General features: G+C 68.5%; 45 protein-coding genes and 1 pseudogene. 18 read left to right on the top strand and 28 right to left on the bottom strand.

What is annotated here, in order from left to right:
• From Q0W90_RS03450 to Q0W90_RS03465, 4 genes are all read left to right on the top strand, one after another.
• Positions 1 to 586, top strand: a 586-nt coding sequence (locus Q0W90_RS03450; protein WP_297773170.1) for an acyl-CoA dehydrogenase family protein, incomplete at its 5' end; no start/stop codon positions are given.
• 9 nt (positions 587 to 595) lie between these two features.
• On the top strand, positions 596 to 1267 hold the full coding sequence (locus tag Q0W90_RS03455) for a TetR/AcrR family transcriptional regulator (RefSeq protein ID WP_297596705.1): 672 nt from the start codon (positions 596 to 598) through the stop codon (positions 1265 to 1267).
• Between the two features lie 5 nt (positions 1268 to 1272).
• Positions 1273 to 1899, top strand: a complete 627-nt coding sequence (locus Q0W90_RS03460) for a hypothetical protein (RefSeq protein WP_297596707.1) — start codon at positions 1273 to 1275, stop codon at positions 1897 to 1899.
• 803 nt (positions 1900 to 2702) lie between these two features.
• Complete coding sequence (locus tag Q0W90_RS03465) at positions 2703 to 4097, top strand: NAD(P)/FAD-dependent oxidoreductase (protein ID WP_297697778.1); 1395 nt, start codon at positions 2703 to 2705, stop codon at positions 4095 to 4097.
• A 16-nt stretch (positions 4098 to 4113) separates the two neighbouring features.
• Here Q0W90_RS03465 and Q0W90_RS03470 read toward each other — a convergent pair whose 3' ends face one another.
• The 6 genes from Q0W90_RS03470 to Q0W90_RS03495 all read right to left on the bottom strand — a co-directional run bounded on the left by Q0W90_RS03470 (position 4114) and on the right by Q0W90_RS03495 (position 10407).
• On the bottom strand, positions 4114 to 5349 hold the full coding sequence (locus tag Q0W90_RS03470) for an O-succinylhomoserine sulfhydrylase (RefSeq protein WP_297773173.1): 1236 nt from the start codon (positions 5347 to 5349) through the stop codon (positions 4114 to 4116).
• Positions 5350 to 5356: 7 nt separating this feature from the next.
• Positions 5357 to 5797, bottom strand: coding sequence for a rhodanese-like domain-containing protein (locus Q0W90_RS03475; protein WP_297597956.1), 441 nt, complete (start codon positions 5795 to 5797; stop codon positions 5357 to 5359).
• 118 nt (positions 5798 to 5915) lie between these two features.
• Entirely contained in the window at positions 5916 to 7109 is a 1194-nt protein-coding gene (gene purT, locus Q0W90_RS03480; protein WP_297773206.1) for a formate-dependent phosphoribosylglycinamide formyltransferase, read from the bottom strand.
• Positions 7110 to 7262: 153 nt separating this feature from the next.
• A complete protein-coding gene (locus Q0W90_RS03485) occupies positions 7263 to 7922 on the bottom strand; it encodes a PaaI family thioesterase (protein WP_297597954.1) in 660 nt (219 codons plus the stop codon).
• Positions 7919 to 9217, bottom strand: a complete 1299-nt coding sequence (locus tag Q0W90_RS03490; RefSeq protein ID WP_297697784.1) for an adenylosuccinate synthase — start codon at positions 9215 to 9217, stop codon at positions 7919 to 7921. The genes Q0W90_RS03485 and Q0W90_RS03490 overlap by 4 nt, the downstream gene beginning before the upstream one ends.
• A gap of 275 nt (positions 9218 to 9492) precedes the next feature.
• Positions 9493 to 10407, bottom strand: coding sequence for a histidine phosphatase family protein (locus Q0W90_RS03495; protein WP_297597963.1), 915 nt, complete (start codon positions 10405 to 10407; stop codon positions 9493 to 9495).
• A 347-nt stretch (positions 10408 to 10754) separates the two neighbouring features.
• Between Q0W90_RS03495 and Q0W90_RS03500 the strand changes: the two genes are divergently transcribed.
• From Q0W90_RS03500 to Q0W90_RS03510, 3 genes are read left to right on the top strand one after another with little or no spacing between them, the layout of a single operon-like run.
• Positions 10755 to 11342 (top strand): peptidase M50, encoded by a 588-nt coding sequence (locus tag Q0W90_RS03500; protein WP_297773208.1) that lies wholly within the window; start codon positions 10755 to 10757, stop codon positions 11340 to 11342.
• Between the two features lie 9 nt (positions 11343 to 11351).
• Positions 11352 to 12134 (top strand): site-2 protease family protein, encoded by a 783-nt coding sequence (locus Q0W90_RS03505; protein ID WP_297773176.1) that lies wholly within the window; start codon positions 11352 to 11354, stop codon positions 12132 to 12134.
• A 40-nt stretch (positions 12135 to 12174) separates the two neighbouring features.
• Complete coding sequence (locus tag Q0W90_RS03510; RefSeq protein WP_297597948.1) at positions 12175 to 13071, top strand: cation diffusion facilitator family transporter; 897 nt, start codon at positions 12175 to 12177, stop codon at positions 13069 to 13071.
• Between the two features lie 4 nt (positions 13072 to 13075).
• Here Q0W90_RS03510 and Q0W90_RS03515 read toward each other — a convergent pair whose 3' ends face one another.
• The gene (locus Q0W90_RS03515) at positions 13076 to 13489 is read right to left on the bottom strand and encodes a DUF3151 domain-containing protein (protein WP_297597946.1); all 414 of its coding nucleotides are present in this window, start codon (positions 13487 to 13489) and stop codon (positions 13076 to 13078) included.
• 122 nt (positions 13490 to 13611) lie between these two features.
• Between Q0W90_RS03515 and Q0W90_RS03520 the strand changes: the two genes are divergently transcribed.
• Positions 13612 to 14490 (top strand): hypothetical protein, encoded by an 879-nt coding sequence (locus Q0W90_RS03520; protein ID WP_297697788.1) that lies wholly within the window; start codon positions 13612 to 13614, stop codon positions 14488 to 14490.
• A 34-nt stretch (positions 14491 to 14524) separates the two neighbouring features.
• On the opposite strand, the gene fbaA is transcribed toward Q0W90_RS03520, so the two are convergent.
• On the bottom strand, positions 14525 to 15571 hold the full coding sequence (gene fbaA / locus Q0W90_RS03525; protein WP_297597942.1) for a class II fructose-bisphosphate aldolase: 1047 nt from the start codon (positions 15569 to 15571) through the stop codon (positions 14525 to 14527).
• Between the two features lie 83 nt (positions 15572 to 15654).
• Here fbaA and Q0W90_RS03530 point away from each other — a divergent pair, with 83 nt between their 5' ends.
• Complete coding sequence (locus tag Q0W90_RS03530) at positions 15655 to 16347, top strand: VTT domain-containing protein (RefSeq protein WP_297597940.1); 693 nt, start codon at positions 15655 to 15657, stop codon at positions 16345 to 16347.
• Between the two features lie 24 nt (positions 16348 to 16371).
• On the opposite strand, the gene Q0W90_RS03535 is transcribed toward Q0W90_RS03530, so the two are convergent.
• The 8 genes from Q0W90_RS03535 to clpB all read right to left on the bottom strand — a co-directional run bounded on the left by Q0W90_RS03535 (position 16372) and on the right by clpB (position 25446).
• On the bottom strand, positions 16372 to 17721 hold the full coding sequence (locus Q0W90_RS03535; protein ID WP_297697790.1) for a 3-oxoacid CoA-transferase: 1350 nt from the start codon (positions 17719 to 17721) through the stop codon (positions 16372 to 16374).
• The gene (locus tag Q0W90_RS03540; RefSeq protein WP_297773180.1) at positions 17718 to 18857 is read right to left on the bottom strand and encodes a glycoside hydrolase family 76 protein; all 1140 of its coding nucleotides are present in this window, start codon (positions 18855 to 18857) and stop codon (positions 17718 to 17720) included. Before Q0W90_RS03540 ends, Q0W90_RS03535 begins: the two co-directional genes overlap by 4 nt.
• Before the next feature lie 64 nt (positions 18858 to 18921).
• A complete protein-coding gene (locus tag Q0W90_RS03545) occupies positions 18922 to 19569 on the bottom strand; it encodes an RNA methyltransferase (RefSeq protein ID WP_297597934.1) in 648 nt (215 codons plus the stop codon).
• Positions 19566 to 20480, bottom strand: coding sequence for a hypothetical protein (locus tag Q0W90_RS03550; RefSeq protein ID WP_297697794.1), 915 nt, complete (start codon positions 20478 to 20480; stop codon positions 19566 to 19568). Before Q0W90_RS03550 ends, Q0W90_RS03545 begins: the two co-directional genes overlap by 4 nt.
• 12 nt (positions 20481 to 20492) lie before the next feature.
• Positions 20493 to 21032: an orotate phosphoribosyltransferase gene (gene pyrE, locus Q0W90_RS03555; protein WP_297597931.1), complete on the bottom strand. Its 540-nt coding sequence runs from the start codon at positions 21030 to 21032 to the stop codon at positions 20493 to 20495.
• Complete coding sequence (locus Q0W90_RS03560) at positions 21019 to 21792, bottom strand: SDR family oxidoreductase (RefSeq protein WP_297597928.1); 774 nt, start codon at positions 21790 to 21792, stop codon at positions 21019 to 21021. The genes pyrE and Q0W90_RS03560 overlap by 14 nt, the downstream gene beginning before the upstream one ends.
• 57 nt (positions 21793 to 21849) lie before the next feature.
• Positions 21850 to 22728: a trehalose monomycolate transport factor TtfA gene (ttfA, locus tag Q0W90_RS03565; protein WP_297773183.1), complete on the bottom strand. Its 879-nt coding sequence runs from the start codon at positions 22726 to 22728 to the stop codon at positions 21850 to 21852.
• A 171-nt stretch (positions 22729 to 22899) separates the two neighbouring features.
• A complete protein-coding gene (gene clpB, locus Q0W90_RS03570; protein WP_297773185.1) occupies positions 22900 to 25446 on the bottom strand; it encodes an ATP-dependent chaperone ClpB in 2547 nt (848 codons plus the stop codon).
• A 133-nt stretch (positions 25447 to 25579) separates the two neighbouring features.
• Here clpB and Q0W90_RS03575 point away from each other — a divergent pair, with 133 nt between their 5' ends.
• Genes Q0W90_RS03575 through Q0W90_RS03585 form a run of 3 tightly spaced genes read left to right on the top strand, consistent with a single transcriptional unit; the run spans position 25580 to position 28151 of the window.
• Entirely contained in the window at positions 25580 to 26020 is a 441-nt protein-coding gene (locus Q0W90_RS03575) for a DUF3060 domain-containing protein (RefSeq protein WP_297596977.1), read from the top strand.
• Between the two features lie 32 nt (positions 26021 to 26052).
• Positions 26053 to 27243 carry an FAD-binding oxidoreductase gene (locus Q0W90_RS03580; RefSeq protein WP_297773187.1) on the top strand — a complete coding sequence of 397 codons (1191 nt, stop codon included), beginning with the start codon at positions 26053 to 26055 and terminating at the stop codon, positions 27241 to 27243.
• A 2-nt stretch (positions 27244 to 27245) separates the two neighbouring features.
• Complete coding sequence (locus tag Q0W90_RS03585) at positions 27246 to 28151, top strand: aldose 1-epimerase (protein WP_297773189.1); 906 nt, start codon at positions 27246 to 27248, stop codon at positions 28149 to 28151.
• Here the strand turns inward: Q0W90_RS03585 and Q0W90_RS03590 are convergent.
• The 4 genes from Q0W90_RS03590 to dnaK are packed head-to-tail and all read right to left on the bottom strand — an operon-like array spanning position 28148 to position 32265.
• Entirely contained in the window at positions 28148 to 28537 is a 390-nt protein-coding gene (locus Q0W90_RS03590) for a helix-turn-helix domain-containing protein (protein WP_297596971.1), read from the bottom strand. The two genes, Q0W90_RS03585 and Q0W90_RS03590, sit on opposite strands and share 4 nt — an antisense overlap.
• The gene (gene dnaJ, locus Q0W90_RS03595) at positions 28537 to 29715 is read right to left on the bottom strand and encodes a molecular chaperone DnaJ (protein WP_297596969.1); all 1179 of its coding nucleotides are present in this window, start codon (positions 29713 to 29715) and stop codon (positions 28537 to 28539) included. The genes Q0W90_RS03590 and dnaJ overlap by 1 nt, the downstream gene beginning before the upstream one ends.
• 49 nt (positions 29716 to 29764) lie before the next feature.
• On the bottom strand, positions 29765 to 30412 hold the full coding sequence (grpE, locus tag Q0W90_RS03600) for a nucleotide exchange factor GrpE (RefSeq protein WP_297596967.1): 648 nt from the start codon (positions 30410 to 30412) through the stop codon (positions 29765 to 29767).
• Complete coding sequence (gene dnaK, locus Q0W90_RS03605; RefSeq protein ID WP_297596964.1) at positions 30409 to 32265, bottom strand: molecular chaperone DnaK; 1857 nt, start codon at positions 32263 to 32265, stop codon at positions 30409 to 30411. The genes grpE and dnaK overlap by 4 nt, the downstream gene beginning before the upstream one ends.
• A 285-nt stretch (positions 32266 to 32550) precedes the next feature.
• Here dnaK and Q0W90_RS03610 point away from each other — a divergent pair, with 285 nt between their 5' ends.
• The 6 genes from Q0W90_RS03610 (at position 32551) to Q0W90_RS03635 (ending at position 41269) form a co-directional block, all read left to right on the top strand.
• A complete protein-coding gene (locus Q0W90_RS03610; protein WP_297596962.1) occupies positions 32551 to 33144 on the top strand; it encodes a hypothetical protein in 594 nt (197 codons plus the stop codon).
• Positions 33145 to 33214: 70 nt separating this feature from the next.
• Entirely contained in the window at positions 33215 to 33751 is a 537-nt protein-coding gene (locus Q0W90_RS03615) for a hypothetical protein (RefSeq protein WP_297596960.1), read from the top strand.
• Positions 33752 to 33848: 97 nt separating this feature from the next.
• A complete protein-coding gene (locus Q0W90_RS03620; protein WP_297596958.1) occupies positions 33849 to 35522 on the top strand; it encodes an Hsp70 family protein in 1674 nt (557 codons plus the stop codon).
• Between the two features lie 250 nt (positions 35523 to 35772).
• Complete coding sequence (locus Q0W90_RS03625; protein ID WP_297773193.1) at positions 35773 to 38637, top strand: (Fe-S)-binding protein; 2865 nt, start codon at positions 35773 to 35775, stop codon at positions 38635 to 38637.
• 29 nt (positions 38638 to 38666) lie between these two features.
• On the top strand, positions 38667 to 39971 hold the full coding sequence (locus Q0W90_RS03630) for a pyridoxal phosphate-dependent aminotransferase (protein ID WP_297596954.1): 1305 nt from the start codon (positions 38667 to 38669) through the stop codon (positions 39969 to 39971).
• A gap of 32 nt (positions 39972 to 40003) precedes the next feature.
• On the top strand, positions 40004 to 41269 hold the full coding sequence (locus Q0W90_RS03635; RefSeq protein WP_297773195.1) for a YibE/F family protein: 1266 nt from the start codon (positions 40004 to 40006) through the stop codon (positions 41267 to 41269).
• On the opposite strand, the gene rfbA is transcribed toward Q0W90_RS03635, so the two are convergent.
• From rfbA to Q0W90_RS03675, 8 genes and pseudogenes are all read right to left on the bottom strand, one after another.
• Positions 41211 to 42086, bottom strand: coding sequence for a glucose-1-phosphate thymidylyltransferase RfbA (gene rfbA, locus Q0W90_RS03640; protein ID WP_297596950.1), 876 nt, complete (start codon positions 42084 to 42086; stop codon positions 41211 to 41213). The genes Q0W90_RS03635 and rfbA overlap by 59 nt on opposite strands.
• 25 nt (positions 42087 to 42111) lie before the next feature.
• A complete protein-coding gene (locus Q0W90_RS03645) occupies positions 42112 to 42486 on the bottom strand; it encodes a nuclear transport factor 2 family protein (RefSeq protein WP_297596948.1) in 375 nt (124 codons plus the stop codon).
• Between the two features lie 29 nt (positions 42487 to 42515).
• Positions 42516 to 43271 (bottom strand): maleylpyruvate isomerase family mycothiol-dependent enzyme, encoded by a 756-nt coding sequence (locus Q0W90_RS03650; protein WP_297773198.1) that lies wholly within the window; start codon positions 43269 to 43271, stop codon positions 42516 to 42518.
• Between the two features lie 41 nt (positions 43272 to 43312).
• Positions 43313 to 44641: a UDP-glucose/GDP-mannose dehydrogenase family protein gene (locus Q0W90_RS03655; RefSeq protein WP_297773201.1), complete on the bottom strand. Its 1329-nt coding sequence runs from the start codon at positions 44639 to 44641 to the stop codon at positions 43313 to 43315.
• Between the two features lie 97 nt (positions 44642 to 44738).
• Positions 44739 to 46139 (bottom strand): hypothetical protein, encoded by a 1401-nt coding sequence (locus Q0W90_RS03660; protein WP_297596943.1) that lies wholly within the window; start codon positions 46137 to 46139, stop codon positions 44739 to 44741.
• A gap of 532 nt (positions 46140 to 46671) precedes the next feature.
• Positions 46672 to 48723 (bottom strand): hypothetical protein, encoded by a 2052-nt coding sequence (locus tag Q0W90_RS03665; protein ID WP_297773204.1) that lies wholly within the window; start codon positions 48721 to 48723, stop codon positions 46672 to 46674.
• A 130-nt stretch (positions 48724 to 48853) separates the two neighbouring features.
• The gene (gene dcd, locus Q0W90_RS03670) at positions 48854 to 49426 is read right to left on the bottom strand and encodes a dCTP deaminase (protein ID WP_297596942.1); all 573 of its coding nucleotides are present in this window, start codon (positions 49424 to 49426) and stop codon (positions 48854 to 48856) included.
• Positions 49427 to 49440: 14 nt separating this feature from the next.
• Positions 49441 to 49568 (bottom strand): annotated as a pseudogene (locus tag Q0W90_RS03675) (IS110 family transposase); the annotation flags it as partial.

Here is a 49568-nt window from a genome sequence, read left to right on the forward strand (position 1 = left end):
GGTCGACTCCGGCACCCCGGGCTTTTCCCGCGGCCGCAACCTGGAGAAGATCGGCCTGCACGCCCAGGACACCAGCGAGCTCACCTTCACCGATATGCGGGTGCCGAAAGCGAACCTGCTCGAAGAAGAGGGCAGGGGCTTCTACCAGTTGATGACAAACCTGCCCCAGGAGCGACTCGCGCTCGGCGTGGGGGCGGTGGCCGCCGCCGAAGCGATCCTGGCCGGAACCCTCGACTACGTCCGCGATCGCAAGGCCTTCGGGTCACCGATCGCCGGCTTCCAACACAGTCAATTCGTACTCGCCGAACTGGCCACCGAAATCGACATCGCCCGAACGTATCTCGACGACTGCCTGGCCCAGCACCTCGAGGGCGAACTGACGGCCGCGCGGGCCGCCCGGCTGAAATGGTGGACCACCGACCTGCAGGTGCGCACCGCCGATCGCTGCCTGCAGTTGCACGGCGGGTACGGCTACATGCGCGAGTACGGCGTGGCGCGCGCGTTCGTCGACGCCCGCATCCAGACCATCTACGGCGGCACCAACGAGATCATGAAGACGATCATCGCCAAGGACTTGGGTATCTAGAGGCAGCCGATGGCCACCGATGTTGCCGACTACAGCGATCTTCCCGCCGAGGAGGCCGTGCGCGCGGCCCGCGTCAGCTCGCGGCGCCGCCAGGTGCTCGACGCCGCGGTCAAAGCCATGGGCAGGACCGGATTTCACCAGATGTCGATGCAGGACTTGGCCGCCGAGGCCGAGGTCAGCGTCGGCCTGCTCTACAAATACTTCGGCGGCAAGGAGGACCTGCTGCTCGCCACGATCGTGCGAATCCTCGATGTGTTCCGCGATCAGCTGGCGCCGGTCATCGACGCCGCCGGCGATGACGTCGTCGACCAGCTGACCGCCGGGATCCGTCGCTATATCCAGATCGTCGACGAGAACCTCGACGGCGTGGTGTTGACCTATCGGGAGAGCCGAACCCTCGGGGCGCCGGAGCGCACCCAGATCAAGGACCTCGAAATCGCCACCGCCGCACCACTGCGGGCGGTGATCGAAGCCGGTATCGGCCGCGGTGTCTTCCGCCGGGTCGATGTCGACCTCACCGTGTTCGACATCATGCTGCTCGCCCACGGCTGGGCGCTGAAGCATTGGCACTTCGGGCCGATCTACACCATCGACGAATACATCGCGTTGCAGACCCGCCACGTGCTGGGCGGATTGATTGCCGACGAGCGTCGCGCCGACTACGCACACGTGCTGAAATGAGTGGCATGGGAGTTACCGCACAGCGCGTCCGCGGCGTGATCGCGCTGTTGGCCGTGGGGGCTGCCGCCGGTCTGCCACCGGCGGACGCCGATCCGGCCGCGGGGCTGCCCCCGATGGCGTCCAGCGGCAGCGGGCCGATCATCGGCGGGGGCTCCGCCGCCGCGCAGGGAATCGCCCAGCAGCTCTTTAGCTTTGGCAATCCTCACATCGTGAACGAGGTCGACGGCTCGGACGCGGCGCAATTCATCGACTCCGCGGCGGGAGCCGCCAGCCAGCAACTCGCGGCGCCCTTCTCGCTGCTGCGCCGGGCGTTGGCCTGCCAGACCGACAACGCGGGATTCGGTGCGCGCGCCTATCGGCGCAACGACGGGCAGTGGGGAGGAGCGATGCTGGTCGCGGCCAAGAGCGCGACGGCGAACCTCGACGGCCTGGTCGCGTGCGTGAAGACCAATTGGCGACGGACGGCGGCCGGCGGCGAAACCGCGATGTGCAACAACGGCTGGACCACGCCGACGTCCTACGAAAGCCGCCGCGGCGAGACCTATTACATCTTGCTCGCCGGCACCGCCGCCGACTTCTGCAGCGATCTCAACGCAAAGTACAAGGGCGACGCCAGCGGGTGGCCGTTCTAACCGAGCCGCACCTCGCACCCGTCACTGAAACCGATTGCCACCTCGATGGTTTCGCCGTGCAACCGACGGCGCGAGTTCGGGAACCTATTTGAATTCATATCCAGATTACGCACCGGCACCGGTGAGCAGCGGCTAAATAGCGTTTCAATATAGCCGCGGCATGGTCCCCCCGCAGGATAATTCCAATTCCTCCCGCCACGCGATTTTGCTGCATTCACGCCGCGGCCGGGGCGGCGGCCGCCCGCCTGGGTTCCTCGATCGTCCATTTGACGAATTCGCGTGCGATATTTGCGAAATCGCTTATCTACGAATCGTTGACGACGTAAACTCACCGTCATCGGGCCTTAGAATATCGTCTCCCAGACGTAGGGGGTTCTAATGTCACGTCGTACTGGCAAAATCGTTCTCGCCGTGGTGCTCGCTTTCGCAGCGCCAATGACTTCGGCTTGCACGGTTCCGCTCGTTATCGATTGTGGACCCGGTTTGACCTGCACCGGATAGCAGTATCCGAAGCGCCTCGAACATCGATTTGGGGCCTTTCATTCACATCAAGCTTCGCGTAGCGAAGACCAGAAGGTGACCGATCGGAGCCGTGGCATGGCCTAGCGCCTGCCGTGGCTCCGGTCGGGATCCGTTACCGCACAAGCTATTCGGGTGACCGCTCGAGTAGTGCCGAGACCGGTTTAATGACAACGGGTTTCGCGTGGTGCGGTTCCTTGTGCTGCCACGTGCCCATCGCGCGCGGTGCGGCAGTCTTCTCGTCGGCCTCGCCTTTCGCGGGTGTGGCGTCGTACGGTGGAGACATGTCGCGCCATCGTGTGGTCATCATCGGAAGCGGCTTCGCCGGACTGACTGCGGCCAAGGCGCTCAAACGTGTGCCCAGGGGAAGCCAAGTCGACGTCACCGTGATCTCGAAAACGACCACGCACCTTTTTCAGCCGCTGCTGTATCAGGTGGCCACGGGCATCCTGTCCGAGGGCGACATCGCGCCGACCACCAGGCTCATCCTGCGCCGGCAGAAGAACGTCCGGGTGTTGTGGGGAGACGTCTCCGCCATCGACCTCACCGCCAAGACGGTCAAATCCCACCTGATGGGCATGGACACGGTCACACCCTACGACAGCCTGATCGTGGCCGCCGGCGCGAAGCAGTCCTACTTCGGCCACGACGAGTACGCGGCCTTCGCGCCCGGGATGAAGAGCATCGACGACGCCCTGGAGCTGCGCGGCCGCATCCTCGGCGCATTCGAGGCGGCCGAGGTCGCGACCGACCCCGCCGAGCGGAAACGCCGACTGACCTTCGTGGTGGTCGGGGCCGGACCCACCGGTGTCGAGCTGGCCGGCGAGATCGTCCAGCTGGCCGAGCGCACCCTGGCCGGCGCGTTTCGGACGATCACCCCCAGCGAATGCCGCGTCATCCTGCTCGACGCGGCGCCCGCGGTGTTGCCACCGATGGGCGCCAAGCTGGGTCTCAAGGCGCAACGGCGGCTGGAAAAGATGGATGTCGAGGTCCAGCTCAACGCGATGGTGACCGCGGTCGACTACATGGGCATCACGATCAAGGAGAAGGACGGCACCCAGCGCCGCATCGAATGCGCGTGCAAGGTGTGGGCGGCGGGCGTGCAGGCCAGCTCACTGGGCGCGATGCTCGCCGAGCAGTCCGACGGAACCGAAACCGACCGCGCCGGAAGGGTGATCGTCGAGTCCGACCTCACGGTCAAGGGTCACCCGTACGTCTTCGTCGTCGGTGACCTGATGTCGGTTCCCGGTGTCCCCGGGATGGCGCAGGGTGCGATCCAGGGCGCGAAATACGCGGCCGCCGTCATCAAGCGCGCGGTCAAGGGCCAGGACGACCCGGCCGACCGCGCGCCGTTCAGGTACGTCAACAAGGGCAGCATGGCGCTCATCTCCCGCTACAGCGCCGTCGCGCAGGTCGGCAAGGTGGAGTTCGCCGGCTTCTTGGCCTGGCTGGCGTGGCTGGTGCTGCACCTGTACTACCTGATCGGCCACCGGAACCGACTCGCCGCCATGTTCGCCTGGGGGATCTCGTTCCTGGGCCGCACCCGCGGCCAGATGGCCATCACCAGCCAGATGATCTACGCCCGGCCGCTGGTGAACTGGGTCGAGCAGCAGGCGGCGGAAGGCACGCTCGCGGCGGCCGAACGCGCCGAGGCGGCCGAGCAGGAGGCGGCCGGCTGACGCGCCGGAAAGGCGATCAGCTCAAGGCCCGATCGATGTCGGCGATCAGGTCCTCGGCGTCCTCCAGGCCGACGGAGATGCGAACCACGCTGTCACCGAGCCCGATCGCCGCGCGGCCCTCCGGTCCCATCGCCCGGTGAGTTGTCGTCGCGGGGTGTGTGACAAGGGATTTGGCGTCGCCGAGGTTGTTGGAGATGTCGATCAGCGTCAACTTGTCCAGCACCTCGAAAGCCCGCCGCTTCGCCACAGCTTCCGGGCAGTCGAGCGCGAAGGTGACCACCGTTCCGCCGCCCGACATCTGACGCTTGGCCAGGTCGTATTGCGGGTGCGAGGACAGATAGGGGTAGCGGACCCAACTCACCGCCGGATGGGCCTCGAGGAACTCGGCGATCCGGTACGCCGAGGCATTGCTGTGATCGACCCGGATAGCCATCGTCTCAAGGCCTTTCAGCAACACCCAGGCGTTGAACGCGCTCATCGCCGGGCCGGTGTGCCGCATCAATTTCTGCACCGGGCCGTCGATGTACTCCCTGTCGCCGAGAATGGCCCCGCCCAGCACGCGGCCCTGGCCATCGATGTGCTTGGTGCCCGAGTACACCACCACGTCGACGCCGAGCGGAATACCGTGCTGTAGCAGCGGTGTGGCAAAAACGTTGTCCAACACCACCTTCGCACCCGCGGCGTGCGCAAGCTCGGTCACCGTGGCGATGTCGACCAGCGACTGCATCGGATTGGACGGCGTCTCGAAGAACACTGCTTGGGTGGGCTTAGAGGGGTCGCCCAACGCCTCCTCCCATTGGGACAGGTCGTCGCCGTCGACGAAGACGGTTTCGACACCCCAGCGCGGCAGGATCTCGTTGCACACCACGAAACACGATCCGAACAAGCTGCGCGACGCGACCAACCGGTCCCCCGCGCCCAGCAGCGCGCCGAGTGAGGTGAACACCGCCGCCATGCCGCTCGCGGTGGCGAACGCCGCCGGTGCCCCTTCGAGCAGACGCAACCGCTCCTCGAACATCGTCACGGTCGGGTTGCCGTACCGCGAGTAGACGAAGTGGTCCACCTCGCCGGTGAACGACTTCTCGGCAACCGCCGCGGACTCATAGACATAGCCGGACGTCAGATACAGCGCCTCGGCGGTCTCGTCGAACCCCGAACGCAGCAGTCCACCGCGCACGCCGATCGTCGCCTGACCGACACCGTCGGGTAGCGGCGCGGGCGTGCGGACCGAGCGGTCGTCGCCGGGGGTCATGCCTGGATCACCCTTGCTTCCAAGGCAATCCGATCGCCCGCCACCCCGACTCGCCGCGGTGACCGTTGGCGTCGAGCTGGCCTTCGAAGCCGTCCACGATGTTGTACGCCGGGGTGATGCCCTGCTCGGTTGCCACCTCGGCGGCGCCGATGGAGCGGACTCCGGAGCGACACAGGAACAGCACCGGGCGGTCCGTGTCGGTCTGGGCCGGCGCCACCTGCTCGCGCAGCTGCTCGGCGAAATTCGCGTTGGGCCTGCCGTCGGACGAATTCCACTCCAGGAACAACACGTCGCGCCCGAGGCTGGACAGATCGGGCACCCCGACGAATCGCCATTCGGCGTCGGTACGTACGTCGACCAGCACGGCGTTCGGATTGTCGCTGAGCAACTTCCAGGCGTCCAGGGGCGAGATGTCGCCCGCGTAGGAGTGTGCGCGCTCTCTGTTCATGCTCGTATTCCTTCGCCTCTCGTACGCCTTGTCAGCCACCCCGGCGAGATTGCCCCCTGCCCGCGGCGATACCTGACCTGCGATCGTATCGAGGCCGTCGCCCCCCGCGTCTCGGGGCTCAGCCGCGTGCGGCCGGGGCGGACAGTCTCTCGGCGGCCTGGCCCGCCCGCTCGCGCGCGGCCGTCACCTCCGGCGCGGTCGCCAGGGCGCGAAACCCGCCCCCGGATACGCGCAGGTCGCTTTCCGGCACGCTCAGCGCGCCGATCAACGCGGCGGGGCCATGGGAATCGGCGGGGCCAATCGCGCGGGCGGCGGCCGGCGACACCATCATGGTGTCCACCGGCAGGCCCAAGATGGTGCGGGCCTGCAGCTCGAACACCGAAAGCCGCTGGCTGCGCACAGTCACCCAGGCGCTGTCGGCCGGGCGCGACGTGACGTCGGCGAAATACACCTCGTCGCCGTTGATCAGCAATTCGACCCCGAAGACGCCGCGCCCGCCCAGCGCCTTGACGATCCGCGCGGCGATCGACCTCGCGGCGTCCGTCGCGGCCGCGCTCATCTTCTGGGGTTGCCAGGATTCCAGCGCCTGGCCGTCGGATCCGCGATGCCCGATGGGTGAGCAGAATTCGATGACCGGACCCGCCGGGCCTGCGCTGCACACCGCCAGCAGGGTCACGTAGACCTCGACCTCGACGACGGTTTCGGCCAGTACCCGGGGGGCGGGCCGGCCGCCCCCCGCACGATGCCAGGCGGGCTCGATGTCCTCACGGCGCGCCACCACCGATCCCCGCTGGCCGACCGGCCCGGCCACCGGCTTGACCAGCAACGGATACCCGGCATGCGCCCCGACCGCCTCGAGTTCGGCCAGCGACCCGACGAACCAGAACGGCGCGGTGGGCAGCCCCAGCTCGTCGGCGGCCAGCCGGCGCAGCCCCTCGCGGTCGCCGGTCAGCCGCACGGCGCGAGCGCTGGGCACCAGCTCGGTGCCGCTGCCGTCGAGGGGCTCGAGGGCTTGGCCGGCGACCGCGTCGGTCGCGATCACGACGAAGTTGGGTTGCAGCCGTTGCATCGCCTTCGACAGCTCGCCGGCGTCGGTCATGTCGAACACCAACGCCTGGTCGGCCACCCCGTGCGCGGGCGCGTGGGGGTGCTGGTCGGCGGCGATCACCCGGGCCCCGAGGCGCCCCAGGGCGATCGCCAGCTCGCGGCTGATCTCGCCGGAACCCAGCAGCAGCACCGACGGGCGGCCGTCCGCGGGAGCTTGCTGGGGAACCGCGAGCGCCGTCGTTTCGTCGTCCCGTTCGTCGATCACGCCGTCAGCCACGGCTCAAGGATAGGTCGGTTCTCAGAGCACTAGGGCTGATCGCCCGGCTCCTCGACGGCGCATACCGCGCCGCATCGTCGCCGGGCTAGGGCTGACCGCCCGGCTCCTCGACGGCGCATACCGCGCCGCATCGTCGCCGCGCTAGGGCTGACCGGGAAGCAGCCGCACCATCAGGCCGTTGCCCTCGGCCAGCACGGTCTGGTCGCCGTCGACCAATTCGGCGGAGACGAACGCTTTGCGGCCCTCGGTGCCGGTGACCCGGCCGCGCACCAGCAACGGGACGTCGATCGGGGTGACCTTGCGATAGTCGACGTGCAGGAAGGCCGTGCGGCTGATGGGCCGGTCGGCGGCGTGCGAGATCATGCCGAACATGTGGTCAAACAGCAGCGGCAGCACGCCGCCGTGCACCGCGTGGTTTCCGCCGACGTGAAACCGGCTGAAGTGGCCGGTCATTTCGACACCGTCGGGGCCGTAGCGCGTCAGAACCCACGGCGGTAGCAACAGGCTGCCCATGCCGGGCAGGTCGGGCGTGCGCCCCGCGGGCGCCTGGCCTTCGACCTCGGCCTGAAACGGCCCCAGCAGCTCGGTCAGCGCCGCGACCCGGTCCGCGGCCTCGTCCCAGACCTCGTCGCTCGGGTCGGCCGACACCGCGAGGTCCTGCAGCCGGCGCATGGAGGCGACGAACCGGGCGAAACCGGGACCGGGGCTGGCCGGACCGTATTCCGGGAAACCGCCGTGGTGTTCGTATTCAGGATCGAGGTCAATCGGATTCGCTTCGCCTTGTTCCGATTCCCGGGTCACGGGCGGGCCGCCAGGACGTCGCGGCGCACGATGGTTTGTTCGCGCCCGGGCCCCACGCCGATGCACGAAACATGAGCTCCAGCAAGCTCTTCGAGTCGAAGCACGTAGTCACGCGCCTTGGCGGGCAGGTCGTCGAACTCCCGCGCGTGCGAGATGTCCTCCCACCAGCCGGGCAGCTCCTCATAGATCGGCTCGGCGCGGCCGAGGTCGCTTTGGGTCATCGGCATCTCGTGCAGGCGCGCCCCGTCGATCTGGTAGCCGACGCACACCGGAACGGTTTCCAGGCTGGACAACACGTCGAGCTTGGTCAGGAAGTAGTCGGTGATGCCGTTGACCCGGGTGGCGTAGCGGGCGATGACGGCATCGAACCAGCCGCACCGCCGGCGCCGTCCGGTGGTGACGCCGAATTCGCCCCCGGTCTTGGACAGGTATTCGCCGTTCTCGTCGAACAGCTCGGTGGGGAACGGGCCGGAGCCCACGCGGGTGGTGTAGGCCTTGAGGATCCCCAGCACCGTGGTGATCCGGGTGGGCCCGATCCCCGAACCCACCGCCGCCCCGCCCGCCGTCGGATTCGACGACGTCACATAGGGATACGTGCCATGGTCGACGTCGAGGAGCGTGCCCTGCGAGCCCTCCAGCAACACGGTTTCGCCGGACTCCAGCGCGGTGTTGAGCAGCAGCCGGGTATCGGCGATGCGGTGCCGGAAACCCTGCGCCTGCTCCAGCAGCGCCTCGACCACCTGGTGCGCGTCCAGCGCCTTGCGGTTGTAGATCTTGACCAATATCTGGTTTTTCAGTTCCAGCGCGGCCTCGACCTTGTGGGTCAGCACGTCGGGGTCGAGCACGTCGGCGACCCGGATTCCGATCCGGGCGATCTTGTCCTGATAGCAGGGTCCGATGCCGCGGCCGGTCGTGCCGATCTTCTTGTTCCCCATGTAGCGCTCGGTGACCTTGTCGATGGCCACGTGGTAGGGCAACAGCAGGTGCGCGTCGGCGGAGATCAGTAGCCGCGACGTGTCGACGCCGCGATCTTCGAGGCCTTTCAGCTCGTCGAGCAGCACGCCGGGATCGATCACCACACCGTTGCCGATGACGTTGGTGACGCCGGGCGTGAGCACCCCCGACGGGATCAGGTGCAGGGCGAAGTTCTCGCCGGTGGGCAACACGACGGTGTGCCCGGCGTTGTTGCCGCCCTGGTAGCGCACCACCCACTGAACCCGCCCCCCGAGCAGGTCGGTGGCCTTACCTTTGCCCTCGTCGCCCCACTGGGCGCCGATGAGGACGATTGCCGGCATGACTTGCTCCCGCCTGCTTACTGGGGTTCTGCTGGCAAAACGCCAGATCTTGCACCGCTGCAACGGTTTTCGGCGTCGCCCGATGTGTCGCCCTGCCGTCGGGTGGCAGCGCCTCGGTTAGCCGCGTCGTGACCGTGCGCGTAGCTCCACGCGTCTTTGCTTGCCGCGCTCACGTGGCGATCCTAAACGTCGGGTAACGACAGGCTTGCCACAAGGCCCGTTTGATCCCGGCCCGTGTCGCGCAAAAACCCGGGCCCGCCTCGTCGCGTCGGCGCTCAGGGGCTCGCCGTCACCGGCGCCTTCGCCGCGCACACGCCGTCGCGGGTCGGCGCGTCCAACATCAGGCACAGGCCCTTCGCGTCACGGTTGGGCCGTTTGGCCGCCCAACCGGACCACGCCGGTTTGCCGTTCCAGCTGACCAGCGTCCAGCCATCGTGGGGATTGCCCTGGATCTCGACGATGCCGGTGTTGGGCAGCGGGTCGAAAAGCAGGAGCAACTGTTCGGGGTTTCTGACGGACGTCATCGTCCCGATACCGATGTCGAATTCGCTGGAGAACGCGACCTCTCTGATCCTGCCGTCGGCCGCACGGACCGGGTTGGCCAGCGCGCTGCCGTACATCGTTCCGAGCATGTCGCTGAAGCGGCCGGCGCTGGTCGCCGCGTTGCCATCCATCGCTTGGAGCGCGCCGTTGAAACGCTTGTGGAACTCGTACCCGTTCGGGTCGGCGGAGCCGGGAGCCAGCATCGGCACGATGCGCAGGCCGAGCAGCCACGCGATGGGGGCCAACAGGTATGCCAGCCCGGCGAGGCTGATCTGCGGCATGCCGTTGAAAACGCCCGCGTCGATCTCGTTGAGCCCGGGCAGCACCTGGACATTCATCCCCAACATGGCTGCCAACGGCGTCGCGGTCTGCTGCGTCCTGATCAACTGCGACGCGAAAATCGCGGCGACCGGACCCTTCGCCATGAGCACGTTGGCGACGTTCTGTGCCTGTTGTTGACCCAGCGCCGTGAGTGCGGCCCCGGGCACCGCCGTATCGATGCGGCTCGCCGCGTTGGCCTCCGACTGCCCGTGGCGCACCAGGTCGATCACGATCGATTCGTCGGCCGAGGCCCTCGCCGATCCGAGGCACACCAGGACAGCCGAAAGCAGCACGGCGCCAACACGGCCGAGTCGCGTCATCGGCAGTCGGGGCGGGTAGGGCCGGGCGGCGAGTCGGCGAATGGTAGTTCTCCGTTCTCTCAACCACTCATTGGCAGGATTCCGCGCAACGACGGCTGTGTGGCAGGAGTAAAGTATCCGGTTGTTTCCAGGCGGCGGCGCAACAACTTTCGCAGTCCGACACCATGTTGTGACTCTGTCGTTATTGCGAGGACTTTCAGCGCCAAAGCCACGGTTTGACCATTGTTCGGACCAGAACCGTTGGAAGCCAAAAGGATTGGATCACCTTGATTGGATAGCTTGTGACGCAGGAAGATCGAGCCGGTGCGGTTCTACTGTTCGGTCGACGGCCCAACTACGGCCCGTTGCGGGACATGCGCGCCCACCGGGTCGTCGGCGAACCCGATATCGACGCCGCGATAGGCCCCTACCCGCGGCTGGTCGTGGTGGGCGCCGACGCCGACCTAGCCGCCGTGCTGACCCGGCTCCTGCGCGCCGAGCGGCTCGACGTCGAGGTGGCCTACGTGCCGCGCCGCCGCACCCGGGCCACTCGGATCTACCGCCTGCCCACCGGATGCCGGGCGGCGCGGCGGGCCCGCCGCGGTCTTGCGCAACGGGTGACGCTGATCCGCGACGAGACCGGCTCGGTGATCGTCGGGCGAGCCGGCTGGGTACCGCCGGACGGCGAGCGGCTCATCCACGGCGAGGCGGTCGTTGACGACACCACGTTGTTCGACGGCGACGCCGCCGCCGTGTTCGTCGAGCCGACGCTCGGCATGCCCGGCCTGCGGGCCTCGCTCAAGGGCGGGGTCAAGGGCGGGTGGCGCCGGTGGGTCACCGGCCGGGCGGCCCAGCTGGGCAGCACGGGCGTCGTCGTGCTGCGCGACGGGGTCCCCGCGGCCCGCCCCGGCCGCCGATCGGCGTTCTACCGCAACATCGAGGGCTGGCTGCTGGTCCGATAGTTTCGTCCGGTGAGCTTCCCCGCCTCTCAACGCGAATCGGTACGGCCCAGCCCGATCTTTCTGGCGCTACTCGGATTGACGGCGGTGGGCGGCACGCTGGCCTGGCTGGCCGGGGCCAGCGTGCGCCCGTTGGCCTATGTCGGGGTGTTCGTTTTCGTGATCGCCGGCTGGCTGGTGTCGCTGTGCCTGCACGAATTCGGGCACGCGGTCACCGCCTGGCGTTTCGGCGATCACGACGCCGCCGTGCGCGGCTACCTGACGCTGGACCCGCGCCGCTACAGCCATGTAGCGCTCTCGCTCGTGCTGCCGATGGTGATCGTCGCGCTGGGCGGGATCGGCCTGCCCGGTGCGGCGGTCTACGTGCGGACGTGGTTCATGACGCCCGCCCGTCGCACCATGGTCAGCCTGGCCGGCCCGGCGGCCAACCTCGTGCTGGCGGTGCTGCTGCTAGTGGCGACGCGGTTGTTCTTCGACCCGACACACGTGGTGTTGTGGGCCGGGGTGGCGTTCCTGGGGTTCCTTCAGCTCACCGCGGTCGTGCTGAACCTGCTGCCCATCCCGGGGCTGGACGGCTACGACGCCCTGGAACCGCACCTGAGCCCCCAGACGCAGCGTTCGTTGGCGCCGGCCAAGCAGTGGGGCTTTGTCATCGTGCTGTTCCTGCTCCTGGCGCCGGTGCTCAACCAATGGTTCTTCGGGGTCGTGTTGTCGTTGTTCGACCTGTCCGGTGTGCCGGACGTGCTGGTGGGCTGGGGCAACGCGCTGACCCGCTTCTGGAGCCGCTGGTTCTGACCCTTGCCATATATGCGTTACCACGCATATATTTTCCGGCATGGGCGCCGGTCACAACCACACCCCCGCCGAGACGGACGATTCCCGGCTGATCCCGCGCATGATCGTGGCCGCGGCGATTCTGGCGGCGTTCTTCGTCGTGGAACTGGCCACCTCGTTGCTGATCAACTCGATCGCGCTGCTGGCCGACGCCGGCCACATGCTGACCGACGTCGTCGCCGTCTTCATGGGGCTGGCCGCCGTCACGCTGGCCCGCCGCGGCAGCTCGTCGTCGGCCCGCACGTACGGCTGGCATCGCGCCGAGGTGTTCACCGCGGTCGCCAACGCGGCGCTGTTGGTCGGGGTGGCGATGTTCATCCTGTATGAGGCCGTCCAGCGGCTGAGCGAAGCTCCCACGGTCCCCGGCGTGCCGATGATCGTCGTCGCGCTGGCCGGGCTGGCCGCCAACTTCGCCGTCGCGCTGTTGTTGCGGTCCCACTCCTCGGGGAGCCTGGCGGTCAAGGGCGCGTACATGGAGGTCGTCGCCGACACCGTGGGCAGCCTGGGCGTGCTGATCGCCGGTGTGGTCACCGTGACGACGCACTGGCCCTACGCCGACGTCGTGGTGGCCGTACTCGTCGCGCTCTGGGTGCTGCCCCGGGCGATCGCGCTGGCCCGCGACGCGCTGCGGATCCTTTCCGAGTCATCGCCGACCCACATCGACGTCGAGGAGCTGCGCGCCGCGCTCGGCGCCGTCGACGGTGTGACCGGCGTCCACGACCTGCACGTGTGGACGCTGTCCCCGGGCAAAGACATGTGCACCGCGCACCTGATCAGCACCGGCGACCCCGCCCAGGTACTTCACGACGCGCGGGCGGTGTTATCGGCCCGCGGGCTGCAACACGCCACCGTCCAGATCGACTGCCCCGACGACACCGATTGTTCGGAAAGCTTTTAACACGTTACAGCCCAAGCGCTTTGCGCGCCGCGGGGTCGCAATCGTCGAGCAGGTCCAGACACCGTGCGTACTCGTCGGTTTCGCCGATCGTGTCGGCGGCACGCGCCAGCGCCGCCACACAACGCAGGAAGCCGCGGTTGGGCTCGTGCGAATACGGGACGGGGCCGAAGCCCTTCCAGCCGTTTCTGCGCAGCTGGTCCAGGCCGCGGTGATAGCCGGTGCGCGCGTACGCGTACGCGGTGATGGCCTCGTCGTCGGCCAGCGCCTGCTCGGCAAGCGCCGCCCAGGCCACCGACGCCGCCGGATGCGCGGCGGCGACGATGCCCGGCTTCTCACCGGCAAGCAGTTCCGCCTCGGTATCCACGTCTTCGGGCAGCAGGATCGGATCGGGCCCTAAAAGATCTCCCATCGGCGTCATGCCTCCATTCTGCAGCTCGCCCGTTTGCCCGCATGACGCACCTCGGCCGTCGCCCCGGGCCGCGGTCCCGGTCGCTAAGCTCTGCAACTACCCCACTCGACAGCGGGAGGACAGTAGTACTCATGCCCAACCCATCCGAGCCCGACCGCGGCGGCGCGCCGAAACGGCCCGGGTTCGACCCACGCGGGTCTCGCAGCGAACCGAGCGAGGAGTGGGGGTCCGAATCCGGCCCCGAAACCGGCTCCGAAACCGACGCCACCGAGAACGTCCCCCTGGTTCCCCGCGACGCCGAGACCGAGACCGTGGTGATCAACAAACCCGGTCCGGGCAGCGGCCCCGAAGAATCACCCGGCCTGCCGCAGCGCGAACGCCGCTTCACCGCACCCGGCTTCGACGCGAAAGAAACCACGATCATCTCCACCACCCCCGAACCCGCCACCGAGGCGTTCGCGGCGCCGCCGGGATCCGACGGCACCGCACAGTTCGGAGTCGGGCCCAAAGCCGCTGTCCCGCAATCAATCCCGCCTCGACTTGGGGGAAAGCTACGTACCTCCACGCAATTCAACTGGGGTTGGATACTGGCGATCGTCGTGATCGTGCTGGCGCTGGCGGCGATCGCGATCCTGGGCACGGTGCTGCTCACCCGGGGCAAACACACCGGCGTTTCGCAGGAAGACCAGGTCCGGCACACCATCGGCAACTTCGACGTCGCGATTCAGCGGGGTGATCTGACCACGCTGCGCACCATCACCTGCGGCACCACCCGCGACGGCTACGCGGATTACGACGAGCGTGCCTGGGACGAAACGTACCGGCGCGTCTCGGCGGCCAAGCAGTATCCGGTGATCGCCAGCATCGACCAGGTCGTCGTCAACGGCCAGCACGCCGAGGCCAACGTCACGACGTTCATGGCGTACGACCCGCAGGTGCGCTCGACCCGCAGCCTGGACCTGCAGTACCGCGACGACCAGTGGAAGATCTGCCAGTCCGCCAGCGGCTAGCGTTCGGCCGAGTGTGCGGCCAGCGGCACGTCGTTCAGCTGCCGAGGGACTTTCCGGCGCAGTGCAGGTCGGTGCACGCCTGGCCGACGCGCTCGGACATCGAAGCTTCGGCCTTCTTGAGATAGCTGCGGGGGTCGTAGACCTTCTTGGCGCCGACTTCGCCGTCGACCTTGAGCACGCCGTCGTAGTTGCTGAACATGTGACCGGCGATGGGGCGGGTGAAGGCGTACTGGGTGTCGGTGTCGACGTTCATCTTCACCACGCCGTAGCGCAGCGCCTCCTCGATCTCCGACTTCTCCGAGCCCGAACCACCGTGAAAGACGAAGTCGAACGGCTTGGCTAGGCCACCAGGGGGGTCGGGCAGTCCCAGCTTCGCCGCCGCCACCTGCTGGCCCTGGGCCAGGATGTCGGGGCGCAGCTTGACGTTGCCGGGCTTGTAGACGCCATGGACGTTGCCGAACGTGGCGGCCAGCAGATACTGGCCGTGCTCCCCGTGGCCCAGCGCGTCGATGGTCTTCTCGAAGTCCTCCGGCGTGGTGTAGAGCTTGTCGTTGATCTCGTTGGCGACGCCGTCCTCTTCGCCGCCCACCACGCCGATCTCGATCTCGAGGATGATCTTGGCGGCCGCCGCCTCGGTCAGCAGATCCCGCGCGATCACCAGGTTCTCGTCGATCGGCACCGCCGAACCGTCCCACATGTGCGACTGAAACAGCGGATCGCCCGCCGCGCCCACACGTTCGGCCGAGAGCGCCAGCAGCGGGCGGACGTAGGTGTCCAGCTTGTCCTTGGGGCAGTGATCGGTGTGCAGCGCGACGTTGACCGGGTATCGGGCTGCGATGGATCGGGTGAACTCGGCCAGGGCCACGGCACCGGCCACCATGTCCTTGACCCCCAGGCCGGAGGCGAATTCGGCACCGCCGGTGGAGAATTGGATGATTCCGTCGCTGCCCGCATCGGCGAAGCCCTTGATGGCCGCGTTCACCGTCTCCGACGAGGTGCAGTTGATCGCGGGGAAGGCGTACGAGTGCTCCTTGGCGCGTCGCAACATCTCGGCGTAGACCTCGGGCGTGGCGATGGGCATCGGAACCCCCTTCTGCGGCCGGGTCCCCTCAGTATCGTCCAGGTGGCTCGGCGGCTCACCGCGGGCCGGTATGTTGATGGATCATGAGCACCGCCGTGACGGCCCTGCCCGCCATCCTCGACCCGATGTATTGGTTAGGCGCCGACGGCGTCTTCGGGTCGGCGGTGCTGCCCGGGATTCTGGTCATCGTCTTCATCGAGACCGGGCTGCTGTTTCCGTTGTTGCCCGGCGAGTCGCTGCTGTTCACCGGCGGTCTGCTGGCCGCGCATCCACATCCACCGGTCAGCATCTGGGTGCTGGCGCCCAGCGTCGCCATCGTCGCGGTGCTGGGCGATCAAACCGGGTATTTCATCGGGCGGCGGATCGGGCCCGCGCTGTTCAAAAAGGAAGATTCCCGGTTCTTCAAGAAGCACTACGTGACCGAGTCCCACGCCTTCTTCGAGAAGTACGGGCCCTGGGCGATCATCCTGGCCCGGTTCGCACCGTTCGTGCGGACGTTCGTCCCGGTGATCGCCGGGGTGTCCTACATGCGCTATCCGCTGTTTCTGGGGTTCGACATCGTCGGCGGCATCGCCTGGGGCGGCGGCGCGACGCTCGCGGGCTACTTCCTGGGCAATGTGCCGTTCGTGCACCACAACCTGGAAAAGATCATCCTGGGCATCCTGCTCGTGTCCATGATCCCGGCGTTCGTCGCGGCCTGGCGCGGCTATCGGGGCCGACGCCGCGCGGCGGACACGGCCGCCCCGGAGCCCGAGCGGCTGCCGGCATCCGAGTAGCCGGCCACCTCGTAGCCCGCGCGGTCAGACCGCGACTTTGAAATCGCAGCCGGTCTTGGCGCGGACGTCCTCGACCGTCACCCCCGGATGCAATTCGGTGAGCACCAGCCCCTGCCCCGGCTCGACGTCAAAGACGCACAGGTTGGTGATGATCATGTCGACCACGCCCTTGCCGGTCAGGGGCAACGTGCATTGCTGGAGGATCTTCGGGGTGCCGTCCTTCGCGGTGTGGTCCATGACGACGATCACTCGCTTGACGCCCGACACCAGATCCATTGCGCCGCCCGGCCCCTTGACCATCTTGCCCGGCACCATCCAGTTGGCCAGGTCGCCGTTCTCGGCCACCTCGAGCCCGCCGAGGATGGACAGGTCGATATGGCCGCCGCGGATCATCGCGAAGGAATCGGCGCTACTGAAAAAGCTGGACCCGGGCAGACTCGTGATGGTCTGCTTGCCGGCGTTGACGAGATCGGGGTCCACGGTGTCCTCGCTCGGGTAGGCCCCGATGCCGAGCAAGCCGTTCTCCGACTGCAGCGTGACGTTGATGTTGTCGGGAATGAAGTTGGCCACCAGCGTCGGGATGCCGATGCCCAGGTTCACGTAATAGCCGTCGCGCAATTCCCGGGCCGCGCGCCGGGCCATCAGCTCACGAATCGGGCTGTCGTTCTTCAGCGCGGCGCCGCCGCTCGTGGTGCGGAACTCGATGCGCTTCTCGTAGCCGCTTCCCGCGATGATGCGGTCCACGTAAATGCCGGGGGTGTGGACCAGGTCAGGGTCCAGCTCGCCCACCTCGACCAGCTCTTCGACCTCGGCCACCGTCACCGCGGCGCAGGTGGCGATCATCGGGTTGAAGTTGCGCGCGGTCTTGCGGTAGACGAGATTGCCGGCCGTGTCGCCCTTCCACGCCTTGACGAGCGCCACATCCGCCCGGATGCCTTCTTCCAGAACGTATTCCGTGCCGTCGAAGACCCGGGTGTCCTTGCCTTCGGCGAGATTGGTGCCGTAGGCCGTCCGCGTGTAGAACCCGGGAATCCCCGCGCCGCCGGCGCGCAGCTTCTCCGCCAGCGTGCCCTGGGGCGTGAGCGCGAGGTCCAGCTCGCCGGCCAGCACCTGGCGCTCGAACTCCTTGTTCTCGCCGACATAGGAGGCGATCACCTTCTTCACCTGCCGCCCCTTGAGCAGCAGGCCCATGCCGAAATCGTCTACGCCGGCGTTGTTTCCAACGATGGTGAGGTCCTTGATACCGCTGTCCACCAGAGCCCGGATCAGCTTCTCCGGGATGCCGCACAGACCGAAGCCACCGGCGGCGATGGTGATGCCGTCCTTCAGCAGGCCGTGCAGCGCCGACTCCGCGTCGGGGTGGACTTTCTTCACAGGGCGCTCCTGTCCTCGTGCGACGATTCGGCGGAGACGTTACAGGCGGCCTCCATGAGCATCCACCCCGACAGCTGCACCGACAGATCCCGTTCGGCGACCTCGGAGGCCATCACGGCGCCCTCGACGAACTCCGCCTCTTTGCCACCCGCGGTGGGTACTTGGGCGTCACGGTCCCAGAAGGGGCCGAACACCGGCAGCCCGTTCACCGTCTGCCGGTAGTCCCACGCCGACTTCGCGCTGGCCAGCACGATCCGGCGGGCGGTGTCGCGGGCCAGCGCGTTCTCCGCCGAGTCCCCGGGCAGCGCCGTCGCCACCAGCGCCAGGTATCGGGCGGTCACACCGGCGAACAGGCCGCCGTCGCCGCCGCCGGCGCCGGCCAGCACGCCCGCCGGCGCCATGTGTTCGCGCACGGCCGCGACCAGCCGATGCACCCGGGCGGCGTGCCGCACCCTGACCTCCGCCCCGGTGCGGGCGGCCAGCTCGGTCTGAAGCCCCAGCACCACACCCTGGCAGTAGGTGTACTGGGCGCGCACCAGCGAGCCGCCCTTGATGCCGTCGAACACCAGGTGCGTCTCCGGGTCGATCAGCGTCTGATCGATCCAATCCCCGATCTGCTCGGCAAGTTTCAGGTGGTCGCCGTAGCGGGCAAGGAAGATCCCCGCGGGGCCGTTGGCCGGGGCGTTGAAGAACCGGTCCTGCTTGCGCCAGGGAATGCCGCCGCCGTCCTCGGGCGACCAGGCCCTGACGAATTGGGCGGCGAGTTTGGGCAACGCTTTTCGGCGCTCGACGCCGGCGATGCGGGCGGCGCGTTCGAGCGCCAGCGCCAGCCAGGCCATGTCGTCGTAGTAGTTGTTGATCCACGAGAAATTGTTGCGCAGCCGGTGCGAGCGGACCTGCCGATTGATCTCGACGTGCCGGTGCGGCTGCGGATCCCGCGCCTCGGCGTCGACGAGGCAGTCCAGCAGATGCGCCTGCCACCAGTAGTGCCAGGTGCCGAACAATCGGTCTTTTCGCTGCGCCGGCCAGGCCACCACGCCCAGCTGAGTGGCGGGCAGCCCCCACAGCCGCTTCAGGTGTCGTTGTGTGACAGCGGCTTCGCAGCTGGCCGCCCGGTTGGCCCAGAGCTGATCCATACCTGCCGATCCTGCCCCATGCGGTTTCGGCGCGTGGTTACGGCGTCGAGTGTGCACCGGTGCCCTACCAGGCGTGGGACAGGTCGGCGTGCTGCTCGACCCAGGCGTGCATGGCGATCCCGGCGGCGACCCCGGCGTTGATGCTGCGCGTCGAGCCGAATTGGGCGATCGACACCGTCAGCCTGGCGCCCGTACGGGTGTCGTCGGTGATGCCGGGCCCCTCCTGACCGAACACCAGCAGGCACTCGCGCGGCAGCGTGGCCTCCTCGAGGCGCGCCGCACCCGGGACGTTGTCGACGGCGACGACGGTCAGGCCGGCGTCCGCCGCGAAGTCGAGCAGCTCGGCGGTGCTGTCGTGGTGACACAACCGCTGGTAACGGTCGGTCACCATGGCGCCGCGCCGATTCCAGCGCCGCCGCCCCACGATGTGCACGGTGTGCACCGCGAAGGCGTTGGCGGTGCGCACCACCGAACCGATGTTGGCATCGTGACCGAAGTTCTCGATCGCCACGTGCAGCGGATGCCGACGCCGGTCGATGTCGGCGATGATCGCTTCCCGGGTCCAGTACCGGTAGGCGTCGACGACATTGCGAGTGTCGCCCTCGCGCAACAGGACTGGGTCATACCGCGGATCGTCGGGCGGCTCGCCCTGCCACGGCCCGACGCCGGCGGGCGGGGTCGCGGACCATTCGGTGGGCCCGGGTCCGTTCATCGCTGCGTCCACACCCCGGCGTGCGTGCCGTCCACGGCCAGCGTCGCGTAGAGCAACGCGTCGTTGATCTCGCCCTGGGTGCACAGCGAGGCGTTGACGCGCACGGCGTCCAGGGACGCGTCGGGCAGGATCAACACCGACGAACCGTAGGTAGCGCAGGCCGGGTTCAGTCCCTTTCCGGGCAGGGTCGGCGCCGCCAGGAGCATCATCGGGCCGCCGCGCTTGGCGGACTCGTCGCGATAGCGGGCCGCGATGGCGCTGGCTTCCAACCCGAGCAGCATGTAGCCGTTGCCGGTGAACGCCCCCGGATCACCCAGCTGCGCCTTGGTCACCGGGGTGCCGTCGGCCCGCCACGCCGACAGGCTGCCGGTCTTGACCGCCAGGCCTCCGGTGTCGTTGGGGTTGGTCGGCAACAACCCCACCGGGAAGGCGACCGGGTAGGCCGACGAGCTGTCCGGGATCCGGTCGCGCGACGAGTAGCTGTAGACGCCGCGAACCTGGCTCCGATCCTTCAGCGGCCCAAGGCAAACCGTGCCGGTGAGCCGGTCGCGCGACGCCGACAGCGGCGCGGGAAGATCACGCACGTTGGTGGTCTTCGCTTGGAAGGATTTGTCGCAGCTGCCCAGGCCGTCGGCCTCCATCGGGTGGGCCAGGGCGCCGTACAGCCCGAAGCGGATGTCCTCGGGTTTGGCGTGCGGGTCCTTGGTCGAGGCCGGGCTCGCGTCGACGTCGACGAGCACGTAGTCGGCGGCCCAGCGCAGGTTCGACACCGACATGTTCCAGCCCAGCAGCGCCAGCGATTCGCCGAGCCGCGCGCCCTGCGCGCCATAGGGCCGGGCGGCGTGGTCCGTCGACGAGCAGCCGGCCAGACACAGCGCCAGGCACGCGGCGATCGCAAGGAAGGTGCGCACGGTGAGACTTGCCTAACCCAGCCCCAGCTCCGCGAGGCCCAGCACGCTGCGGTACGGCAGCCCCTCGGCCTGGATGGCCTCGGCGGCGCCGGTCGCGCGGTCCACCACGGTGGCCACCCCCAGCACCTCGCCGCCGGCCTCCCGCACGGCGCGCACCGCGGTGAGCGCCGAATTGCCGGTGGTACTGGTGTCCTCGACCACCAGAACCCGCCGGCCGGAAACTTCGGATCCCTCGATAAGTCGTTGCATCCCATGGGTTTTGGCCGACTTACGCACGACGAAGGCGTCGATCGGGCGTCCCGGCGCGTGCATGATGGCCGTGGCCACCGGGTCGGCGCCCAGGGTCAGGCCGCCGACCACCGCGTAGTCCCAGTCGCTGGTCAGATCGCGCATCAGCGCGCCGATCAACGCCGACGCGCGGTGATGCAGGGTGGCCCGGCGCAGGTCGACGTAGTAGTCGGCCTCCTTGCCGGACGACAGCGTGACCCGGCCGTGCACCACGGCCAGCCGGCGCACCAGTTCCGCCAACTCCTCGAGCTCAGGTTCGGCCACGGCCGCTACCGATTCGTTTGGTGACCGCGCGCATCAGGGTGCGCGGGATCATGCGCTCGGCGGCGATGATCGCCTTGTACTGCAGGCCGGGAATGCTGATCACCTTGCCGCGGGCGATGTCGGCCAGGCTCTGGCTGACCACGTCGTCGACCTCGAGCCACATGAACGACGGCGACTTGGACATGTCGATCCCGGCGCGGGCGTGAAATTCGGTGTGCACGTAGCCCGGGCACACGGCGTGCACGGAAACCCCGGTGCCCTGCAGTCCGACGGACAAGCCCTCGCTGAACGAGATCACCCACGCCTTCGACGCCGAATACGTCGACCCCCGCCCGGGCACCAGCCCGGCGACGCTGGCGATGTTGATGACGGTGCCGGCGCCCGCGTCGAGCATGGCCGGCAGGGCCGCCCGGGTGAGGTGCATGACCGCGGTGACGTTGACGTCGAGCTGCGACTGCAGCAGCGCGGGCTCGGTGGCCCAGAAGTCGCCGGACGTGGCGAAGCCGGCGTTGTTCACCAGCACGCCTACTCCCGCGGCGAGGCGCTCGCAAACCCGTTGCCGCTCAGCCGGATCGCCCAGGTCGGCGGGCAGAATCTCGACGTTGCCGGCGGTGTCCTGCAGTTCGTCCGCCAGTCGCGTCAACCGTTCGGCGTCGCGGGCGACCAGCACCAGGTCGTAGCCGTCGCGGGCGAGGCGCCGCGCATACCCGGCGCCGATCCCGGAGGTGGGCCCGGTGATCAGAGCTACGGGGCGAGGCATGAGCGACATCTTAATGACGGCGGCGCCACGAGCCCGTGGGCTACCCAGGGCCGGCCGTCAGCGCTGATAGTTGCTGGCCTGATGGCCGTTGCGCCCGTTCGGCGGTGGGCGGCGCAGCGTATCCGGGCGTCCCTCCGGTCGCGGCTGGTCGCGGCGCACCGGCTCGGCGGCCCGGCGGCCGGGCGCGACGTCGGGGCCCAGCAGCCCCGCCACGTTCTGCTGCGGGCGCCTGGGCGGCAGCTCGGCGCGGCCCGCCGGCGCCAACGGCCGGCTCGGCGACGCGTTGCGCGGTCCCGCCGGCGCTCCGGCATCCTGCGGGGTCTCCTCGGGCAGCGGCGGCAGCACCCGCAGCAGGTCGTTGAACTGACGCACGGTGCGCAGCCCCTCGTCCCATTGGGTGCGGGTGCTGGTGATCGGCAAGGCGACCAGCGTCCAGTTCTGCTCGTTCCACATGATCTCGGCCGAGTCCGGTGCGGTGTGGGCGAAGGTGACCATGCGACGGTCGCAGGCGCGGCGGGCGGCGTCCAGATTGGTGGAGTACACCATCCGTGGCCCGATCGCCCCCAACAGCCAAATGTCGCTTTCCCGTGGCTCTTTGAGCCCCTTGAGCCGCAGGTCCACCACGACGTTGGTGCCGACCTTGCGGTGCAGCGCGATCACCGTGGCGACTTCCTCGAGGTCGAAGATGTAGACCGCCTCGCCGCGGATCTGGCCGAGCACCACGTTCTGGGCGGCCACGTCGCCCACCGTCGACATGACACCGCGCTTCCAGCGCTTGAGGATGTCGGTCGATTCACGCTCGTAGTCGAAGCCGTGCGACCGCGCCCACGACTTACGGCGTCTGCTGCGCCCACGCCGACGATCGACGTCGACGTACAGCAGCACCCCCGCGCCGACAAAGCACAGCGCGGAGAGCGTGAACCAGAGGGGGACCATCCAAAACAGGGTATCTGCTATTGGCCCGGAACACAGAAGGCGACCAGGTCACAACCCAATCAAGGTTTGCTGCGCCCCACTGATGCGTACCGCTGTGTGGATGCGCCGAACGTCGACTTGTTGCGCGGTTGGCGCGAAATGCCCGCAACAAGTCGACGTTCGAGCAGCAACTCACCCCAGGATCAGCGAGTCGCCGTCCGGGCTGACGTTCACCGGAACGGTGTCCCCGTCGTGCACGTCGCCGGCCAACAACTGCTTGGCCAGCTGGTCACCGATGGCCTGCTGCAGCAGCCGGCGCAGCGGCCGCGCGCCGTAGACCGGGTCGAATCCGCGATGCGCCAGCCACTGCTTGGCCGGCAGCGACACCTCCAGCGTGAGGCGACGCTGGGCCAGCCGCTTCTGCAGCTGGGCCAGCTGGATATCGACAATCTGCACCAGTTCTCCGGGCTCCAGGCCGTGGAAGATGATGACGTCGTCGAGCCGGTTGATGAACTCCGGCTTGAACGCCGCCCGCACCGCGGCCATCACCTGCTCCTCGGTGCCCCCCGATCCCAGGTTGGACGTCAGGATCAGGATGGTGTTGCGGAAGTCGACCGTGCGGCCCTGCCCGTCGGTGAGCCGGCCTTCGTCGAGCACCTGCAACAGCACGTCGAACACGTCCGGGTGCGCCTTTTCGATCTCGTCGAACAGGATCACCGTGTACGGACGCCGCCGCACCGCCTCGGTCAGTTGACCGCCCTGGTCATAGCCGACGTAACCCGGAGGGGCGCCGACCAGGCGGGCCACCGAGTGCTTCTCGCCGTATTCGCTCATGTCGATGCGGACCATCGCGCGCTCGTCGTCGAACAAGAACTCCGCCAGCGCCTTGGCCAGCTCGGTCTTACCGACACCGGTCGGCCCGAGGAACATGAACGATCCGGTCGGCCGGTTGGGGTCGGCGACACCGGCCCGGGCACGCCGCACGGCGTCGGACACCGCCGCCACCGCCTTGCGCTGCCCGACGACGCGCTTGCCCAGCTCGTCTTCCATGCGCAGCAGTTTCGCGGTCTCGCCTTCGAGCATCCGTCCGGCCGGGATGCCGGTCCACGCCGACACCACATCGGCGATGTCGTCGGGGCCGACCTCCTCCTTGAGCATCACGTTCTCGCGAGCCTCGGCCTGCGGAAGCGCGGCGTCGAGCTTCTTCTCGACCTCGGGGATGCGTCCGTAGCGCAGCTCGGCGGCCTTGGCCAGATCGCCGTCGCGCTCGGCCCGCTCGGACTCCCCGCGCAGCGCTTCGAGCTGTTCCTTGAGGTCGCGCACGACGTCGATCGCGCTCTTCTCGTTCTGCCATCTCGTGGTCAGCTCCGCCAACTTTTCTTTCTGGTCGGCCAGCTCGGAGCGCAGCTTCTCCAGCCGCTCCTTGGACGCGTCGTCCTCCTCCTTGGCCAGCGCCATCTCTTCGATCTCGAGGCGGCGCACCAGGCGTTCGACCTCGTCGATCTCGACGGGCCGCGAGTCGATCTCCATCTTCAGCCGGCTGGCGGCCTCGTCGACCAGGTCGATGGCCTTGTCCGGCAGGAAGCGTGCGGTGATGTAGCGGTCGGACAGCGTCGCCGCGGCCACCAGGGCCGAGTCGGTGATGCGCACGCCGTGGTGCACCTCGTAGCGGTCCTTCAGCCCGCGCAGGATGCCGACGGTGTCCTCCACCGACGGCTCGCCCACGAACACCTGCTGGAAGCGGCGCTCCAGCGCGGCGTCCTTCTCGATGTACTTGCGGTATTCGTCGAGCGTGGTGGCGCCGACCAGGCGCAGCTCGCCGCGGGCCAGCATCGGCTTGATCATGTTGCCGGCGTCCATCGCGCCCTCGCCGGTCGCCCCGGCGCCGACGATGGTGTGCAGCTCGTCGATGAAGGTGATGATCTGGCCGGCGGAGTTCTTGATGTCGTCGAGGACGGCCTTGAGGCGTTCCTCGAACTCGCCGCGGTACTTCGCGCCGGCCACCATCGAGCCGAGATCCAGGCTGATGACGGTCTTGTCGCGCAGGCTCTCCGGCACGTCGCCGGCGACGATGCGCTGGGCCAGGCCCTCCACGATCGCGGTCTTTCCGACGCCGGGCTCGCCGATGAGCACCGGGTTGTTCTTGGTGCGCCGGCTCAATACCTGCACGACGCGGCGAATCTCGTTGTCGCGGCCGATGACCGGGTCGAGTTTGCCTTCGCGGGCGCGCGCGGTCAGGTCGGTGGAGTACTTCTCCAGCGCCTGATAGGTGGCCTCGGGGTCGGCGCTGGTGACCCGGGCGCTGCCGCGGACCTTGACGAACGCCTCCCGCAGCGCCTGCGGCGATGCGCCATGGCCGGTGAGCAGCTTGGCGACCTCGGAGTCGCCGGTGGCCAGGCCCACCATCAGGTGTTCGGTGGAGACGTATTCGTCGTCCATCTCGGTGGCCAGGTGCTGGGCGGTGGTGATGGCCGCCAGCGACTCGCGGGACAGCTGGGGTTGCGAGCTGGCGCCGCTGGCCTGCGGCAGCTGCTCGAGCAGGTGCTCGGCTTCGGCGCGAATGGCAGCGGGTTCGACGCCCACGGCTTGCAGCAGAGGCGCGGCGATGCCGTCCGCCTGCGTCAGCAAGGCCATCAACAGGTGAGCGGGCCGGATCTCGGGGTTACCGGCGGCCGAGGCCGCCTGCAACGCCGAGGTCAGCGCCGCTTGGGTCTTGGTGGTCGGGTTGAAAGAGTCCACGACACCTCCATTCGGGTCGAAAAGGAGCTGGCAAAAATGCTTGTCTGCTTGTCCAACGTCGTCAAGGTTGAGTCTGTTCCGCTCAACTCTATCGAGTTTTGGACAATACGGTGTACGGGGTACCCCCGTGGCGATGACGCAGACGACCGAGCACCCCGACCAGGCCGGCGCCGAACTCGCCCCAACCCCGCGCCGAGGCGCCGGCTTATGGCTGGCCGCCCTCGCCGCCGTACTGGCGCTCGCCGGGCTCGTCTCCGTCGGGGTGCGCACCGACCTCGCCAACGGCAGCCAGTCGACGGAGGTGCCGGACGCCGGGACGCTGCAGGTCAGCGGCGCCGGTGCGACCAAGGCGCTGCCCTGCCACGCCGGCTATCTGTCGGTGAGCGGAAAGAACAACACCATCACCCTCACCGGGCACTGCGCCAGCGTCACCGTCTCGGGTAGCGGCAACCGCGTCGCGGTCGACAGCACGGACGCGGTGAGCGCATCCGGAACCGGCAACGTCGTTGTCTACCACTGGGGTTCACCCAAGATCGTCAACGCCGGGACCGCCAACATCGTCCGGCAAGGCTGAGTCACCGGCATCCGAGCCTAGAATCGGGGCCCGTGAGCCTCGAGGACGTCCAAGCGTTGCGCGTGCTGCGCGACGCTTTCGACCCGGACGACGCGGGCCACTCGGGCTCCCAGGGTGATTCCGGTGACCTCGTCCACCGCTTCTACACCCACTGGTTCGCCCTCGATGCCTCGGTACGCGACCTGTTCCCACCCGAAATGGGGGCCCAGCGCGTCGCTTTCGGCCACGCCTTGCACTGGGTGTACGGCGAGCTGGTGGCGCGGCGCGCCCAGGAACCGGTGACGTTTTTGGCCCAACTCGGACGGGACCATCGCAAATACGGTGTGCTGCCACACCATTACGAAACCCTGGGTCGCGCGTTATTGGCGACGCTGCGCTCGCACCTGGGCGCGGCCTGGACCGGCCCCGTCGACGAGGCGGCCAGGCAGTCACTGAACCTGATCACCGGGGTGATGAGCGGCGCGGCGGACGCCGAGGAGGGACCCGCCTGGTGGGACGGCACCGTCATCGAGCACATGCGGGTGTCCCGGGACCTGGCGGTCGTGCGGCTGCAGCTCGACCAGCCCATGCACTACCACCCCGGGCAATACGTCGACGCCCATGTCCCGCAATGCCCGCGCCGCTGGCGGTATCTGAGCCCCGCCATCCCGGCCGATCCCGGCGGCGGGATCGAGTTCCACGTCCGCCTGGTCCCCGGCGGCCTGGTCAGCACCGCGATCGTCAACGAGACGCGGCCCGGCGACCGCTGGCGGCTGTCCAGCCCGCACGGCGGCCTGGGCGTCGACCGAGAGGGCGGCGACGTCCTGATGGTCGCGGGCAGCACGGGTCTGGCGCCGCTGCGGGCGCTGATCATGGACCTGGCCCGGCACGCGGTGAACCCCCGGATACATCTGTTCTTCGGCGCGCGCTACCGCTGCGAACTCTACGACCTGCCCACCTTGTGGCAGGTCGCGTCGCACAATTCGTGGCTGTCGGTCTCGCCGGTTTCGGAGTACAACGCCGACCCGGCCTGGGCCGCCGACTATGCCGACGTCACCCCGCCGCGGGGCCTGCATGTGCACCAGATCGGACGGCTGCCCGACGTGGTGACCAAGTACGGCGGCTGGGGAGACCGGCAGATCCTGATCTGCGGCGGGCCGGCGATGGTCGGCGCCACCAAGTCCGCCCTGATCGCCAAAGGCGCTCCGCCCGAACGCATTCAGCACGATCCGCTCTGGAGGTAGCCATGCATGTCGTCACCCTGCGCGATCCCGAGTCCTCGGTAACCGCGCAGTTCGTCCCCGAGGCGGGCATGATCGGCACGTCGCTGAGCGACGCGGGCGTAGAGCTGCTCGGCCAGCGCCGCGGCCTGGACGCCTACATCACCGACGGCAAGACGATGGGGATCCCGATCCTGTATCCGTGGGCAAACCGGTTGGGCGAGAACGCCTATGCCGCGCAGGGCGTGACGGTCACCCTGACACCGGGCGAAAACGGGGTGCGCGCCGACCCAAACGGGTTGCCCCTGCACGGCGTCCTGGCCGCCTATCCCGGCTGGCGGGTGACCGACGAAACCGCCAACGAATTGACCGCGCGGGTGGATTTCGGCGCCGATCCCCGACTGCTGGCCAGCTTCCCGTATCCGCACGTGCTGACGGTGGCGGTGCGGCTGGCCGACCGCACGCTGACGGTGCGGACCACCGTCGACGCCACCGCCGCGCCGGCGGTGCCGCTGTGCTTCGGGTTTCATCCCTACCTGCAGCTGCCGGGTGTGCCCCGACGCGAATGGGTCATCGAGACACCGGCGCTGCGGCACCTGGGCCTCGACGACAAGGGGTTGCCCACCGGCGAGTCCACTCCGCAGCCAGAGCGGCGGGAAACGCTGTGCGACAAGACTTTCGACGATGCCTACGATCAGGTGAACGACGGCGCGGTGTTCGCGGTGTCCGGCGGCGGACGCCGCCTCGAGGTGCATTTCGAGCGGGGCTACCCGGCGGCGCAGATCTTCGCGCCGGCGGCCGAGGACCCCGACAAGGCCATCGTGTGCTTCGAGCCGATGACCGCGCCGACCGACGCGCTGCGCCGTGGCGGCTATCGCTGTGCGCGGCCGGGCGAACCGGCGGTGACGCAGTTTTCGATCCGCGTGGCCTAGCGCCCCCGGCGCGGCTGCCACACGACCAGCGCGGTGCTCTTGGGCACCACCGCCACATCGCGGCGCTGGCTGCTGGCACGCGTCTGCGCCAACTCCTCGGTCAGCTCCCGCACCCGCGCCTGCAGCGCCTCCACGTGATTGGTCAGCTCGATGATGCGCTTGATCCCGGCGAGGTTGACGCCCTCGTCCTGCGAGAGCCGTTGCACCTCGCGCAGCAGATCCACGTCGTGCTCCGAATAGCGGCGTCCCCCACCGGTAGTGCGGCGTGGGCTGACCAGGCCGAGACGGTCGTAGGTGCGCAGTGTTTGGGCGTGCATGCCGGCCAGCTCGGCGGCGACCGAGATCAGGAAGGTCCGCGTCTCGTGCCCTTTCTGGTTCTTGGCCATCACCGGTTACCCGCCCATCCAGCCCGTGGGTCAAAGCCACTGGAGCGCTCGGCGGCCGCGTACGCCTCCAGCGCCTCCTGAGCGTCGCCCTCCAGGTTCGGTGGCACGGCCACCTTCACGGTGACCAGCAGGTCCCCGTTGCCGCCGCTGCGCTTGGGCACACCGCGTCCACGCACCCGCAGGATGCGGCCGTCGGAGGTCCCCTTGGGCACCCGAACACCGACTTTCCCGTCCAGTGTGGGCACCGAAATCGTTGAACCCAAAGCCAATTCGGTGAAGCTGACCGGAACGGTCACGGTCAGGTCGTCGCCATCGCGCCCGAACACCTTGTCCGACCGCACGTGCACCGTCACATACAGGTCGCCCGACGGCGCGCCCCGCAACCCCGCTTCACCCTGGCCGGGCAGCCGGATCCGCTGTCCGTCCTCGACCCCGGGCGGGATCCGCACGTTGATGGTGCGGGTGCGGGTGGTGACCCCGGTGCCCTTGCACTCGTCGCAAGGGTGCTCGATGATCGAGCCGCTGCCGCGGCAATCGGTGCAGGGTTCGGAGAACCCGAACGCGCCCTGGTTGCGGTTGATCACGCCGGAGCCGTTGCAGGTGGGACACACCTTCGGGCTGGTGCCCGGCCGCGCCCCGCTGCCATGGCAGTTGGTGCACGGCGCGGGGCTGGTCAGCCGCAGCGGCATCGCCACGCCCTTGGCGGCCTCGACGAAATCCAACTGGGTCTCGGTCTCGAGGTCGTTGCCGCGGCGCGGCCGGCTGGGACGGGCGCTCGAACCGCGCCCGAACAACCCGCCGAACAGGTCGCCGATATTGGTGCCGCCGCTTCGGCCGGCGGCATCGAACAAATCGTTGAGGTTGAACTCCGCCCCATCGCCGCCGACGTTGAAGCCGCCGAAGCCCCCACCGTCGAACCGGCGCCCGCCAAAACCCCCGCCGGCGAACAGCCTTCGGGTTTCGTCGTATTCCTTGCGCTTGGCGGGATCGGACAGCACGTTGTGCGCCTCCGACACCGCTTTGAATCGTTCACCGGCGGCGGGATTGTCCGGGTTGGCGTCCGGATGCAGATCGCGCGCCAACTTGCGGTAGGCGCGCTTGATCTCTTCGGGACTGGCGTCAGAGGAGACGCCGAGCTCCTTGTAGAAGTCTTTTTCGACCCATTCACGCTGGGCCATGTCGCGTCACCCCCTCACCTTTCTGATTTTGTTGTGCTGATTGTGTGGGCTAGTCACCGGGTGTGCCGGCGTTATCGTCCGATTCGGCCGGTCCGGATTCCTGCGCCTCACCGGTCGCCGCCGGTTCGGCGGCGCCGTCGGCGACGGTGTCGACGACACCGACCATGGCGTGGCGCAGGATTTGGTCGCCGAGCTTGTAGCCCTGCCGCATGACGGTGCCGATCACCGGGCGGGAGCCGTCGCCCTCGTGCTGCACGGCTTCGTGCAGCACCGGGTCGAAGTCTTCGCCCTCCTCGCCGAACGCCGTCAGGCCGAGCCCGGTCAGCGCGTCCACGAGCTTGTCGCCCACCGCCTTCAGCGGGCCCGACTCCAGGTCGCCGTGCTTGCGCGCCCGGTCGAGATCGTCGAGCACGCCCAGCAATTGGCTCACGACGGCGGCCTTGGCCCGGTCCGCCGCGGCCTGCTGGTCACGCAGCGCCCGCTTGCGGTAGTTGGCGAAGTCGGCCTGGACCCGCTGCAGATCGCCGAGCAGCTCGGCCGCCTTGCCGGACTCCTCCGCGCTTTCGCCCGCGAACGCCCCCGGGGCCGTCCCTCCCGGCGTGCCGCCGGGAGGGACCTGCCGTACTTCGCCGGTCTCAGGATCGATTCGCCGCTTGTCGGTGACGGTCACCTGTTCCTGTGGATTGCCTTCTGTCACTTGGACTCCCGGTCATCGTCGACCACCTCCGCGTCCACGACGTCGTCGGCGGAACCCGACGGCCCGCCGGACGCGTCGGCCTGATCGCCACCGGCCTGGGTGGCCTCGTAGATCGCCTGCCCGAGCGCCTGCGACTCCTGGCCCAGCTTCTCCATCGCCGACTTGATCGCGGTGATGTCGGTGCCGGCCAGGGCCGTCTTGGCCTCGGCGATCGCGGCGTCGACCTTGGACAGCGTGTCCTCGGGAACCTTCGAGCCGCCTTCGGCGCCCCGTTGTTCGGCGACGAACTTCTCCGTCTGGTAGACCAGCGATTCCGCCTGGTTGCGGACGTCGGCCTCCTCGCGACGCTGACGGTCCTCCTCGGCGTGCGCCTCGGCGTCCTTGATCATCCGGTCGATCTCCTCCTTGGACAGGCCGGAGCCCTCCTGGATTTTGATCGTGTTCTCCTTGCCGGTGCCCTTGTCCTTGGCCGTGACGTGCACGATGCCGTTGGCGTCGATGTCGAAGGTGACCTCGATCTGCGGAACGCCGCGGGGCGCCGGTGGGATGCCGGTCAACTCGAAGGAGCCGAGCAGCTTGTTGTGCGAAGCGATTTCGCGCTCACCCTGGTACACCTGGATCTGCACCGACGGCTGGTTGTCATCGGCCGTGGTGAAGGTCTCCGACCGCTTGGTCGGGATCGTGGTGTTGCGTTCGATGAGCTTGGTCATCACGCCACCCTTGGTCTCAATACCCAGGCTCAGCGGCGTAACATCAAGCAGCAGAACGTCTTTCACCTCGCCCTTGAGGACACCCGCCTGCAGCGCGGCACCCACGGCCACAACCTCGTCGGGGTTGACGCCCTTGTTGGGTTCCTTGCCGCCGGTCATCTCCTTGACCAGTTCCGACACCGCGGGCATCCGGGTGGAACCACCCACCAGGACCACGTGGTCGATCTCGGAGACCGAGATACCGGCGTCCTTGATCACGGACTGGAAGGGCTGACGGGTGCGGTCCAGCAGATCCTGTGTGATGCGCTGGAATTCGGCGCGGGTCAGCTGCTCGTCGAGGAACAGCGGGTTCTTGTCCGCGTCGACGGTGATGTAAGGCAGGTTGATCGACGTGCCCTGCGAACTCGAGAGCTCGATCTTGGCCTTCTCCGCGGCCTCACGCAGCCGCTGCATCGCCATCTTGTCCTTGGTCAGGTCAATACCACTGGTGCCCTTGAACTTGTCGACGAGCCACTCGACGACGCGGTCATCCCAGTCGTCCCCACCGAGGTGGTTGTCACCGCTGGTGGCACGGACCTCGACCACACCCTCGCCGATCTCGAGCAGCGAGACGTCGAACGTGCCGCCCCCGAGGTCGAAGACCAGGATGGTCTGTTCCTTCTCACCCTTGTCCAGGCCGTAAGCCAGTGCGGCGGCCGTCGGCTCGTTGACGATGCGCAGCACGTTCAGGCCGGCGATCTGGCCGGCCTCCTTGGTCGCCTGACGCTGGGCGTCGTTGAAGTACGCCGGCACGGTGATGACCGCGTCGGCGATGTCCTCACCCAGGTATGCCTCGGCGTCGCGCTTCAGCTTCATCAGCACGCGGGCGCTGATCTCCTGGGCGGTGTATTTCTTGTCATCGATCTCGATGGACCAGTCGGTGCCCATGTGCCGCTTGACCGAACGGATGGTGCGGTCGACGTTGGTGACCGCCTGGTTCTTGGCGGGCTGGCCGACGAGCACCTCGCCGTTGCGCGCGAATGCGACGACAGACGGGGTGGTCCGCGAGCCCTCGGAGTTGGCGACCACGACGGGGTCACCGCCCTCGAGAACTGCGACGACGGAGTTGGTGGTCCCGAGGTCGATACCGACCGCACGAGCCATAGTGATTCCTCCTGATTGTGTAGAGCCTGTTTGGTGCCACTATGCTGAGTGAACCCCGCTCAAGCCTGCCCCTGGGGGCTGCGGGCTGTCAAACCCATCTTGAGTCTGGTTCACTCAACTTGTCGATCATGCTAACGGCCCACGGTCGCGTGTTGTTCCCGGGGTCGGTCACGCGGCGATAAAACTTCACCATCGGCGCCGCATCGATAGGCCGTCGAGTGCAGCGACCGTCGACCGTGCATGAGTAACCTGAGTGCGCTATTCGAATCGTCTGGGGAGCGGCGGGTGCGGTTGTCGGATAATGCGCGGCGGAGCCTGGCCGGTGGTTCGCTGCTGCTCGTAACCCTGTTCGTCGGTTCGGGGCCGGTGTCCGGCTGCAGCTCCGTCATCGGCGGCCGGCCGGTGGCCTCGCCCGGGCCGGGCGCAGGCGAGCCGTCCTTCCCCACGCCCCGCTCCACACCGTCGTCGCCCTCGGCGACCGCCGCGCCCGCCCCGGGGGCTCCGATCGCGCCGACGGGCCCCACGAACGCGGCCGGCGCCATCCCGCTGCCACCCGATCAGAACGGCTACGTCTTCATCGAGACCAAATCCGGCGTGACGCGCTGCCAGATCAACAAGGACGCCGTCGGCTGCGAGGCGCCCTTCACCAACTCCCCGCTGCAGGACGGTGAGCACGCCAACGGCGTCAGCATCACCACCGGCGGCAAGGTGCAGTGGGTGCTGGGCAACCTGGGGGCCATCCCGACCGTCAAGATCGACTACCAGACCTACGCCGCCCAGGGCTGGACGATCATCGCCAACGTCGACGGCACCCGCTTCACCAACGACCAGACCAAGCACGGCATGTTCGTCAGCATCGACAAGGTCAACACCTTCTGAGTGCGGCCGCCGCACCGATTGAAGGACTGCCATCAGGAGATTGGCAGGCGCGGTCAGTACCATCGGTGCCGTGGCATCCAACGGTCCACGCGATGACTTCCACAACCGGCCCACGCAGCATGCCGACTTCGGCGTGAGCGAGCCGCCGACCGGTGAAGTCCCGCCACCGAATTTCCCGCCCCAGCCGCCGCATGGGTTCGAGCCACCCGATGGCGTCGACCCCTTCGACCAGGAAGCCGAGCCGAAACCCTGGTATCGCAAGCCGGGGATGCTCGTCGCCTGGCTGCTCTCCGTCGTCATCCTGATCGCGCTGATCGTGTTCGGCATCATCGAGCTCATTCAGGGAGATCAGTCCGTCAACCACGCCCCCACGTCGACGACGAGCACGACGAGCACCACCACGACGACCACGACGACGCCGACGACCACGACCTCGCCCAGCAGTAGCGCGGAAGAACAGCCGCCGGCTCAGCAGCCGACGCAGCAGCAGCCCACCGGAACACAGACGCAGCAGCCCTCGCATCGCCACCATCTGCCGCAGCTGCCACCGGTGATCACCATTCCGCAGGTGCCGACGGTCATCACGGTGCCGCCGGGCCTGCGTTAGCGAGTCGACGGCAGGCCGATCACGTTCGGCGGCGCGGCGGGGACGGCGCCCTAGACTCGCTGCAATCCACGGGGACAACTGACACAGGGGTGCGGACATGAGCGAGTCGCTCGGGCTATCGATCGGGGTGGCCAACCTGGTGGCGGCCCGTGCGGGCAGCGCTCCGGTAACCCGCAGCTCGGTGTTGACCTTGTTCGAGCAGCGGCCCACCGAAGTTGGCCTGCCGGAAGAGAATCCGAACCTGGCGACACCCGGCCTGGTGCTGCGGGGGTTCGTCGAGCGGGTCGGCGACCGGGCTCCGTTGGTGGCGGCTGACGGCACCAAGTACCTCGGCGCGGCGCTGACGGTCGAGGCGATCGAGGCGATGGCCCGCGCGGTCGGCTACGGAACCCCGATCACCATCGCGGTGCCCGCCTACTGGTCCGACGAACAGTTCGCGGCGCTGCGCGAGGAATTCTTCGCCCAGTCGGACCTCGCACGTGGCGGGGTCGCACCGATGCTGGTTTCCGACGCCACGGCCGCGCTCGCGGCGCTGCGCGGCACACCGGGATTCCCGGCCGACGGCGTCATCGCGCTGTGCGACTTCGGCGCCGGCGGCAGCACCATCACGGTCGTCGACGCCCACGCGGGATTTGCGCCGGTCGGCCCGGCCGTGCGGCACACCGATTTCTCCGGCGACGCGATCGATCAGCTCATCGTCGATCACCTGCTGGCCGCCGATGTCAGCACCGCCGTCCTGGGCGGCACCGCGCGGATGGGGTCGCAGACCCGCCTGCTCGGCGCATGCCGGCGCGCCAAGGAGCAACTGTCGACGGCCGCGGTGAGCACCGTCGCGGGGGCTTCCGGTGAGGTCGCCCAACTGACCCGCACCGAGTTCGAGCAACTGATCTCCCCACCGCTGGACCGGTTTCTCGCGTCGCTTCAAGACACGTTGCGGCGCAACGGGATTCCGGCCACCAACGTGCGCGCCGTGGCGATCGTCGGCGGCGGCGCGAGCATCCCGTTGATCACCGCGCGGTTGTCCCAGCGCTTTGGCGTGCCGGTCCGCAGCACGGCGCAGCCGGCCTTGCTCGCCGCGCTGGGCGCGGCGGCGCTTGGTGCGCAGTACGCATCGGGGGGTGCTCCGACCGTCGCGGGCGCCGCCGTGGAGACACCGACCGAGATGGTCGGCGCCGCCGGCGTCGGCATGACCCAGGCCGCGTGGGCCGCGCAAGCCACCGACGTGGATGACGCCCTGGCGTGGTCGCAAGACGCCGACTCCGACGAGCCGGTGCCCTACACCGGACGCGACGCCACCGGCGAATATGCCGGTGAGGCGAGCGAATTCGAGTATCCCGAGCAGGACGGGCTGCCCTGGTACAAGCGCACGGCGCTGGTGCTGACCGTGGCCGGGGCGGTCGTGGCGGTGCTGGTGGCCGCGGCGTTGGCGATCGGCCTGCTGATGACGAAGTCCACCCCGGGCCCTCCCACGTCGCCGCCGAGCCCATCGGCGCCGCCGCAAACGGTGACCATCACCGGGCCGAATGACAGCACCACCGTCACCGTGGTTCCGGCGCCGCCGCCACCGTCCAGCGAGGCGCCGGCCACCACCACCACCACGACGGCGCCGCCGGAGCCGTCGACCACGACGACCACGCCTCCGCCGAGCACCACGACGACCACCACCGCGCCGCCCACCACGACATCGCAGGTGACCACGACCACCGCCGCGCCGTCGACCACACGCACGCGACCGTTCCCACCCATCTTCCAACCCCCATTCGGGCGCTGACACGAACGATTGCGCCCGGGCCGAAAAGGGCCCGGGAAAAGGGTCATTCGGCGAAATTCGGTGGCGCTCATCACTCCGACGAACGTCACACTCCGTGAGTAGACATCAATCGCCAGGCCAGAGGCGCCGACGAACGGAAAGTTAGGGCAGCCTTTCTCGCGGCGAAAGCGGCGAGGATGCGACGATGAGCGGGGCTTAAGCAGGCAGATAAAGCACCGGCCGAATTACCTAGGCATTGGGGAGATCTTCTGTGACGACGCAGATGCTCATCAGACTGGTCGTGGGCATGGGCATGACGGTGCTCGTGGTCGCGCTCGCCGCACGGCGGGTCCTGTGGCTGACCAAGCTGGTCACGGCCGGCAGGTCGGCGCCGGGGCGCATCGACAAACCCGTCAAGCGAATCTGGGCCGAGGTCTCCGAGGTCTTCGGGCAGCGCCGCATGCTCAGATGGACGATCCCCGGCCTGGCGCACTTCTTCACCATGTGGGGATTCTTCATCCTGCTCACGGTGTATATCGAGGCCTACGGGCTGCTCTTCCAGGACAACTTCCACATCCCGTTCATCGGGCGGTGGGACGCGCTGGGCTTCCTACAGGACTTCTTCGCGACCGCCGTCTTCCTCGGCATCGCCACCTTCGCCGTCATCCGGCTGCGCACCGAGCCAAAGGATTACGGCCGCGACTCACGGTTCTATGGCTCGCACACCGGCGGTGCCTGGCTGGTCCTGTTCATGATCTTCAACGTCGTGTTCACCTACGTGTTCGTGCGCGGAGCCGCGGTCAACAACGGCACGCTGCCCTACGGCAACGGCGCCTTCCTGTCGCAACTGTTCGGCGTCATCCTGCGGCCGCTGGGCCAACCCGCCAACGAAATCATCGAAACGACGGCCCTGCTGCTGCACATCGCGGTCATGCTGGCGTTCCTGATCATCGTGCTGCACTCCAAGCACCTGCACATCTTCTCGGCGCCGATCAACGTGATCTTCAAGCGGCTGCCCGACGGACTCGGCCCGCTGCTGCCGCTGGAACACGACGGCAAGCCGATCGACTTCGAAAACCCGCCCGACGACGCAACATTCGGGCGCGGGAAGATCGAGGACTTCAGCTGGAAGGCCATGCTGGACTTCGCCACCTGCACCGAGTGTGGGCGCTGCCAGTCGCAGTGCCCGGCGTGGAACACCGGCAAGCCGCTCTCGCCCAAGCTCCTCATCATGGATCTGCGCGACCACTGGCTGGCCAAGGCGCCCTACATCCTGGGCCAAACGCCGCAGCCCACCGACGGTTTCGACGCTGAGGCCGCGCACGACGACGGCCATCACGTTCCCGAGGCGGGCTTCGGCCGCGTCATGGGCTCCGGCCCCGAGCAGGCCACCCGGCCGCTGGTCGGCACCGAGGAACAGGGCGGCGTCATCGACCCCGATGTGCTGTGGTCGTGCGTGTCCTGCGGGGCCTGCGTCGAGCAGTGTCCGGTGGACATCGAGCACGTCGATCACATCATCGACATGCGCCGCTACCAGGTGATGATGGAGTCCGAGTTCCCCTCGGAACTGTCGGTGCTGTTCAAGAACCTGGAAAGCAAGGGCAACCCGTGGGGCCAGAACGCCTCCGACCGCACCAAGTGGATCGACGAGGTCGACTTCGACGTACCGGTCTACGGCGAGGACGTCGACAGCTTCGACGGCTACGAATACCTGTTCTGGGTGGGCTGCGCCGGCGCCTATGACGACAAGGCCAAGAAGACCACCAAGGCCGTCGCCGAGCTGCTGGCCGTCGCCGGGGTGAAGTACCTGGTGCTGGGCACCGGCGAGTCCTGCAACGGTGACTCCGCGCGCCGCTCGGGCAACGAGTTTTTGTTCCAGCAGCTGGCGCAGCAGGCCGTGCAGACCCTGGACGGACTGTTCGAGGGCACCGAGACCGTCGACCGCAAGATCGTGGTGAGCTGCCCCCACTGCTTCAACACCCTGGGCCGCGAATACCGCCAGCTCGGCGCGGAGTATTCGGTCTTGCACCACACCCAGCTGCTGAACCGGCTGGTCCGGGACAACAGGCTGGTGCCCGTGTCCCCGGTGTCCCAGTCCATCACCTATCACGACCCCTGCTACCTGGGCCGGCACAACAAGATCTACGACCCGCCTCGCGAGTTGATCGGGGCCGCCGGCGCAGACCTGACCGAGATGCCACGCAACCGCGAACGCAGCTTCTGCTGCGGGGCCGGTGGCGCGCGGATGTGGATGGAAGAACACATCGGCAAGCGGATCAACCACGAACGCGTCGACGAGGCGCTGGCCACCGGGGCCACCACCATCGCCACCGCGTGCCCCTTCTGCCGGGTGATGATCACCGACGGCGTCAACGACCGCCAGGACGAGGCCGGGCGCACGGGCGTCGAGGTGCTCGACGTCGCCCAGATCCTGCTCGCGTCTCTTGAGTACGACAAGGCGACGCTGCCCGAAAAGGGCACGGCCGCCAAGGAAGCCTCCGAAAGGGCCGGCGCGCGGGCGTCTCAACAGGCCGCGGCGGCGCCCACGGCCGAGGCAGCCGCGGCCTCGGCGACCGCCCCCACCGAGGCGCCCGCCGAGGCGGCCCCGAAGGCCGAGACCACTGCGGCTCCCGCCGCACCCGTGAAGGGGCTGGGGATCGCCGGAGGCGCGAAGCGACCCGGCGCCAAGAAAGCGGCACCCGCCACAGAAGGCGGGGCAGGCAAGGCCGAGGCGGCCGCGCCCCCCGCGCCGGTGAAGGGTCTGGGCATCGCCGGCGGCGCCAAGCGTCCCGGGGCGAAGAAGGCGGCACCCGCCAAGGCCGAGACACCCCAAGCCGAGGCACCCAAGGCCGAGGCGGCCGAGACCGAGGCCAAGGCGCCCGCTGCGCCGGTGAAGGGCCTGGGTCTGGCCGCGGGCGCCAAGCGACCTGGGGCCAAGAAAGCGGCACCGGCAACCGAGGCGAAGGCGGAGACCCCGAAGGCGCAGACTCAACCAGCGGAACAGGCGGACGCCGAACCCGAGGCGGCGCCCAAAGCGGAGCCGGCAAAGGCAGCCGAGGGCGACGCAGCAAAGCCCGAAGCACCCGTTAAAGGTTTGGGTATCGCTCGCGGCGCTCGCCCACCGGGCAAGCGCTGATCACAGTTTGACGCTGTCAGCAAATTTCAGTGGACAGTGATGGCACCATTAGTGGTGTGACCACCCATCAGCTGCCGCACCAGCTGCCACCGCACCCGTCGGCTCATCACCGGCCGCAGCGTACTTTCGCGCAGTCGTCGAAGCTTCAGGACGTCCTGTACGAGATTCGCGGACCGGTGCACGCGCAGGCCGCGCGGCTGGAAGCCGAGGGGCATCGCATCCTCAAGCTCAACATCGGCAATCCGGCGCCGTTCGGCTTCGAGGCGCCCGACGTGATCATGCGCGACATGATCCAGGCGCTGCCGTACGCCCAGGGTTACTCGGACTCACAGGGCATCCTGCCCGCGCGCCGGGCGGTGGTCACCCGCTACGAATTGGTCGACGGATTCCCCCGCTTCGACGTCGACGACGTCTACCTGGGCAACGGTTGCTCCGAGCTGATCACGATGACGCTGCAGGCCCTGCTCGACAACGGCGACGAGGTGCTGATCCCGTCGCCCGACTACCCGCTGTGGACGGCGTCGACCTCGCTGGCCGGTGGCACCCCGGTGCACTACCTGTGCGACGAGACGCAGGGCTGGCAGCCGGACCTCGCCGACCTGGAGTCGAAGATCACCGACCGCACCAAGGCGCTGGTGGTGATCAACCCGAACAACCCGACCGGCGCGGTCTACAGCAGCGAAGTCCTCACCCAGATCGTCGAATTGGCGCGCAAACACGAGCTGCTGCTGCTCGCCGACGAGATCTACGACAAGATCCTCTACGACGACGCCCAGCACATCAACCTGGCCTCGCTGGCGCCGGACATGTTGTGCCTGACCTTCAACGGCCTGTCGAAGGCCTACCGGGTGGCCGGCTACCGGGCCGGCTGGCTGGCGATCACCGGGCCCAAGGACCACGCCGGCAGCTTCATCGAGGGAATCAACCTGCTGGCCAACATGCGCCTGTGCCCCAACGTCCCGGCGCAACATGCGATCCAGGTCGCCCTGGGCGGCTACCAGAGCATCGACGACCTGGTCCTGCCCGGCGGCCGACTGCTCGAGCAGCGCGACGTCGCCTGGACCAAGCTCAACGAGATTCCGGGGGTGTCCTGCGTCAAGCCGGACGGCGCGCTCTACGCCTTCCCGCGGCTGGATCCCGAGGTCTACGACATCGACGACGACGAGCAGCTCGTCCTCGACCTGCTGCTGCAGGAGAAGATTCTGGTCACCCAGGGCACCGGCTTCAATTGGCCGGCACCAGATCACCTGCGCATCGTGACGCTGCCGTGGGCCCGCGATCTGGCGGCCGCGATCGAGCGGCTGGGCAACTTCCTCGTCGGCTATCGCCAGTAAGCACCCAGGAAACCGCCTCTACGGTGGAGCGGGTGACGCACTCCCACTCGCACAGCATGCCGCCGGGCCCGTCTGCCGTTGATCCGTTGCCCGCCAGGATCGTCGTCGGGCTGCTGATCGCGATCGGCGTCGCGGTAGCCCTCGGCGCGATCGTGTTGTGGCCCAGTCGACAGCGCGTCGACATTCCGATGCCGCTGCAGAGCGCGTCCGGCGGCGCCGTGAGCACGCAGGCCGGGCACGTGCTGTCCAGCGAGTTGGGCGACTGCGGCAGCCCGTCGGTCAGCCAGGTTCTCACCGGCCCGCCGCAGCCCGCCGTGCCGGGCGCCGGGCGCTGCGTGTTGACCCGGGTCGCCATCGATTCCGGACCGAACGCGGGCGCCGGCACGCTGCTGGAGTCCTCCCCCGGTCCCGGCCAGCCGAAATTCGCGGTGGGCGACCACATTCGGATCGTGCGGCAGGTCGACGATCAGGGCGCGACCAGCTACGCGTTCTACGACTTCGAACGTGGTTGGGCGCTGGTCGGTTTGGCGATCGCGTTCGCGGTGGTGATCGTGGCCGTGGCGCGCTGGCGCGGGCTGCTCGCGCTGGTCGGGATCCTGGTCGCCTTCGTCGTGCTGGTCATGTTCCTGCTGCCGGCGTTGCGGGACGGCGCGCCCGCGATACCGGTGGCGCTGGTGGCGGCGGCGGCGATCCTCTACGCGGTCATCTACCTGGCCCACGGAATCAGCCTGCGGACCAGCGCCGCACTGCTGGGCACCCTGTCAGCGCTGCTGTTGTCCGCCGGATTATCTTGGGCAGCAATACAACTGACACACCTCACCGGGCTGTCGGACGAACAGAACACCACCGTCAGCGCATACCTGGGCAATGTGTCGATCGGTGGCCTGCTGCTGGCCGGCTTCATCATCGGGTCGCTGGGTGTGCTCAACGATGTGACGGTGACCCAATCCTCGACGGTGTTCGAGCTCGCCCGCCTCGGGGGCTCGCGACGGGCGACCTTTGTGGGCGCCCTCCGGGTGGGTCGCGATCACATCGCCAGCACGGTCTACACGCTGGTGCTGGCCTATGCCGGGAGTTCGCTGCCGCTGCTGTTGCTGTTCAGCGTGTCCAACCGCTCGTTGACGGACGTGCTGACCGGCGAGAGTGTGGCCATCGAGATCGCCCGCTCAGCGGTGGGCGGGATGGCGCTGGCGCTGTCGGTGCCACTGACGACGGCGATCGCCGCGGTGCTGGCGAAGCCTAGTGAAATCGGCTCCGCTCCAACAGGTCCAGCAGATAGCCACCGTAGCCGGACTTGAGCAGGCTGTGCGCCCGCTCGGCCAGCTGATCGTCGGTGATCCAGCCCTGCTGCCACGCCACCTCCTCGGGCACGCTGACCTTGAGGCCCTGCCGCCGTTCCAGCGTGCGCACGAAGTCGCTGGCGTCCAGCAGCGAGTCGAACGTTCCGGTATCCAGCCAGGCCGTTCCGCGGGCCATCACCTCGACCGAGAGCCGGCCCCGGCTGAGATAGATCTGGTTGACCTCCGTGATCTCATACTCGCCGCGCGCCGATTTCTTGAGGCCCTTGGCGATTTCGATCACGTCGTTGTCGTAGAAGTACAAACCCGGTACCGCGTAATTGGATTTCGGCGTCTGGGGTTTCTCTTCCAGTGACAGCGCCAGGCCGTCGTCGCTGAATTCCACGACGCCGTACGCCGACGGGTTGGCCACCCAATAGGCGAAAACAGCTCCCCCACTTATGGTTTGGAAGCGGCTCAAGCTGGTGCCCAGCCCGGGGCCGTAGAAGATGTTGTCTCCCAATACCAGAGCCACCGTCTCATTGCCGATGTGATCGGCACCCAGGACGAACGCCTGGGCCAGGCCGTCGGGCCGGTCCTGCGTCACGTACGTGATGTTGACGCCGAATTGCGAGCCGTCGCCCAGGAGTCGGGCAAATCCGGGCGCGTCATGCGGGGTGGTGATCACCAGGATGTCGCGGATGCCGGCCATCATCAGGGTGGTCAGCGGGTAGTAGACCATCGGTTTGTCGTAGACGGGGAGCAACTGCTTGCTGATGCCCGTGGTGATCGGATGCAGGCGGGTGCCCGACCCGCCGGCCAAGATGATTCCGCGCATGAACAGCTCCTACTGCCTGATGGTCCTAGTCGACGGCGTCGGATTCGGTGAGCTCGGTGGCCGCGAGCGCCGACGCCAGGCTGTCATGCCGGAACACGGAGGTGACGTGGTCGCGGACCACCCGGAACGTCAACGCGGTGTTGGCGGAAGCCCCCGGATCGTCGGTGCCGCTGAGTTTTTGTTCGACGGCCACGACGCCGTCGTGCACATACATCCGGCCGAGCTCCGTGGCGGCCCGGTGCGAGGCGGCCCAGGTGCGCAGCGCCTCGTGGCCCTGCGCGGCTCCGTGCGCGTCGCCGATCTCGATGTCGTCGCTGGATAAGGAGGCCAAGGTGTCGATGTCCGCGGCGTTGAGGGCGTCGTGCCATGCCAGAACGGTGGCGATCTCCGATGTGGTCATGGTGTGCAAATTACCGTGCGGCCCCGCGACTAGAGAGGCGTACGGTCCAACCAGCGCTCCCACACGGCATCGTCGCCGAACAGTTCGACGCCCGTGTCGGCGAGCGGTCGCCGGCGCAGGATCGCCAGCAGCAGCTCGGTGGCGCCGCCGCGCAATGCGGCGCTGCCCTTGCCGTGCTCGTGCGACCAGGTGATCCGCCGCCCTTCGACGGCGGCCGTCCACTCGCCGGCCTCGCCGAGGCCGGGATCGGTGGCGTGCAGGTGCAGGGTGCTGCCGTCCTCGAGCGGCAGCGGCGCACCCTGGCCGCCCGCCTGGATCGCGACCCGCTCCAGCCATTCGGTGATCCCGTCGGCCGCGATGTCGGGTTCGAGGGTGAAATCGCTGCCCAGCGCGATCGCGGCGTCGGCACGATGCACGGCCACCTCGTGCAGCCGGCGCCGGATCCACCAGTTCGCCGGGCGCGGCCCGAGGAACGTCCAGACCGGTGTTTCGACCCCGGTCAGCTCCACGGCGTCGATGAGGCGCTGGGCACCGCCGTGCAGCCAGGAGATCGCGTCGGCGGGATCGGGCGGCGGCTTGCCGCCCTCCACGGTGCGGGGGTCGAGGTAGTCATCGGGGCGCTCGCGCACGATCTGCGCGGCCCAGCGGTCGCCGCGGCCGACGTGGCGCAACAGCTGCCGCAGCGTCCAGCCCGGGCAGGTGGGCACCGGCGTGGACTCGTCGACACCGTCGAACAGCTCCGCGAAAGCCCGGTTCTCGTCGAGGAATGCGCCAGCATAGTCCACGCCGGTCAGGCTACTCGCCGGGGTTTTGGGGCCGCCCGCCGTCACTCCGGTCGCGGCGCGCCGAGGCGGTAGACCCGCCAGCCCGCCCGCCGCCAGCGGGCCACGTCCAGGCAGTTGCGGCCGTCGACGATCACGCGGGCTCGGACCCCGTCGGCCAGATCGTCGGGATCGAGCTCGACGAATTGCCGCCACTCGGTGAGTACGAGCACCGCGTCCGCGCGTTCGCAGGCCTCTTCGACCGAGACCGCGTAGTTCAGCGTCGGGAACAGGCGCTGCGCGTTGTCCAGGGCCTTGGGGTCATAGACGTTGACCGCGGCGCCGTTGAGCTGCAGTTGCCCCGCGACGTTGAGCGCGGGTGAGTCGCGCACATCGTCGGATTCGGGTTTGAACGCCGCGCCGAGCACCGCGACGTTGGCGCCCAGCAGCGAGCCGCCGCATGCCGCGCTGGCCAGTTCCACCATCCGGGTGCGGCGACGCATGTTGATGCTGTCCACCTCCCGCAGGAACGTCAACGCTTGGTCGGCTCCCAGTTCGCCCGCGCGTGCCATGAATGCCCGGATATCCTTGGGCAGGCAGCCGCCACCGAAACCCAAACCGGCGTTGAGGAATTGGCGTCCGATCCGGGGGTCGTATCCGAGCGCGTCGGCCAGCAGGCTGACGTCGGCGCCGGCGGCCTCGCAGACCTCGGAGATGGCGTTGATGAACGAGATCTTGGTCGCCAGAAAGGCGTTGGCGGAGACCTTGACCAACTCCGCGGTTTGCAGATCCGTCACCAGGAACGGCACTCCCGCGTCGAGCAGCGGGCCGTACAGTTCACGAACGGCGGCCTCAGCACGCATCGAATCCTGTTGTATGCCAAGCACAATCCGGTCCGGGCGGAGTGTGTCTTGCACCGCGTAGCCTTCGCGCAGAAACTCCGGATTCCAGGCGATTTCGACGTCGACGCCGCGCGGCGCCAGCGCGGCCGCGCGTTGGTTCAACTCGGCCGCGGTGCCCACCGGAACCGTCGATTTACCGACGAGCACCGCCGATGTCGTCAACCGGGGCACCAGCTCGTCGATGACGGCATAGACGTGGCGCAGGTCGGCGCCGTATTCGCCCTTCTTCTGCGGTGTGCCCACGCCCAGGAAGTGCAGGTCGGCGAAGTCGGGGGCCATGTCGTAGTCGGTGGTGAAGCGCAGGCGGCCCGCAGCCAGGTTCTCGTTCAACAGCTTTCGCAGGCCAGGCTCGTAGAAGGGGATGTCACCTCCGGCGAGCTTGGCCACCTTGCCCGGGTCGATGTCGATCCCGAGGATGTCGTGTCCCAGCGCCGCCATCCCCACCGCGTGGGTGGCACCGAGGTAACCCGTGCCGAACACGGTGCATCGCATACCTCTGGTGTAAGCGGCCCCGATGAGCTAACCGCATCGTCGGGCTAAGCGGGAGGCAAACGGTAGATGACGGGTGGCCGCCGATCGCCGGGCGGTATTACAGCCCGGGAATGCCGGGGATGCCGATGTGTGGGCCACCACCGCCGAATCCGCCGCGACCGTGGCCGCCGCCGAATCCGCCGCGACCGCGGCCGGGGAAGCCGTCGTCGCCGTGGTCCCCGTGGCCTCCGCCGCCACCGGGGCCCCACCCGCCGCCGGGCGGTCCACCGATGCCCGGTATCGGCAACGGGATCGGTACCGGAACGGGTGCCACCGGCGGCGGTGGTGCGGGCGCCGGAGCGGCCGGCACGGGGATCGGAGCGGGCGCGGGAGCTACCGGGGCGGGCGCCTCGGGAACGGGCGCCGGCGCCGGGGCCTGCGGAGCGGGTGCGGGAGCCGCGGGTGCCTGAACGGGAGCCGGAGCCGCGGGCGCCGGGGCGGGCCGGGTGGGCGCGACGACGACGTTCTCGTTCGGGCTGGGCCGCACGTCGGCCGTCGGGCGGATGGCGATGGCCAGGGAGACGACCAGTGCCACCACGCCGATGACGAAGACAGCCGCCAGCGCACTGCCCACCAACTTGAACGAGTTGCGTCCGCGATAGTCGGCGTCGACGAGCTCGGTGGCGGCGGTCTGCGTGCCGGTAAAGAACTCGTCCGGGTCGTCGGGCACGGCGCTGTATGCCAGGGCATCCGCGCCGGCGGCAGCGGGTGCGTCGAAGTAGCCGGGTGCGACGGCGAGCGGGTTGATCGCACCGGTGCCGGGGTCCTGCGCGTACGCCAGTGCCGCGGTGGACGACGCGAACAGCGGAGCATGGGCCGACGCCAGGGCCGCGCCCCGGGCCAGTGCCGTCTCCGGTTCCTCGGCCGCCGTCAGCGGAAGGGTGGTCGCCGCCTCCAGCGCGGGCTTGATCAGCGGGATGTCGATGCCGGAGCCGACGACGAATACGGCGTCCGGGCGGGTCTCCATGTTCGCCGCGCCGGAGACCATCGCGGCCAGTTCGGCCACCGCCGCCTCGTCATCCTCGGGGAGCGCCTGGCGCCGGACTTCGGCGATGGATCCGTCGGCGCTGTCGACGACGGCCAGCGTCGCGGTGTCGGGCTCGATGTACAGCAGCGCCGTCTGCGCGTAGTTGGTGCGGTGGCCAACCGCCTGGGCCAGCGCGGCCGCGGCCAGAAAGGCCGAGACCAGCATCACATTTTCCACCTTGTGGGCGGCGAGCTTGTCGCGCAGCGCGGCGGCCTCGACCGGGTCGGTGAACGTGACTCCGGTCGACGCCAGTTGGTAGCCGCCCTCCGCCGCGCCCTGACGCGTCCCCAAGATGGCGGAGACTACCTGGTCGGAGGCGGTGACGGTTGCCGCATCAGCGGCCGTCGTGACATCGAAATTATCTTCATCGACGGTGGCACCGTCGCCGTTTTCCCCCTCGACCAGCACCATCCGGACTGCGGTCGGGGCCATCGACACACCCAGTACGGTGTCCAAAGCTCCTCCAATAGTCGGTTGCTAGCCATTCGCGGTGAGGGCGCCGCCGCCGCACGAGATGATGGCGCGCGGGGTCGCTGAGTCCCCACCGTTATTCCCCTAGTGCCACGATTTTACGCGCGATCGGCGGGCGGGGGGCGGGCCGGGACCGTCCGGGGCCGGGCTCCGGGACCGAGATTTCGGGCCCCACCTGGCGATGCAGCCAGTCGTCCCAGTGTTCGTGGTCGCCGGACTGCGGCGAGGGTGCCGGAGGCGCTTCGGGCGGTACCGGCGCGGGGGCCGACGGCGGGGCGGGCCGGCGGCGGGCGGAGGATTCTCAGGTGCAACGACGTTCGTGCCGACGTCCGGTGGTTGGTGCGTGTGCGGGCGGCTAAAGAAGACCGGTGCCAGGGCCGCCAACACATCGCGCAGGTGCCGCCGTCTTGACCGGGTCGGTCCAGCTCACCCCACTCGATCGGAGCTGGTAGCCGCCCGGGCCGCCGGCTGTGGGGTGTCTGGCACGCCGCGGTTATTTGTGCCCGCCGCCGCCGTGGCCGCCACCGAAGCCTCCGCCGCCGCCACCGTGGCCGCCGCCGCCAAAGCCGCCGCCGCCACCGTGACCGCCGCCAAAGCCGCCGAATCCGCCGCCGCTGTGACCGCCGCCGCTAGGGGCGGGAGCGTGGCCACCACCAAACCCACCGCCGGGGGCAGGAGCGTGGCCACCGCCAAACCCGCCGCCGGGGGCAGGCGCGTGCCCACCGCCAAATCCGCCCGGACTGCCCGCGCCAGGAGTCGAGACGTGGCCACCACCAGAGCTGCCCGCGCCAGGAGTCGGAACATGTCCACCACCAGAGCCACCCGCGCCAGGCGTCGAGACGTGGCCGCCACCAGAGCCGCCCGCACCGGGCGTCGGGACATGGCCGCCACCCGAACCGCCCGCACCAGGCGTCGGAACATGTCCACCACCCGAGCCACCCGCACCAGGCGTCGGAACATGTCCACCACCCGAGCCACCCGCACCAGGCGTCGGAACATGTCCACCACCCGAGCCACCCGAATTACCCGCGCCGGGGGCCGGAATGTGGCCGCCATTCGAGCCGCCCGACCCACCCGAGCCCGGCGTCGGCACGTGCCCACCGCCGGAGTTACCGGGATTGCTCGGCTTGGGTGGGGTGACTTCGCCGGGAGGCGTTTGGTGCGGCGGGGACTGCGGAACGGTGCCGCCCACCTTCGGGGGCGATGGCGGCTGGGGAACGCGCACCGGCGGCTGGGGCAGCACCGGTTGAGGGACCGACACACGCGGCGGGGCCTCGAACAGCGGGGGGCTCACAACCGGGTTGGGAATCGGGATGCGGACCGGCACCGGAACCGGCACCGGTGGAACCACAACGGGAACAGGGATCACCGGCGGCGACGCGGGCATGGGAGGGGCTGCCGGTGGCGGAACCGCGGGCAGCGGCGCGGCGACCGGGGGGTTCAACGGCTTGGGTGCCGCCACGGGAGCGGGCAGGCTGATTTTCGGCTCCGGCGCGGACGCCTGCGCCGGGGCGGGCGCCTGCTCGGTGGGAACGATCAGCTGCTGGTTCGGGGTTGGCTGCAAAGCGACGGTCCCCGTCGAGCGGATGCCGATCGCCAACGCGATCTCGAGCGCCAACACCGCGCTGATGGCGGCCACCGCCAGCCCGCTGCCGACCAGCAAGGCCGGCCGCCGCTGCGGCTGACTTGCTTCGGGAAGGAAAAGCCTCTCGATGACGACGGTCGGCGAATCGGCGTCCTCATCCCCCACCGCGCTGTAGGCGAGTTCGTCGTCACCGGGCTCCGGGCCGAAGGGGACATAGAGGTATTCGGGCAGGGAGTACTGATCGACCGCGCCGGTACCGGGGTCTTGCGCATAGGCCAGCGCGGCGGTCGAGGACGCAAACAGCGGGGCGTTCGCCGACGCCAGCGCCGCCCCGCGGGCCAGCGCCGTCTCCGGCTCCTCGGCCACACTCACGCCGAGGGCCGTCGTCGACTGCAGGGCCGGCTTCAACGGAGCGACATCGATGCCCGAGCCGACCAAGAGCAGCCCGCCCGGCGGTGATTCCAGCTTCTCCAGCCCGGCGACCATCGCGCCGAGCTGCTCGGCGGCAGCGCCGTAGGACTCGGCATGGATCTGCTGTTTGTAGACGTCCGGGATGGAACCGTCGGAGGTCTCGACGACGGCCAGGGTCGCGGTATCGGGCTCCACCAGCAGCACGGCGGTGCGTTCGTAACCCATTGCGCCGCCGACGTTTTGCGCCAGCGCCGCCGCGGCAAGAAAAGCCGACACCAGCATCACGTTGTCGATCCGGTGAGCGGTCAGTGCGTCGCGCAAGGCGGCCGCTTCGAGTTGATCGGTCCACGTCACCCCGATCGATGACAGTTCGAGGCCGGCATCGGCGGCGCCCTCGCGGGTGCCCAAAATGGCCGAGATCACCCGGTCGGGAGCGCTCGTGGTGGCTGCATCATCGGCGGCGGTGACGTCGATCGCGTCCTCTTCTACCGTGGCGCCGTCGGCGTATTCGCCTTGCAGGACGACCATTTGGATTGACGACGGTGCCATCGACACCCCGAGCACGATATCCAATACAAACCCCTCCAAAGGTATTGCACGACGGCCATGGCCAGGCGGAGGTAAAAACCATGACTAACTAAGTATCGCGCAGAATGGGGGCGAGAGGGTCCCGCAGAACCTATGTAGACGATATGAAGTTCTGGTAGGAGCGCGACGGCGTGGGCCCTCGCTGGCCCTGGTACTTCGAACCCACTCGCGAACTGCCGTAAGGATGTTCGGCCGGGCTGGTCAACCGCAGGATGCACAGCTGACCGATCTTCATCCCCGGCCAGAGCGTGATCGGCAGGTTCGCGACGTTGGACAGCTCGAGGGTGATGTGACCGCTGAAGCCGGGATCGATGAAGCCGGCCGTCGAGTGCGTCAGCAGGCCGAGGCGGCCGAGCGACGATTTACCCTCCAGTCGTCCCGCGAGGTCCTCGGGCAAGGTGATCAGCTCCAGCGTCGAGCCCAGCACGAACTCGCCGGGATGCAGCACGAACGGCTCCCCCTCGACGGGTTCGACCAAGGTGGTCAGCTCGTCCTGCTGCTTTGCCGGGTCGATGTGGGTGTAGCGGGTGTTGTTGAACACCCGGAACATGCAGTCAAGGCGAACGTCGATGCTGGATGGCTGCACCAGGGCGTCGTCGAAGGGGTCGATGCCCAACCGCCCGGCGGTGATTTCGGCCCTGAGGTCCCGATCGGAGAGCAGCACGCGTTTCTCCTATGTCAAGCCGCTGCCGTTTGGCAAGGCTGAGTTCGGTTTTGGTGGTCGGTGTGTAGGTGGTGGAAAACGACGCGGGCCAGGCGACGTTTGAGGCAGCGCAGCGCTTCGGTGCTGGAGTCGCCCGTGGCCA

It is taken from the genome of Mycobacterium sp., from assembly GCF_025933915.1.
Classification (GTDB): domain Bacteria; phylum Actinomycetota; class Actinomycetes; order Mycobacteriales; family Mycobacteriaceae; genus Mycobacterium.

Coding starts and splice junctions, on each gene's coding strand:
- Q0W90_RS03490 (WP_297697784.1), bottom strand. CDS start 9,217: ATGCCGGCAATCGTCCTCATCGGCGCCCAGTGGGGCGACGAGGGCAAA.
- Q0W90_RS03620 (WP_297596958.1), top strand. CDS start 33,849: ATGAGCGAGTCGCTCGGGCTATCGATCGGGGTGGCCAACCTGGTGGCG.
- Q0W90_RS03560 (WP_297597928.1), bottom strand. CDS start 21,792: ATGCCTCGCCCCGTAGCTCTGATCACCGGGCCCACCTCCGGGATCGGC.
- Q0W90_RS03665 (WP_297773204.1), bottom strand. CDS start 48,723: ATGGCACCGTCGTCAATCCAAATGGTCGTCCTGCAAGGCGAATACGCC.
- Q0W90_RS03475 (WP_297597956.1), bottom strand. CDS start 5,797: ATGAACAGAGAGCGCGCACACTCCTACGCGGGCGACATCTCGCCCCTG.
- Q0W90_RS03460 (WP_297596707.1), top strand. CDS start 1,273: ATGGGAGTTACCGCACAGCGCGTCCGCGGCGTGATCGCGCTGTTGGCC.
- Q0W90_RS03520 (WP_297697788.1), top strand. CDS start 13,612: ATGCCCAACCCATCCGAGCCCGACCGCGGCGGCGCGCCGAAACGGCCC.
- fbaA (WP_297597942.1), bottom strand. CDS start 15,571: ATGCCCATCGCCACGCCCGAGGTCTACGCCGAGATGTTGCGACGCGCC.
- Q0W90_RS03645 (WP_297596948.1), bottom strand. CDS start 42,486: ATGACCACATCGGAGATCGCCACCGTTCTGGCATGGCACGACGCCCTC.
- Q0W90_RS03500 (WP_297773208.1), top strand. CDS start 10,755: ATGCGCGCCCACCGGGTCGTCGGCGAACCCGATATCGACGCCGCGATA.
- Q0W90_RS03540 (WP_297773180.1), bottom strand. CDS start 18,857: ATGGATCAGCTCTGGGCCAACCGGGCGGCCAGCTGCGAAGCCGCTGTC.
- ttfA (WP_297773183.1), bottom strand. CDS start 22,728: ATGGTCCCCCTCTGGTTCACGCTCTCCGCGCTGTGCTTTGTCGGCGCG.
- Q0W90_RS03575 (WP_297596977.1), top strand. CDS start 25,580: ATGACGCAGACGACCGAGCACCCCGACCAGGCCGGCGCCGAACTCGCC.
- Q0W90_RS03465 (WP_297697778.1), top strand. CDS start 2,703: ATGTCGCGCCATCGTGTGGTCATCATCGGAAGCGGCTTCGCCGGACTG.
- Q0W90_RS03470 (WP_297773173.1), bottom strand. CDS start 5,349: ATGACCCCCGGCGACGACCGCTCGGTCCGCACGCCCGCGCCGCTACCC.
- Q0W90_RS03655 (WP_297773201.1), bottom strand. CDS start 44,641: ATGCGATGCACCGTGTTCGGCACGGGTTACCTCGGTGCCACCCACGCG.
- dnaK (WP_297596964.1), bottom strand. CDS start 32,265: ATGGCTCGTGCGGTCGGTATCGACCTCGGGACCACCAACTCCGTCGTC.
- Q0W90_RS03590 (WP_297596971.1), bottom strand. CDS start 28,537: ATGGCCAAGAACCAGAAAGGGCACGAGACGCGGACCTTCCTGATCTCG.
- dnaJ (WP_297596969.1), bottom strand. CDS start 29,715: ATGGCCCAGCGTGAATGGGTCGAAAAAGACTTCTACAAGGAGCTCGGC.
- rfbA (WP_297596950.1), bottom strand. CDS start 42,086: ATGCGCGGAATCATCTTGGCCGGCGGGTCGGGCACCCGCCTGCATCCG.
- Q0W90_RS03515 (WP_297597946.1), bottom strand. CDS start 13,489: ATGACGCCGATGGGAGATCTTTTAGGGCCCGATCCGATCCTGCTGCCC.
- Q0W90_RS03545 (WP_297597934.1), bottom strand. CDS start 19,569: ATGAACGGACCCGGGCCCACCGAATGGTCCGCGACCCCGCCCGCCGGC.
- Q0W90_RS03455 (WP_297596705.1), top strand. CDS start 596: ATGGCCACCGATGTTGCCGACTACAGCGATCTTCCCGCCGAGGAGGCC.
- Q0W90_RS03510 (WP_297597948.1), top strand. CDS start 12,175: ATGGGCGCCGGTCACAACCACACCCCCGCCGAGACGGACGATTCCCGG.
- Q0W90_RS03530 (WP_297597940.1), top strand. CDS start 15,655: ATGAGCACCGCCGTGACGGCCCTGCCCGCCATCCTCGACCCGATGTAT.
- Q0W90_RS03660 (WP_297596943.1), bottom strand. CDS start 46,139: ATGGCCCCGACCGCAGTCCGGATGGTGCTGGTCGAGGGGGAAAACGGC.
- Q0W90_RS03585 (WP_297773189.1), top strand. CDS start 27,246: ATGCATGTCGTCACCCTGCGCGATCCCGAGTCCTCGGTAACCGCGCAG.